The 56,878-nt window shown below is 53.7% G+C and carries 56 protein-coding genes (2 of these 56 cut by a window edge); 22 read left to right on the forward strand and 34 right to left on the reverse strand.

The features are described 5' to 3' along the window. On the forward strand, positions 1-379 hold the 3' end of the coding sequence (gene purB / locus WCK51_12845; protein MEI7577773.1) for an adenylosuccinate lyase. The gene continues 917 nt to the left of window position 1, outside the view; the window shows 379 of its 1,296 coding nt (coding positions 918-1,296); its start codon lies off the left edge, out of view; the stop codon is at positions 377-379. 8 nt (positions 380-387) lie between these two features. Here the strand turns inward: purB and WCK51_12850 are convergent, their stop codons facing one another. The 9 genes from WCK51_12850 to WCK51_12890 all read right to left on the reverse strand — a co-directional run bounded on the left by WCK51_12850 (position 388) and on the right by WCK51_12890 (position 9,803). Further along, positions 388-1,056, reverse strand: a complete 669-nt coding sequence (locus WCK51_12850; GenBank protein ID MEI7577774.1) for a hypothetical protein — start codon at positions 1,054-1,056, stop codon at positions 388-390. After that, positions 1,056-1,511, reverse strand: a complete 456-nt coding sequence (locus WCK51_12855; GenBank protein MEI7577775.1) for a hypothetical protein — start codon at positions 1,509-1,511, stop codon at positions 1,056-1,058. Before WCK51_12855 ends, WCK51_12850 begins: the two co-directional genes overlap by 1 nt. Positions 1,512-1,608: 97 nt before the next feature. Then, positions 1,609-2,592 carry an aldo/keto reductase gene (locus tag WCK51_12860; protein ID MEI7577776.1) on the reverse strand — a complete coding sequence of 328 codons (984 nt, stop codon included), beginning with the start codon at positions 2,590-2,592 and terminating at the stop codon, positions 1,609-1,611. A 33-nt stretch (positions 2,593-2,625) separates the two neighbouring features. After that, positions 2,626-4,146 (reverse strand): hypothetical protein, encoded by a 1,521-nt coding sequence (locus WCK51_12865; GenBank protein MEI7577777.1) that lies wholly within the window; start codon positions 4,144-4,146, stop codon positions 2,626-2,628. A gap of 19 nt (positions 4,147-4,165) precedes the next feature. Then, complete coding sequence (locus WCK51_12870) at positions 4,166-5,647, reverse strand: hypothetical protein (protein ID MEI7577778.1); 1,482 nt, start codon at positions 5,645-5,647, stop codon at positions 4,166-4,168. After that, complete coding sequence (locus WCK51_12875) at positions 5,644-6,990, reverse strand: MFS transporter (GenBank protein MEI7577779.1); 1,347 nt, start codon at positions 6,988-6,990, stop codon at positions 5,644-5,646. Before WCK51_12875 ends, WCK51_12870 begins: the two co-directional genes overlap by 4 nt. After that, positions 6,991-7,725 (reverse strand): hypothetical protein, encoded by a 735-nt coding sequence (locus tag WCK51_12880; GenBank protein MEI7577780.1) that lies wholly within the window; start codon positions 7,723-7,725, stop codon positions 6,991-6,993. Positions 7,726-7,799: 74 nt separating this feature from the next. Continuing rightward, the gene (locus WCK51_12885) at positions 7,800-8,690 is read right to left on the reverse strand and encodes a GAF domain-containing protein (protein MEI7577781.1); all 891 of its coding nucleotides are present in this window, start codon (positions 8,688-8,690) and stop codon (positions 7,800-7,802) included. Positions 8,691-8,753: 63 nt separating this feature from the next. Continuing rightward, on the reverse strand, positions 8,754-9,803 hold the full coding sequence (locus WCK51_12890; protein MEI7577782.1) for a 3-deoxy-7-phosphoheptulonate synthase: 1,050 nt from the start codon (positions 9,801-9,803) through the stop codon (positions 8,754-8,756). A 112-nt stretch (positions 9,804-9,915) separates the two neighbouring features. Between WCK51_12890 and WCK51_12895 the strand changes: the two genes are divergently transcribed. From WCK51_12895 to WCK51_12905, 3 genes are all read left to right on the forward strand, one after another. Further along, positions 9,916-10,320, forward strand: coding sequence for a cytochrome c (locus tag WCK51_12895; protein ID MEI7577783.1), 405 nt, complete (start codon positions 9,916-9,918; stop codon positions 10,318-10,320). Between the two features lie 139 nt (positions 10,321-10,459). Further along, the gene (locus WCK51_12900) at positions 10,460-11,683 is read left to right on the forward strand and encodes a hypothetical protein (protein MEI7577784.1); all 1,224 of its coding nucleotides are present in this window, start codon (positions 10,460-10,462) and stop codon (positions 11,681-11,683) included. 65 nt (positions 11,684-11,748) lie between these two features. Continuing rightward, positions 11,749-12,099, forward strand: a complete 351-nt coding sequence (locus tag WCK51_12905; GenBank protein MEI7577785.1) for a DUF423 domain-containing protein — start codon at positions 11,749-11,751, stop codon at positions 12,097-12,099. Here WCK51_12905 and WCK51_12910 read toward each other — a convergent pair. From WCK51_12910 to WCK51_12945, 8 genes are read right to left on the reverse strand one after another with little or no spacing between them, the layout of a single operon-like run. After that, complete coding sequence (locus tag WCK51_12910; protein MEI7577786.1) at positions 12,096-12,368, reverse strand: hypothetical protein; 273 nt, start codon at positions 12,366-12,368, stop codon at positions 12,096-12,098. The genes WCK51_12905 and WCK51_12910 overlap by 4 nt on opposite strands. 56 nt (positions 12,369-12,424) lie before the next feature. Further along, a complete protein-coding gene (gene uppS, locus WCK51_12915) occupies positions 12,425-13,171 on the reverse strand; it encodes a polyprenyl diphosphate synthase (GenBank protein MEI7577787.1) in 747 nt (248 codons plus the stop codon). A 20-nt stretch (positions 13,172-13,191) separates the two neighbouring features. Continuing rightward, positions 13,192-13,752 carry a ribosome recycling factor gene (gene frr, locus WCK51_12920; GenBank protein ID MEI7577788.1) on the reverse strand — a complete coding sequence of 187 codons (561 nt, stop codon included), beginning with the start codon at positions 13,750-13,752 and terminating at the stop codon, positions 13,192-13,194. Then, entirely contained in the window at positions 13,749-14,483 is a 735-nt protein-coding gene (pyrH, locus tag WCK51_12925; protein ID MEI7577789.1) for a UMP kinase, read from the reverse strand. Before pyrH ends, frr begins: the two co-directional genes overlap by 4 nt. Positions 14,484-14,521: 38 nt before the next feature. Continuing rightward, positions 14,522-15,247, reverse strand: a complete 726-nt coding sequence (locus WCK51_12930) for a ribosomal protein L7/L12 (protein ID MEI7577790.1) — start codon at positions 15,245-15,247, stop codon at positions 14,522-14,524. 48 nt (positions 15,248-15,295) lie between these two features. Beyond that, on the reverse strand, positions 15,296-16,012 hold the full coding sequence (locus tag WCK51_12935) for a hypothetical protein (GenBank protein ID MEI7577791.1): 717 nt from the start codon (positions 16,010-16,012) through the stop codon (positions 15,296-15,298). Beyond that, entirely contained in the window at positions 16,012-16,566 is a 555-nt protein-coding gene (locus WCK51_12940; GenBank protein MEI7577792.1) for an RNA polymerase sigma factor, read from the reverse strand. The genes WCK51_12935 and WCK51_12940 overlap by 1 nt, the downstream gene beginning before the upstream one ends. Before the next feature lie 33 nt (positions 16,567-16,599). Continuing rightward, a complete protein-coding gene (locus WCK51_12945) occupies positions 16,600-18,021 on the reverse strand; it encodes a phospholipid carrier-dependent glycosyltransferase (protein ID MEI7577793.1) in 1,422 nt (473 codons plus the stop codon). A 55-nt stretch (positions 18,022-18,076) separates the two neighbouring features. On the opposite strand from WCK51_12945, the gene WCK51_12950 reads away from it, so the two are divergent. The 3 genes from WCK51_12950 (at position 18,077) to WCK51_12960 (ending at position 21,328) form a co-directional block, all read left to right on the forward strand. After that, entirely contained in the window at positions 18,077-19,051 is a 975-nt protein-coding gene (locus WCK51_12950) for a thioredoxin domain-containing protein (GenBank protein ID MEI7577794.1), read from the forward strand. Between the two features lie 133 nt (positions 19,052-19,184). Beyond that, the gene (locus WCK51_12955; GenBank protein ID MEI7577795.1) at positions 19,185-20,312 is read left to right on the forward strand and encodes a thiamine pyrophosphate-dependent dehydrogenase E1 component subunit alpha; all 1,128 of its coding nucleotides are present in this window, start codon (positions 19,185-19,187) and stop codon (positions 20,310-20,312) included. Positions 20,313-20,314: 2 nt separating this feature from the next. After that, complete coding sequence (locus WCK51_12960) at positions 20,315-21,328, forward strand: alpha-ketoacid dehydrogenase subunit beta (GenBank protein MEI7577796.1); 1,014 nt, start codon at positions 20,315-20,317, stop codon at positions 21,326-21,328. A 57-nt stretch (positions 21,329-21,385) separates the two neighbouring features. On the opposite strand, the gene WCK51_12965 is transcribed toward WCK51_12960, so the two are convergent. From WCK51_12965 to WCK51_12980, 4 genes are read right to left on the reverse strand one after another with little or no spacing between them, the layout of a single operon-like run. Then, positions 21,386-22,150: an ABC transporter ATP-binding protein gene (locus WCK51_12965; protein ID MEI7577797.1), complete on the reverse strand. Its 765-nt coding sequence runs from the start codon at positions 22,148-22,150 to the stop codon at positions 21,386-21,388. Further along, positions 22,147-23,355 carry a branched-chain amino acid ABC transporter permease gene (locus WCK51_12970; protein ID MEI7577798.1) on the reverse strand — a complete coding sequence of 403 codons (1,209 nt, stop codon included), beginning with the start codon at positions 23,353-23,355 and terminating at the stop codon, positions 22,147-22,149. Before WCK51_12970 ends, WCK51_12965 begins: the two co-directional genes overlap by 4 nt. After that, the gene (locus tag WCK51_12975) at positions 23,352-24,524 is read right to left on the reverse strand and encodes a branched-chain amino acid ABC transporter permease (GenBank protein ID MEI7577799.1); all 1,173 of its coding nucleotides are present in this window, start codon (positions 24,522-24,524) and stop codon (positions 23,352-23,354) included. The genes WCK51_12970 and WCK51_12975 overlap by 4 nt, the downstream gene beginning before the upstream one ends. 15 nt (positions 24,525-24,539) lie before the next feature. Beyond that, the gene (locus WCK51_12980; GenBank protein MEI7577800.1) at positions 24,540-25,835 is read right to left on the reverse strand and encodes an ABC transporter substrate-binding protein; all 1,296 of its coding nucleotides are present in this window, start codon (positions 25,833-25,835) and stop codon (positions 24,540-24,542) included. A 104-nt stretch (positions 25,836-25,939) separates the two neighbouring features. On the opposite strand from WCK51_12980, the gene WCK51_12985 reads away from it, so the two are divergent. Both WCK51_12985 and WCK51_12990 read left to right on the forward strand, forming a co-directional pair. Then, positions 25,940-26,716, forward strand: coding sequence for a tetratricopeptide repeat protein (locus WCK51_12985; protein ID MEI7577801.1), 777 nt, complete (start codon positions 25,940-25,942; stop codon positions 26,714-26,716). Between the two features lie 39 nt (positions 26,717-26,755). After that, positions 26,756-27,961, forward strand: a complete 1,206-nt coding sequence (locus tag WCK51_12990) for a PDZ domain-containing protein (protein MEI7577802.1) — start codon at positions 26,756-26,758, stop codon at positions 27,959-27,961. On the opposite strand, the gene WCK51_12995 is transcribed toward WCK51_12990, so the two are convergent. The 3 genes from WCK51_12995 to WCK51_13005 are packed head-to-tail and all read right to left on the reverse strand — an operon-like array spanning position 27,948 to position 30,585. Continuing rightward, entirely contained in the window at positions 27,948-29,210 is a 1,263-nt protein-coding gene (locus tag WCK51_12995) for a dicarboxylate/amino acid:cation symporter (GenBank protein MEI7577803.1), read from the reverse strand. The two genes, WCK51_12990 and WCK51_12995, sit on opposite strands and share 14 nt — an antisense overlap. 32 nt (positions 29,211-29,242) lie before the next feature. Beyond that, positions 29,243-29,872, reverse strand: coding sequence for a hypothetical protein (locus WCK51_13000; GenBank protein MEI7577804.1), 630 nt, complete (start codon positions 29,870-29,872; stop codon positions 29,243-29,245). Between the two features lie 56 nt (positions 29,873-29,928). Further along, positions 29,929-30,585, reverse strand: coding sequence for a hypothetical protein (locus WCK51_13005; GenBank protein MEI7577805.1), 657 nt, complete (start codon positions 30,583-30,585; stop codon positions 29,929-29,931). 59 nt (positions 30,586-30,644) lie between these two features. On the opposite strand from WCK51_13005, the gene WCK51_13010 reads away from it, so the two are divergent. Further along, a complete protein-coding gene (locus WCK51_13010; GenBank protein MEI7577806.1) occupies positions 30,645-31,760 on the forward strand; it encodes a hypothetical protein in 1,116 nt (371 codons plus the stop codon). A gap of 44 nt (positions 31,761-31,804) precedes the next feature. Then, entirely contained in the window at positions 31,805-32,899 is a 1,095-nt protein-coding gene (locus tag WCK51_13015; protein MEI7577807.1) for a hypothetical protein, read from the forward strand. A 59-nt stretch (positions 32,900-32,958) separates the two neighbouring features. Here the strand turns inward: WCK51_13015 and WCK51_13020 are convergent, their stop codons facing one another. Beyond that, complete coding sequence (locus WCK51_13020; protein ID MEI7577808.1) at positions 32,959-33,576, reverse strand: hypothetical protein; 618 nt, start codon at positions 33,574-33,576, stop codon at positions 32,959-32,961. Between the two features lie 42 nt (positions 33,577-33,618). Between WCK51_13020 and WCK51_13025 the strand changes: the two genes are divergently transcribed. The 3 genes from WCK51_13025 to WCK51_13035 all read left to right on the forward strand — a co-directional run bounded on the left by WCK51_13025 (position 33,619) and on the right by WCK51_13035 (position 36,988). After that, complete coding sequence (locus WCK51_13025) at positions 33,619-34,704, forward strand: BMP family ABC transporter substrate-binding protein (protein MEI7577809.1); 1,086 nt, start codon at positions 33,619-33,621, stop codon at positions 34,702-34,704. A 129-nt stretch (positions 34,705-34,833) separates the two neighbouring features. Then, positions 34,834-36,255: a hypothetical protein gene (locus WCK51_13030; GenBank protein ID MEI7577810.1), complete on the forward strand. Its 1,422-nt coding sequence runs from the start codon at positions 34,834-34,836 to the stop codon at positions 36,253-36,255. Positions 36,256-36,298: 43 nt separating this feature from the next. Beyond that, a complete protein-coding gene (locus tag WCK51_13035) occupies positions 36,299-36,988 on the forward strand; it encodes a hypothetical protein (protein ID MEI7577811.1) in 690 nt (229 codons plus the stop codon). Here WCK51_13035 and WCK51_13040 read toward each other — a convergent pair. The 6 genes from WCK51_13040 to WCK51_13065 all read right to left on the reverse strand — a co-directional run bounded on the left by WCK51_13040 (position 36,978) and on the right by WCK51_13065 (position 43,741). Next, entirely contained in the window at positions 36,978-37,799 is an 822-nt protein-coding gene (locus WCK51_13040; protein ID MEI7577812.1) for a PPK2 family polyphosphate kinase, read from the reverse strand. The two genes, WCK51_13035 and WCK51_13040, sit on opposite strands and share 11 nt — an antisense overlap. A 16-nt stretch (positions 37,800-37,815) precedes the next feature. Beyond that, entirely contained in the window at positions 37,816-39,171 is a 1,356-nt protein-coding gene (locus WCK51_13045) for a sensor domain-containing diguanylate cyclase (protein ID MEI7577813.1), read from the reverse strand. Between the two features lie 111 nt (positions 39,172-39,282). Then, entirely contained in the window at positions 39,283-39,993 is a 711-nt protein-coding gene (locus tag WCK51_13050; protein ID MEI7577814.1) for a polysaccharide deacetylase family protein, read from the reverse strand. Then, the gene (locus WCK51_13055; protein MEI7577815.1) at positions 39,990-40,583 is read right to left on the reverse strand and encodes a histidine phosphatase family protein; all 594 of its coding nucleotides are present in this window, start codon (positions 40,581-40,583) and stop codon (positions 39,990-39,992) included. Before WCK51_13055 ends, WCK51_13050 begins: the two co-directional genes overlap by 4 nt. Further along, positions 40,580-42,373: a CocE/NonD family hydrolase gene (locus tag WCK51_13060; GenBank protein MEI7577816.1), complete on the reverse strand. Its 1,794-nt coding sequence runs from the start codon at positions 42,371-42,373 to the stop codon at positions 40,580-40,582. Before WCK51_13060 ends, WCK51_13055 begins: the two co-directional genes overlap by 4 nt. A 12-nt stretch (positions 42,374-42,385) precedes the next feature. After that, a complete protein-coding gene (locus WCK51_13065) occupies positions 42,386-43,741 on the reverse strand; it encodes a hypothetical protein (GenBank protein MEI7577817.1) in 1,356 nt (451 codons plus the stop codon). On the opposite strand from WCK51_13065, the gene WCK51_13070 reads away from it, so the two are divergent. The 5 genes from WCK51_13070 to WCK51_13090 are packed head-to-tail and all read left to right on the forward strand — an operon-like array spanning position 43,716 to position 49,072. Continuing rightward, positions 43,716-45,053: a BMP family protein gene (locus tag WCK51_13070; GenBank protein ID MEI7577818.1), complete on the forward strand. Its 1,338-nt coding sequence runs from the start codon at positions 43,716-43,718 to the stop codon at positions 45,051-45,053. The two genes, WCK51_13065 and WCK51_13070, sit on opposite strands and share 26 nt — an antisense overlap. A 35-nt stretch (positions 45,054-45,088) precedes the next feature. After that, on the forward strand, positions 45,089-46,390 hold the full coding sequence (locus WCK51_13075) for an ATP-binding cassette domain-containing protein (protein ID MEI7577819.1): 1,302 nt from the start codon (positions 45,089-45,091) through the stop codon (positions 46,388-46,390). After that, positions 46,387-47,397, forward strand: coding sequence for an ABC transporter permease (locus tag WCK51_13080; GenBank protein ID MEI7577820.1), 1,011 nt, complete (start codon positions 46,387-46,389; stop codon positions 47,395-47,397). Before WCK51_13075 ends, WCK51_13080 begins: the two co-directional genes overlap by 4 nt. After that, positions 47,394-48,260: an ABC transporter permease gene (locus tag WCK51_13085; protein ID MEI7577821.1), complete on the forward strand. Its 867-nt coding sequence runs from the start codon at positions 47,394-47,396 to the stop codon at positions 48,258-48,260. The genes WCK51_13080 and WCK51_13085 overlap by 4 nt, the downstream gene beginning before the upstream one ends. A gap of 8 nt (positions 48,261-48,268) precedes the next feature. Further along, positions 48,269-49,072: a 6-carboxytetrahydropterin synthase gene (locus WCK51_13090; protein MEI7577822.1), complete on the forward strand. Its 804-nt coding sequence runs from the start codon at positions 48,269-48,271 to the stop codon at positions 49,070-49,072. Here WCK51_13090 and WCK51_13095 read toward each other — a convergent pair. Both WCK51_13095 and WCK51_13100 read right to left on the reverse strand, forming a co-directional pair. Next, positions 49,069-50,961 carry an amylo-alpha-1,6-glucosidase gene (locus tag WCK51_13095; GenBank protein ID MEI7577823.1) on the reverse strand — a complete coding sequence of 631 codons (1,893 nt, stop codon included), beginning with the start codon at positions 50,959-50,961 and terminating at the stop codon, positions 49,069-49,071. The genes WCK51_13090 and WCK51_13095 overlap by 4 nt on opposite strands. A 21-nt stretch (positions 50,962-50,982) precedes the next feature. Next, positions 50,983-52,578 (reverse strand): hypothetical protein, encoded by a 1,596-nt coding sequence (locus WCK51_13100; GenBank protein ID MEI7577824.1) that lies wholly within the window; start codon positions 52,576-52,578, stop codon positions 50,983-50,985. Positions 52,579-52,649: 71 nt separating this feature from the next. Here WCK51_13100 and WCK51_13105 point away from each other — a divergent pair, with 71 nt between their 5' ends. Both WCK51_13105 and WCK51_13110 read left to right on the forward strand, forming a co-directional pair. Further along, positions 52,650-53,192, forward strand: coding sequence for a sigma-70 family RNA polymerase sigma factor (locus WCK51_13105; GenBank protein ID MEI7577825.1), 543 nt, complete (start codon positions 52,650-52,652; stop codon positions 53,190-53,192). Positions 53,193-53,507: 315 nt separating this feature from the next. Then, positions 53,508-54,992 (forward strand): carboxypeptidase M32, encoded by a 1,485-nt coding sequence (locus tag WCK51_13110; GenBank protein ID MEI7577826.1) that lies wholly within the window; start codon positions 53,508-53,510, stop codon positions 54,990-54,992. Positions 54,993-54,997: 5 nt separating this feature from the next. Here WCK51_13110 and WCK51_13115 read toward each other — a convergent pair whose 3' ends face one another. Next, positions 54,998-55,534: a glutathione peroxidase gene (locus tag WCK51_13115; GenBank protein ID MEI7577827.1), complete on the reverse strand. Its 537-nt coding sequence runs from the start codon at positions 55,532-55,534 to the stop codon at positions 54,998-55,000. Positions 55,535-55,540: 6 nt separating this feature from the next. On the opposite strand from WCK51_13115, the gene WCK51_13120 reads away from it, so the two are divergent. Next, positions 55,541-56,878: the 5' portion of a Mur ligase family protein gene (locus tag WCK51_13120; GenBank protein ID MEI7577828.1), read on the forward strand. The gene runs 117 nt beyond the window's last position; only the first 1,338 of its 1,455 coding nucleotides appear in the window; its start codon is at positions 55,541-55,543; its stop codon lies off the right edge, out of view.

Genomic DNA, 56,878 nt, shown 5'->3' on the forward strand with positions numbered 1-56,878 from the left:
TTCGTTGGAGCGGATCGTATTTCCGGATGCCTGCCACTTGGCAGACTTTATGTTGAACCGCATGGCGCGGATTCTGACTGGGCTCAACGTGTATCCGGAGACGATGGCGGCGAACCTTCGCAAGATGGGTGACCTGGTGTTCAGCGAGCACCTGATGGTGGCTCTCGTTGGCAAGGGCCTGCCTCGGGCGGCGGCTTACAAGGTTGCTCAGCGTAACGCTGCTCTTGCCTGGGAAGGCAAGGATTTCAAGACCTCGGTTGAGCAGGATGAGGATGTTGTTGCGAACTTAACCAAGCAAGAAGTCGAGCACATCTTCTCGCTGGAGCACCATTTGCGTCACGCGAAGCACACTTTGGAAGCGGTTCGAGCAGCGCAGTAAGACAGCAGCTAGTCGCACTCATGGGTTGCGGTCACGACTGAACATGTCACACAGAGGTGGTAGACCACTTGGACGTAGTCATTTCCTACAAACTCAGGTGGATCCGTTGAGGAGTTGGCGACTGTCATGAGAAATTGCATTTGCCGAGAACAAAGTGGGCAGGTAGGGACCGAGTTCTCAAATCGAAATGGGGTTCCGCCAAGTTGGTGCCTTGGTGTGGAGACGTGATCTCGTTCAGAGAACGTGAAGAACTTGTTTATGCGGTCAGGTTCATTTTCTGAAAGATCTTGGTATTGCTCGATTTGGTGCGCTAGTTGAGCGGGCATTGGCTGGAAATCGACTCTTGCTTCGGGGAACCAGCGAGGATAGTCTTCGTAGGGGAAGTCATCTTCTTTTGGCCCGGTGGCACATTTTAGGAGTTTGAATTCGCCGAATTGGTAGGAGAATTCACTTTGGGCGACTGGGCATTGCCAGCAGTACAGCAGCTCGAGACCGGAAAGGTTTGTTTGATGATCGCCAAGATTTGGGTCTGTCACGTCAAGGTAGAAGAATCTTGTGAACGGAAGCTCACAGTTGGGACAGACGGCTCCGGGCGTAGACGGTTTGCCGCCGATCACGTGTCTTCCAGTGTGACTTGGGAAAGTTGCGACCACGGGTTTAGGGAATACGGATGCCATCAGTCAACAATCTTTAGGAGCTTGTATTTCCCGGAGGAATAGACCCGAACCAAGAACCTAACAGACCGCATGTCGACGGGTTGGACTGGTTCTTGGGCCTGACGGTAGCAAGCCGAGTACCTAGGGTCGAAGAAAGTAGCTTTGCCGTAGTAGAGGCCAGGTTGCTTGTCAAAAAAGGAAAACTGGCTTGTCACTTGGGCGACGGCTCCGTTCTCAATCCTAATCGAATCACAGTAGAGGCCCGGTAGGCGACAAACAATTCGATCTGGTGGGGTCTTGCCTGGAGCGGCTTCGACTAGCTCAAAGCTCTCTCGCATCGGATCGCGTACGGGATCGAGGATCGCTGCCCGGATTCCAGAGGTGTTTCGAACATAGACCTTTAGACTAGTCTGATCATTGGAAATCTTGAAGGTGAACTCAAGTCCGTCTCCGCGGATCGGCATGACCGGCAACATTTGTGAATGTTACCAAACGTAGCAAGGAGTTGCCCTTCTAGAAGATCGGTGAGCCCCGGGATCGAGGATCCCGAGGCATCGAGGAGTCTGTATGCAATTACCAAGCGTAGTGTTCTGGTGAGGTCTTGAACGCTGGGAAGATGGCGTCGATCTTCTCGTTAAGCTCGGTGGTGATCTCGATTTCGAGGGCTCGAAGGGAACCGTCTAGTTGTTCGAGGGTTCGGGGACCGATGATTGGGGCGGTGACGAACGACTTCGAGAGGGTCCAGGCGAGGGCTACGTCGGCGGGTTGTTCGCCGATGGATTCGCAGAGATCTTCCCAGGCGGTGAGCTTATCTCCTTTTTCCTCAATGAGCTTCTTCACCCAGTCGCCGTGGCGCCGAGCGCCTTCTTGGCCCTTCATGACACCGGCAAGGACTCCGCTGGCAAGAGGTGACCAAGGAATGACTCCTACGCCGTAGGCTTCGGCAGCGGGTCCAACTTCCATTTCGATTTCGCGTTGGAGAAGGGAATACTTGGATTGCTCGGAGACGAGGCCCATGATGCCGCGTCTTTTGGCTTTCTCATTCGCCTGGGCGATGTGCCACCCGGCGAAGTTGGAGGAGCCGATGTACAAGACTTTGCCTTGCTGCTTGAGAATGGTGAACGCTTCCCAGACCTCTTCCCACGGGGTATCGCGGTAGATGTGGTGCATCTGATAAAGGTCGATGTAATCCGTCTTCAGGCGGGTCAAAGAGCCTTCGCATGCGCGGCGGATGTGGAGGGCGGTGACGCGGTTGGTGTTTGGCCATCCGTCCATGTTCCCGTTGCCCATGTCGCCGTAGAGCTTGGTGGCGATTACGGTCTTTTCTCGGCGGTTTCCGCCTTTAGCGAACCAGTCACCGATGATCTTCTCGGTGATACCCTCTCCCTTTTGCCAGCCGTAGACGTCGGCGGTATCGAAGAAGTTGATGCCATGCTCGTGGGCGCGGTCCATGATCGCGTAGCTCTCTTCGGGGGTTGCGTGGGGTCCGAAGTTCATGGTGCCGAGGCACAGACGCGAAACTTGCAGGCCCGAGCGGCCTAGCGACGTGTATTTCATCATCCGCAGTTTACGCGGCACTGTAACGGTAAATCACAGTTTTCCGTTAAGGATGGTATCTACAGCCCGAATCTTTGGCGTGTTGGTCTTCGTGAGATCGTCAGTAAGACCCCAGGTGCCGTACTGAGTGTCGTAGTTTGTAGCACCGGCGATGAAGTAGTTCATTAGTTCCCCGCCGCTGGACCGCCAAGTCTTCCAGTATTTCGCCATGAGTTGCTCCATGCGAGGATCCAGCTGAGATGCTTTCTTTGCCTGGATGTGTTCGGGACCGAAGGTATCGGGGCCAGCTTCGTAGCAGAGCCATTTAACGTTGTATTTCTTCATGATCTCTTGGTGCTCTTTGAACTTTGCCCACTTCGGCATCTCGTCGATCACTCTTTCGAGAGCATCCAGAACGTCGTCTTTAGTGGCATTTGGCTTCTTCTTGACTTCCTCAGCGTTGAAGTATGGGGCTCCGGCGATGGCGTAGATCACGTCGCTGGGGTTGGCATAGTTGTGAGCGATATAGTTCATGCCCTCGTAGAGCCAGTTCTCGGGCCAGACGACTTGGGTTGCCAATACAGGTCTCACTTTAGTTTTGAAGTCGGGACCGTAAACGGCTTTGAAGGTGTCGGAGATTTCGGCAATGCGCTTTCCGATCCGGCGGGCGGGCCAGGTCCAGTTAGAGCCCTGTCCATCCCAGCTCATCTTGGGGTCTTTCGCTGCTTCGGCGTTTGCTCGGTCTTTGTTGTAGGTGGCTTGTTCGAAGCCCCAGTTCCAGACCTCGTTGCTGTATTCGACATAGAGTTTGAGCGATGGGTCGAGGCGCTTCTTGCAAAGATCGGCGAGGCTCTTGACGAATTGATCGTTCGCATGTGCGGGAACGCAGATCCAGGCGTCCGCTTTGATCGTGTTTGAGAGATCGATCATTGTTTCGTAAGGCACACCTTTCGGATTAGCGAAGCTGGGCGAAGTTGGGATCAGACGATCTTCCCACTTTTCGATGCGGTTACCGTTGGTACTGCCCCAGTCCATGTAGCGAATCGTGGTAAAGCGGCGGACATGGTCGACGAAGGGCTTGTAGAAGGTGTCGGTTGGCTGCGTTCCTGGGCGCATGATCTTGAGATCACGGACTCCACCTTGCGTGTTTGTGAAGCTCAGCATCAGCTGTTCAAATTCGTTAGGAGGAGTGAGGTCGGCAGTCCAGGTTTCTCCGGTCTTCTTGAGATTGGTGATGGCTCCCGCGCTGGCAACCGCTTTGATCTCCGGTGTGCCGCTGCATTTGAACGAGACCTTGTATGTGCCTCCCATGCCTTTGACTCCGTTGAGTGCCGCAAAAAGAACGACGCCGAAATCCTCTTTTGGCCAACCTTGAGCATCAAGGTTTGAGATTGCCGTCCAGGGCTGATCGGGCTTGCCAAAGGCGCGAGAGGACTTCATGACATCGGCAAACGGCATCGAACGCATCCAGTCGGCGATGCCTTCTACATTCGCGCCCAGCGGTGCCTTTCTAGGCGGTAATGAAGCGGTTTGTTGCAAGGCGCAAGACGTGATGAGACATGCGGCGAAGATCATCACCACGTATCTTACGCCATCAAGGCAAGAACTCGAAGACCATTGTGTAGTTGTCCTCATAGCGAAGTTTGGCCTTCGGATCTTCCTTAAGCGCATCTAAGACGGCTCGATACGTGAACTTGTGGGCGATCAGCCATCGTGTGTTGAAGAGTTTTGGGAAGACTTCGGAGATTGGCTTTTCGTCTCTCTGTTCTTTAGGGTCGCTCGTGCCGGTTTCGCCGGGGATTCTGAGCGGGGCACCTAGGCTCATCGCCCAATACTTCTCTTTTGAGAATGTGTATTGGAAGATCGGGTCCATGCCACCGAAGAAGCAATTGTGCTGGTTCCAAAAGAAGATCGGTCCGAAGTCAGACCAGATACTTTGACCTACGATCTCGCCTTTTGTGGTGTTTGCAATCAGCCACTCGCTGGCACCCTTGAAGTCGGTTGCGTTGAGCTTGTGGGTCCGAAGGTGATGCTGCCACACGAAGCCTCCGATCGAGACGAGTGAGTTTCCGGCGAAAAGGAACCCGGCGATCAGATTCAGCCCTCCGGTTTGTCGGATCAGGAGCAGCGCGGATGTGATGAGGAACGGCACATATTGGTCAACCCCTCGGCGAGTGATGAGCATTGAGATTCCGATTGCCCCGAGAGAAATCAGGAGTCCAGATGCGAGGGCGTGCCCGTCTTTCTCTCGCTTCGATCGTAGGGCAAAGAAGAGCGCGGCGCAGAACATGATGGTGGGACCCAGCATCGCTCGCACGAAGTAGGACGGGTTCACGGGAGCTAGCTCGGAGCCGAAATTGTGGATTGCACCGGCCTTTTTGGCCATCATGAGGTCAATCAGTTGCACCTTGAGGAGTGCTAATCCATCAGGGATTCCGGGGCGCAGTACGGCGACGCTCAGCGCGACGAGTACACAGGAGAATTCGATCCAGGCGTTCCACTCCCGTTTTATCATCCTCCGGGTCAGGGCAGTTGCCAGGGCAACCAATACGACCATGTAAGAGAGGGTTGGGTGCACGAAACCTAGAACTGCGGAACCCAGAATGGCTACCCACGGGCCGTTTGTTACCAGACCTGAAAAGATGAGCAGCAAGAGAACGGATGACAAGGTTTGGGGGCGGACGGTGTCCATACGGGTGAGGAAGGAAAGACTCCCGAACAGGACGGCCAGCGCATACCACTGCGAAATTTTGAGCCGAACTAGTGCCCAGCGAGCGATAAGTACATGGAGTGTGAGCAGGAAAACCGGAGCTAGACCGAGCACCCATACGGGAGCTCTAAAAACCCAAAGCGGAGTTAGAAGGAGGTGGAATCCCCACCACATGTCACTATTATGCTGGCTGATGACGCTATAAGTTGCCCACGGAAACGGGCGGAAAGTGGGGCCCTTTTGCCAATACAGCTTGGCGTGACCGAGGTGATAGAAGTTATCGAGATCGTAGTTGAACTGGGAGTACCAGCAAAGGAAGCCGATGATGGCGATTGTTGTGAGGAAGAAGCCCGCAAAGCCCTTCATTTCACGCCTTTCACATTCCGGAGCAGATAGGCACCCAGCGCGAAACAGATCGAGCAGAGGATGAAGACCATTGCGTAGCCTGCGAGCTTATAGTGAGAGATTGCTTCGCCGCCGACTTCTAACGCCGGAGTCGTGGTTTTGCCGGGGAGGCTGATGAGGATTCCGGCGATGGGGGCGGTGATTGACTGGGGCAGAGTCATCGCGATGTGCCAGACCGCCATGTCTTTTCCGGCATCGGTATTGCTGGGCAGAACGTCGGTGCCAAGGGCGTAGTCGACCGAGATATAGGCTCCGTAGCCAAAACCGAACAGCGCGCCGACTAGCAAGGCAAAAGGCATTGAGTGTGCGAGGACGAACAGAGGGGCGACGATCGCGATGATCGTGTTCGCGATGTAGACGACTTTTTTTCGACCGATTTTGTCGCTGATTGCTCCGCCGTAGTAGCCTGACACCGAAGAAACGATCAAAACTACTCCAAGGAGCATCGGTGCTGTCGAGTCCACCTTGTCCTGGGCCACGCCGACCACGTCGACGAGGTAGTAGTTGATGAATGGCATGATGGCGTAGAAGCCCATCATGACGAGGAAGCGAGTAATCCAAACCCAGGCGAAGTCCGGGAACTGCTTGGGATCGATCCAAATGCTCCGCCAGTAGGTGTTCCAATCAATGGGTTCGGATTCTGTTTGATGGAACTCTTTGATCTTTCGTGTTGAGAACCCAACCAGAACTAGGACCAGCGCAACCGCGAAGTACCGCTCAAGGGTTCCTTTTAGGAGCATTCCTGCACCGACGGCACCGAATAAAGTGCCGAATTGGGTCATCAGCGCCATGTAGCCCGAAGCTTTTCCGCGCTCTTTATCCGGCACAACATCCGGGATGACGCCCATGAAGGCTCCCGAGGCGATGTTGTTCCCGATCTGGACGACGGTGTAGCCAAGAAGATAAAAAGCGAGCGGGACGGGAAGCTGTTTGTGCATCTGCACGGTAGCGGCCATCATGACTAGGCCGAGGATGTTGACCGCGATGCCTTTCGCCAGAAACGGCTTTCGTCGGCCAGATGGATGGGTACAGCGGTCGCTGAGCGCTCCAGCGATTAGGGGGACGATCAGGGCCGGGATCGCTCCGAGGCCCGTGACGAGTCCCAAAACGGTTGCTTTGTTATCTGGCGCGAGCACCCGGATATCTCCTGGAAGGAGTATGAGAAGGAGTGCCCCCCAGTGGAAGTTTGTTGCGAACCAGTACGCCGCAATCGTCAGATGCTCCGACAGGGTAAGTGGGCGGTCGCCATACGGCGACGGATGCCCTAAGTCGTCCTCAATCGGAACCTGGTAGTGGGTTTCCATTTACTTGTTCCGCAAAGCGTACTCGTAATCTGGGATATCGTCGACGTCGAAGGCAAGTTCCGCAGGGCCGTTTTTGACCGCGGCTATCTTGCAACCGATGACTCCTTCGATCTTTGAGACAACTTCTGGGACCGAGATGGAACGTGTCATCACTTTCCAAAGGAATCCGAGTCCGAGGATTCCGGCGAGCTTGGGAACGCTCTTTCGGTTAGCGACGACTTTCTCGATCTTGGGTAGGGCTTTGATGAAGACGTCCGGCTTGAAAAGGTAGGCGCATCCGATTGTCCATTCGCCGTCGATCAGCTTGGCGAAGGTTCCCGTTGCTGACGGAAAGCGGTCGAGATACTCATCTTTGCTGATGAGCGGGACGGCAAGATCGACATCAGGGCAGAGGTCGAGGAACTGATCTATCACCTTAGTTTCTAGGTAAGGGAGATCGGTAGTGACGATGAGAACTCGATTAGAGATGTTGCCCAGGGACTTCAATTCTTGAAGACCCATGGAGATGTTTTTGGTGAGATCCCCGGTGTCATTGAGCACGGAAGTGCATCGTCCGCCGAGCTTTTCTTTGACTTCTTGAGAAGCGACCAGGACCGTGCGACCCACCCGTTGGCTTCCTAGCACAGCATCGATGACTTTGTAGCCAATCATCGAATCTTGCACGTTGATAAGTGCCTTGTAAGGCGTCAGCGCGACTCTCGCGAAGTGGTCGTCAATCCGGCCCCCAGCCGGCATGATTACGTCAAATTTCTCCAAGTCTCTACCCTAGGGCTTGTTAATCCCTGCGATAAAGACGGCGCAAAATCGGCTTAAGCCGCAGCTTGCATCGAATAATGTGCGAGTGATTTGGCAAGTTGATAGCAATCGAGGAAGTTTTGCGCGGCACGACGAGAATGGTAGCCAATGCAAAGCTTCTCATTGTATCCCTGCAAAAGGGTGAGCACCGCATGTTGCTTGACCTCTCCAATATTGCACATAAGAATGGCAAACTCGTGGATCCCCATTTTGTAAATTCGGCTGTATGGTCCTAACTTGGACTGAAGGTTTGCCACAAATGCAGCCGCATCGGCGGTCGCGAATTCATGCTGAATCACAATGACACCTCCTGGGTGAGCGGAAACGGCAATTTCCAGATCAGCCGACCGAATATCGTACTCCCAAGCGCGAAGCGTGTGAGCCCCAGTTTGAGTGTCAGTCCAAGATTCGTTTGCTAGTGCCAAACTGCGTCTTTCAACGCGGCTCCTTTCCACCTCACCTTGGTAAACGTGCATGAGAAGTGAAGCGATCAGCTCAAGCTCTGGCAGGCTGTGTGTGAGTTCTTGGTCTTGCACACAAGGATCAATGGCACAGAGAGTTCCGAAGAACTCTTGGTGGTGATCATAAAGCGGAATGCCGACGTAGGCCGCAATTTCAACTTGCTGTCCAATAGGAGCGGAGCGGTAAACCTCGATTTGATTCGAGTCAGGTGCAATACGTGGTCCCTCACCCTTCACCATACGGCTGCAGAAACTGTCGGACCACTTGAAGACTTGGCCCCCTTTGACCCCATACAACCGATCGTTTGAGTCTAGTACGATCCACTCGTCCCCGTTGGCACGGGTGACCATCCAAAGCGACATCGGGTGTCGATGAGCGAGGTAACTGAGTACCTCTCGACTTGCCTTTTGAAACGCGGATTGATTTGAAGTGATCGCTGACATCTGAAGTGGCTTGCTCCAGGTATAGATATCGGTACACGAAAGGGTGAATCTTGATAGAAAGGCCTAAGAAGTCTTGTTAAGGTTTGCTGCGCCGAGTTTTTCGAGCAAGGCAACTGTTTCTTCAAACCCGATACAGGCATCCGTGACGCTTTGACCGTACACCATGCTCGGGCCCACCTTTTGCGCCCCTTCAACCAAAAAGCTCTCGATCATCACGCCCATAATCCCATGATCCGGTTGTTTAAGCTGGTCGAGGATCGAGTCGATGACGAGAGCCTGATTGCGATGGTCCTTGCTTGAGTTGCCGTGACTGCAGTCCACCATTAACCGAGCAGGAAGCTCGTTCTTCAGGAGAAGTTCCCGAGCAGCTTGGACTGAGTCTCGATCGAAGTTGGTTCCGGTCTGGGTTCCTCCGCGAAGGATAATGTGGCAGTCATCGTTCCCGCTTGTCTTAAAAAGTGATGAAACGCCTTGTTTGGTGATGGAGGGAAACCAGTGTGACTGTTTGGCGGCGATGACGGCTTCTACGGCGCGTTGGACGTTGCCTTCGGTCGTGTTTTTGAAGCCAACGGGCATCGAGAGACCGCTGCTCAGTTCGCGGTGGACCTGACTTTCGGTAGTTCGGGCTCCGATTGCGACCCAGCTTGTGACATCTGCGATGTGCTGAGGCAGTTGGAGATCGAGGTATTCACTGGCAGTGGGAAGCCCAAGTTCGTTGACATCGAGGAGGAGCTTGCGGGCAAGCCGGAGTCCCTTGTTGACGTGGTAGCTTTCGTCAAGGTCAGGATCGTTGATGAGACCTTTCCATCCAACGCTCGTACGCGGTTTCTCAAAGTAGGCCCGCATCAAGACAATCAGTTTGTCTTCAAGTCGACAGGCGTGCGGGAGCAGTTTTTCGGCGTATTCTAGAACAGCTTTCGGGTCGTGGACGCTGCATGGGCCGACGACGACGACTAACCGGTCGTCCCGTCCATGGATTGTGTCCGAGACTGCGTTTCGAGCGTCTGCAACTCGGCGCGCGATGTCATTGGTGAGTGGCATCTCCTCATGCAGGATCGCCGGAGGAATCATTGGCCGGGCGTCAGTTATTCGGAGGTCATCAGTAAGGCGCATGGTGGGTGCCGCCCAAACATCATCGTTCGCTCGGAGGCTCGATTATATCCGATTTGAACCTAGCGCAGAATTGTGTTGAACCCCGGGTGGTTTTCGACGTACAATCCTGGTGATGAAAGCCGTCGCCCTCATTCCCGCGCTAGCCGTGGTTGCGCTCGCAGGTATGGTCTTCGCCCAAGACCCTCCCAAAGAACCCGTCAAAACCACGAAGCTCGACTTCAAGAAGGACATTATTCCAATCGTTAAGGCGAACTGTATCAGTTGCCATAACAAGGATAAGGCGGAGCACAATGTGATGTTTCCGGACAACATGACCGAAGAAGACGCGTTGAAGAATGCCCGAATGTGGCGCAACTCGGCTCGCGAGGTGAAGAAGGGTGCAATGCCTCCCAAGAACAACGGAACAATGGGCGATAAGGATCGGGCAAAGTTTGTGGAGTGGGTTGAAGCAAAGATCCCTCGACCAGCACGCCGACCGGGCGGTGAGCCACCGAAGACGACTGGCGGCGGCCACTAAGGCTTCCAAGTTTGATAAAAAGCTGTCGTTGACGAGGTCAACGACAGCTTTTTTGTTTTTCTCTTGCTTATGGGAACTTCTGGAGAACGATGGTTCGTACACCGATCAACCAACGTTGCGTTGGAAACAGGAGAACACAATGCCGATCCTTTCCGGACTCTTATTTGCAGCAAGCATGACAATTGCCATGCAAGACGATTTGATTCACGACAAGCAGTATGTTGTGGTCAAGAACAATGAGCAGGGAACCAGCGCAGGAGCAGGAGCAGGAGCAGGAACGAGCTCAACTGCAGTGGCGGGGAGTGTTTTGCCGCTGACGGAAGTCCAGACACGCGACTTACCAAGCAGGCCGGCGGAGGTGATTGAAGTTCCCCGACTAGCTGAACTGCCGATTGTCGGTAACCTATTCGCTACAAACCCTTCTTCAGATCAACTTCGGCGGATTCCCGAACTCAAGAAAGACGTTTCCTGTGCTTTTGTTGACGCATCAGCGACCGACGTTTTGAAATGGCTGTCGAAACAGGGCGTGAACTTTGCCGGATCAAGCGATTCAATGCCAAAAGGTCGGCTCTCCTTGGCCCTCAAAAATGTCCCTCTTTACGAGGCTCTCGACGCTATTGGAGAAGTCTTTGGAGGTTATTGGAGCTTGCGAGGGAAGACTTTGGTTTTCCGAGCAGGGCGGTCTTATGCAATTGCGCCCGATATGGCAGTCGGTCGGTCGATCCCTGCACGTCCTCTGGATCCAAAGCGACCGTACTCGATCACCGTTCCTGGAATGGCTGTGATGCCCCCTATGGGAGCGATGCCTCCGATGAGTGCAGAAGGTTTTAGACTCCGACTTGATCAGAATGCATTTGGTGACCTGGCAAAGTTGCGTGAGATTCCTCCGATGAGTCAGGAAGAGCGGGCGAAGATGCAGAAGGATCTTGCGGTTGCTCGAGAAGAGATCAGCAAGTCGCTTAAAGAAGTGGAGCGAGTTCGCGAAGTCGATATTCGAGCATCTCGAGCTGAGCTCGATAAAGCCCGAAAGGACATGGAGAAGGTTCGAGAAATTGATGTTCGCGCAGCGAGAATCGATATGGAGCGAGCTCGTAAAGACATGGAGAAGGCCCGCGAAGAGATGACCAAGGCCGAGCGTGCGCACCGCGAGGCCTCGTCTCAGCTCAAAGACCTCGGGGAGCGCATGAAGAAGTTGATGGGCTCGATGACTCCTGCGCAGTGGGATCTTCATAAGAAGCAGGGGCACCTGATGTTCAACGACCTGACGAAGGAGCAGCAAAAGATGCTCGCACCTGACGGAAAGTTCAAAGGGAACACCGTCCAGACCACCATCGACGGAAAGTCGCTGACAATCAAAGGCTGACCTTGGCGGCTCCCTGCACTCACTTGAGGCAGGGGGCCTTTTCGTGGGTCAAGTATGCTTGATGTATGAATCGGTGGGTGAAAGTTGCTGCGCTTAGCGGGGCTCTTGCAGTCGCGCTCGGGGCGTTTGGCGCGCATGGTTTGAAGTCACACGTCACCGGAGAAGCTCTTGAAACGTGGAAAACCGCGGCGCACTACCATTTGATTCACTCAGCTGTTTTGCTTATGTTGGGATTGCTGAGCGAGAAATTAGTTTGGTCTAAGCGGCTGATGCTGGTGGGAATGTGCATCTTTGCCGGCTCGCTCTACATCTATGTGCTCAGCGGAGTGAAGTTTTTCGCAATCATCACTCCACTGGGAGGTTTATCGCTGATCCTGGGTTGGATCAGTTTGGCACTTGGTGAACGCCGGGCTTAGGGCCAGGCGAGGTTGTTTCGCGGGTCTTTAGGATAGGCGCCTTTGGGCTTGAACTTCTGACTCGCGACGGCAGTTCCGATCGCAGGTTGAGCCAGATTGGCGGTGATGTCCTTGGGATAGGAGCCAGTACGTGCAGTGACCGCGCTTTGGCGACCAGATTGGGCCACGACGGCGATGTGCTGCCGGGGACCCTTCGGGTACGCGAGTCCGGTTGTGGACTGGGCGTTCACTTTCGTGACGACAAGAGTGAGCAACATCGTTGTGATCATCTTGCCTAGTTCTACGTATCAGTGATGGACATCCGTTGACACATTCACTGCTTTGGCTAAACCACGGCGCCAAACTTTCGGGTGCGCCGCTGGAATTCTTTGACGGCATCGAGAAGATGCTGCTTGGAGAATTCAGGCCACGGATCTTGCGTAACCCAGAGCTCGCAATAGGCTCCTTGGAAAAGGAGGAAGTTGCTCCAGCGCATCTCGCCAGCCGTGCGGATCATGAGGTCTGGATCGGGCTGGTGGGGATTGTAAAGGTGAGCGGAGATCAGCTCTTCAGTGATGTCCTCCGGGTCAAACTCTGCGGCGATGAGATCTTTGACGGCGTCGACGATTTCCGCCCTTCCGCCGTAGTTTACGGCGAGGGTGAAGACGATGCCGGTGTTGTTGGCGGTCATCTCCATGCCGGTTTCGAGAGCGTCTCGCAGCCCGGCGGGGAGCTCTTCGATTCGGCCCGAGAAGTTGAGACGCACATTATTCGTGTGCATAATCCTCAGCTCCTCTCGGGTGGCTTTCTCGATTAGGGTCATCAACCCTTCGACCTCTTCTGAGGGCCTGCGCCAGTTCTCTGCAGAAAAGGCATAGACCGTAAGATACTTGATCCCAAGGTCGCTTGAGTTCAGCAAAGCACCGCGTAAGGCCTTGTAGCCTTCGCGGTGACCCAAAAGTCGCTGCCAGCCCTTCTTCTTCGCCCAGCGACCGTTGCCATCCATGATGATAGCAAGATGGTGGGGAAGAGCATCAAGGTCAATCCCTTGCTCTTGCGCCTGAACTTGAATCTTTTTAAGCTTGGTATCCATACCTTCGTAGGAACCCAGCTTTAGACTTGCATCAGTTCTTCTTCTTTCTTCTTGCCTAGATCATCGGCTTTTGCGATGTAGGTATCGGTGAGCTTCTGGACCTTCGCCTCGCCGCCTTTCACCTCGTCTTCGGTGATCTCCTTTTTCTTCTCAAGTCCTTTTATCGAGTCGTTTGCATCGCGGCGGACGTTTCGGATGGCGACGCGTCCCTGTTCCGTTCGGGCGTGCACTTGTTTGACCATGTCCTTTCGGCGATCTTCGGTCATGGCAGGGAAGATGAGGCGGATGCCGGTGCCGTCGTTGTTCGGGTTGATTCCGAGGTCGCTCTTCATAATCGCCTTTTCGATCGGGCCAACCATGCTCTTCTCATATGGCTGGATCATGAGTTGCCGTGCTTCCGGAACGGAGACGTTTGCGATTTGAGTGATCGGAGTTTCGACTCCGTAGTACTCGACGTGAACACGGTCGAGAATCGCCGGGGAGGCGCGGCCGGTGCGATAGCTCGCGAAGTCGTGGATCATGGCCTCAAGGGCCTGTTGCATCTTGTGTTCTGCTTCCTGCAGGGTTTCGTTTACGCTCATGATTGTTCGTCTCCTACGAGGGTCCCTGTCGGTCCGCCACTGAGGGCGTCGAGAAGGGCACCTGGTTTGTGAAAATCGAGGACGATGAGCGGGAGTTTGTGCTCCTCGGCCATCGTGAATGCGGTCTGGTCCATGACCTTGAGGCGATCCTGGATTGCAGTGTTGTAGCTCAGTTTGTCGTACCGCTTGGCGTTCGGATTCTTCTTCGGGTCGCTGTCGTAGACTCCGTCGACTTTGGTGGCTTTGACGATAACGTCGGCGTCAATTTCCAGTGCCCGCAGGACAGCAGCGGTGTCGGTAGAGAAGTACGGGTTACCTGTTCCAGCCGCAAAGATGACCATGCGACCCTTTTGCAGGTGGCGCATTGCGCGTCGTTTGATAAATGGTTCGGCGACTGCGGCGATGGTGATTGCGCTTTGAACGCGCACTTCAACGCCTTTCTTTTCAATAGCGGAAAGTAACCCGAGGGAGTTCATGAGGGTGCCGAGCATCCCCATTTGGTCGGCGACTGAACGGTCGATTCCTCCTTCAGCAGAAAAGGTTTCGCCACGGATGAAGTTTCCTCCACCGACAACGATTGCGGCTTCGATGCCGGCTCGGTGAACAGCAGCCACTTCGTTTGCGATGTAGTTCAGAACGTGGGGGTCAAGACCGAATTTGAGGTCTCCAGCGAGGGCTTCGCCGCTGAGTTTGATAAGTGCGCGTTTGAAGGGTCGTCTACCGCTCGCCAAGATGCGGAGAGTGTACCCGCCGCTCCTACCTGTAAAGACTACTGGCTCAGAACCCGCATTTCGGCTTTTGCCCCATGGCTACCGATTTGGGCGGCGAGCATTTCCGCCTTCATTCTAGGGATGCCCTGGAGCAGGGTTACGGGAGTCTCTTCGAGCATATCTTTCACCTGATTTCGGTTCAAAGCCAGCATGTGCTGGAGCACTTTGATGATCTCTTCATCCTTCTTGCCGCCGTCGATCAGAACGAGCTCGTAGCTTTGGTTGTCATCCACCACTGCGTAGCCTTTAGGGAGTTGCTTGGTTGGTTTGCCTTCTTCCTGGGTAATGGGGATCTCGTGGTTACAAGTTTCGCAGATGAGGAGCTCAGTTTTTTCTGAGTAGTAGTTGAGGGAATTGCAGAAGCCGCAGCGGACTTGCTCAACTGGCAGAACCTTGCTGTCTTTGATAGGAATGAGGTGATTGCACGCAACGCATGTGACGTCCTCGTTTTCGGGTTTTGCAACGAGTTCGTTTCTCTCCGTACAGATTGGGCAGTCCACCGAAAAGGAAGCGACTTTGCGGGTTCCAAGAGCGACTTTGATTCCGTAGCCAATGAGGCCGACGGCTGCCAGACCCAGAACCGAACCAAGCCCGACAAACATGCCGTCGCCTTTGTATTTCAGAAAGAGGAAGGCAAGTGCTCCGCAAGCGATTCCACCGCCGAAGAAGTAGAACGCGCGTTCGCTAATGAGTTCAATGACGTCGGAGGTGCGTTTGATTCGCATAGGTTTGTCCAGTGAATATAGCTGATTCCCGCGATTCCGGCAAGGGGTTTAGTTGAGTTCGTCGTTCTTATCGGACGGTTCGCTATCATCCTTAACCGGCAGGATGAGGATGTGCTTGTCGCCGTCGATCACGGGCGTAAAGGCGTAGTCCCTGCCGAGGGCGCTCAGCATCTCCATCGCGGTCATCTGGGTGAAGTTAACTTGGACATCCGGGTTCTCGAGCCCTGGTGCGATTGTGACGGTGACTTCGCCAGCGGCTGCGATGAGCTGGATCGCCGCGTGGAGTTTTGACACTTCGAGGATGAGATCTGCCTTTTTGAAGTTATCTACGGGTTTTGGCGGCGGGTTCTTTGCCGGATCGACGGGTGGGGTCGCCTGAGCAACCGGGGGAGTTGGGTTCGTCACCGGCATCTCGGGCATGAGTGACTTGCGCTCCGTATTGACTGGAGCCGGTTTGGTAACCGGAGTGGGTTGATTCCGGGTCGCGGCGAGTACGGCCGTTGAGATGACGGCAAGCGAGACGGCAGCGTAGCCGAGCCATTGGATCGGTTTGCGGTCGATGTTGACTGGCCTTGCCTGGAAGACGGGAATCTCGCGGCTGGGGACGCTCTTTCCTTGAGCCTTAAGGGCTTGGACGGTTTTGATGCGCCGCAACAGTTCCTGTTTGTACTTGGGGAAGCGGTGTTCGAAATCGTGGACGGCGTCTACGGTGTCATTCTCCGCGATGGCCCACATGAGCTCGTCGATATCTGGTGGAATTTGCATCAGAGTTCGGGCTCCTGTTCAAAGTATTGGCGGAATCTTTCTCTGGCTCTATAAAGGCGGGTTTTCGCCGCGTTGAGGTTGATGTCCATCGAGTCGGCAATCTCTTGGAGGCTGAGTTCTTGCCAGTAGAAAAGGGTGATGATTGCGCGATCTTGAGGGGCAAGCTTCTCCATGGCAAGCTGGACGCGTGGATCTGGCTCCTCGCCACCTTGAGGCGGAGCCGGGTGTTCGGCGGCTTGGTCAAGTTCTAGTGGCTTGTTTCGGAACCTTCGCTTTCTAGACTCCTGGATCGCTCGGTTGACGGAGATTCGGAAGAGCCAGGTGCTGAATTTGCTTTGGCGATTGAACTTTGGCAGGTTGCGGTAGACAAGCGCGAAGATTTCCTGCGTCGCGTCGGCGGCTTCTTCAGGGTCGATCAGGACGCCTCGGGCCAGGTTGAAAACGCGAGTGTAGTAGCGCGAATAGAGGGTCTCGAAGGCACTTTGATCACCGGCGACGAAGCGCTCGACGAGGATTGTATCCTCGTCGAAACTTCCCGCACCTTCATAGATCATCGACACCACGATCACCTTGTTCTGACGCGCAAACTACGGCGAAGGTGACTCCGTTTGGATCCGTTTGGCAAATTCGCCAGGAAGCTGGGTTCCGGCGTAGACAGTGAAGCCGCCGAAGATGATGACTACCAGGGCCAGAGCGATCTGCCATTTGCGGAAGACGTGCACCCAACCGATCGCCATCAGGGTTGCGAATGCGCTGAGGGCAGGGAAGAGGTAGCGGGCTTGGGCCTGGAAGTAGGTGTTGTTGAACATCACGAACAGGGCAAGGGTGAGGCCGATGAGGCCAAGGGTGATCGCACCGAGTCGTTTGTTTTCGTTCCAGTTCTTACGTAGCCACAGAACTCCGCCGCCGAGGCCGAGGAAGTTGAAAAGGATGATTGCTTTGTACAGTAAGTCAGGCGATTTTCCGTAGGGATTTCCAGATTCGTTGAACCAGATGTCCATATAGCCAAAGACGCCGATGAAAGAACGGGCGGTCCAGTAGCCAATCCAGTTGATCCAATACTGGACTTCGGACGAACCCGCGCCAGGTCCAGCTTCAATGATGCTAATCATAAGCGACTTTTGTGCGGAGCCGGGGAACGCCTCCCGAAAGACCTTTTGGGCCAGCGGGTCGCCGTAAAGATTTTGGTTTCTAAGCCAAAAACGTACAACGAGCAAGATTGGAAGAATTGCTAAAAAGGCAACGTGGACCTTTCGTAGTGTCATCTGTCTAGGTGTATCAGTCGGCAAACCGACTGAGTTCAGGAGAAACCAGAGCGCAACAAGGATATGAGGAATCAAGACAATCAAGGCCGATGTCTTAGTACAGAGGGCAAAACCGACCAGGAACGCGCACTTTTGAAGTGCCGAAGTAGCCTGATCCGGATCGTCAGTTGTAGTCCAAGCCTTGAGCAGGAACGCTACTGACCAACTCATAAAGGTGAAAAGTAGCGGGTCGTTCGAAATTGCACCGCTCAGAGCCACGTTCATTGGCAACAGGGATGCAACGGAAGCTGCCAGGGTCCCAATCTCTTCTCGTTTTGAGCCCCACAATCCAGCAAAGAAAACTCCCGCGACGCCGATCGTGCCGATGAAGCAGTTAAGCAAGCGAATTGTTCTTCCAAACTCCGATGTCTCAACGTCGGTCTTTCCAGTGGCCTCGGCAACTATCTTGGCGACTGAATAGTACAGTGGAGGTTGATGACTCTGGTATTCCTCGCCCAAATCCGGGGAACCAGGCTTAAGAATCGGCAAGGAGTTCTTCGTCAACAGATGTCGGATGTAGTTTGCGTGCTGTCTCTCATCCGGTGCTCCAACATCGCTGACGTGCTGGCGACCGCCTTTACCGTCACCCTGGGTCTGAAGAATTCCGCCCGTTCGGTACGGCGTGATCATCGCGAACCATGCCGCCAGGCAGAAGTGGGTGACCATCAAAATGACTAAGGAAATTCGCGCAAATTTCGCTGACATGAGCAATCTCTGTGTATGATAGCTTTAACTCACTGCACAAGCGAGGGAAAAGGTCATGACAACACTCATCGCGCTCTCCGCAATCGCGGGATTTCTGGACACTCCGAGTAAGGGCTTTACTGATTGGCAGACGGCTCTGGCCGGTAAGAAGTCGGTCTCGGCGACGGTCACCATCAACGAAGTTGGCGGTGTCACCAGCAGCTATAAGATCGACATGAAGAAGCCTGCGTCGCTTCGATTGGAGACAACCGAGGAAACAATCGTCGCCGACGGGACCAACATCACGGTTTTCTCTAAAAAGGACAACGTCTTCTACAAGAAGCCCCAGACCGCAGAAGAGCTGAAGGTGACTTTGAATGAGGACCAGTATGCGATGTTCAGTGGTTTCTTTGGAAGTGCTCCCAAAGTTGTGAAAACTGTCGACGCCGGTTCAAGAACTCTTGGCGGCGAGCCAGTCAACGAAGTCAAGGCGTTTTTCGACAAGTCCGGAAAGAAAACCACTTCCTTCTTTGTTTCGCCAGACGGAGTGGCACGAAGGGCTAACTTGACGGCCGAGGCGAAAGGGCAGTCAAAGCCTAAGCAACTCGTTTTCTCGGCCAAGAACGTTGTGATCGACGGCGCAGCGGTAGACACTCTGTTCGCCTTCAAGGCTCCTACAGGCTCGACGGAAATGTCCTACGAGGACTTCTTCGGATCGCGCTGGGTATACGACTTTGATGAGGCAATGATGATTGCTAAGAAGACCAACAAGGGAATCTTTGTGGACTTCATGGCGAGCTGGTGTGGGCCGTGCAAGATGATGGCCGCAACTGCCTTCGACACTCCGGAATTCAAAGCGTTTGGCAAAAAAGTCGTCTTCTGTCAAATCGATATCGACCTGAATCCAGCGCTCGCAGAGAAATACGGCGTTGAGGCGATTCCGAACGTGTTTGTTCTTAAGTCCGACGGAACTAAGGTCGGATCAATCTTGGGTTGGAGTGGGCTAAGCACCTTCATGTCTAAGATGGACGGACTCGTCAACTCCCTGTAAGCAACCATGGGCCGAAGCAACCCCAGGCAAGTTTGCATGGGGTTGTTTCACTTTTAAGACCTTTTTGAACCTGGAACGCTACCGATCCTTGGGTATTCTCCGAAGTAATAGTTGTATTGCGACTGGAGAAAGTGTGAGCGCGAAATCTGGAAGTGCGACCGCCGAGCGAGCGGAGCAAAGGCAAGGTAGCCGTCGACCCAGCGAGTCATTGACTCGCGAAGAGTGTTTGGAGCTGTTCAAGCAGCTCTATCTCGCCCGATATTTTGATATCCGCCTCATCAAAGAGAAGAAGCGGGGACGACTCCGAGGGACCCTCTACTCGTCGCACAACCAAGAGGCGATTTTGGTTGGTTCGCTTTTTGGCCTTCAGCCAACGGACTGGATCAGCCCGATTCACCGCGACATGCCTGCGTTCTTTTTGAAGGACATTCGTGCGGGGTGGGACAATGACAACCGCATCGGAATGACCATCGAAGAGGTTTGCTGCCAGGTGTGGGGCAAGGTTGGATCCCCTGGACGAGCGCGCGACAACTGGTCGCACATCGGCTCGAAGGCAAAGAAGATCATCCACTCGACCTCGATGCTTGCAGGAACAATTCCAGCTGCGGCGGGTGTCACCTATGCAGACCGACTTCAGGGTGGTAACTGCGTGGCTCTCACTTATAACGGCGAAGGATCGACCGCGCAAGGAATCTTTCATGAGGCAATCAACTACGCGGCAGTTCATAAGCTTCCGGTGATTACGATCATTGAGAACAACCAGTGGGCGTACGGAACTCCTACGGACTTAGAATCTCCGTTAGAGGATTTTGCTGACCGAGCCAAGGGATACGGAATTCCGGGTTTGATCGCCGACGGACAGGACGTTTTTGATGTTTATGACAAGGTCATGGAGGCAGTGAACCACGCCCGAGAAGGCAAGGGACCAGCGATTGTGGAGTGTAAGACATTCCGCGCTTACGGGCACGGCGATCACGATGACGATCGGGCGCAGAAGTATCGCCCAGCCGAAGAAGTTGAAAAGGGCAGACAGCGCGACCCGATTGCGGTTTGCCGCAAGCGGCTGATCGAGCTTGGGCACCTGACAGGCGATGCCGCAACGAGCTTCATGGCTGAAGGAAAAGGCGCTTCGGAAGCGACCAATGACGACTTCCCACCGGAGGTTGTGGCTTACCTGAACAAAGGTATCGAAGCGGCGATCGCATCCCCGCTTCCTGCGGCAGAGGAAGGCGCGATGTGGGTCTTCAAGGAGAACAACTAATCATGGCGGCAACAACGGAAGCTCCGGTGGCTTTGAAGAAGAACTATTTGACCGCGCTCAAAGAAGCTCTCGACGAAGAGATGCAGCGTAACAAGCTGATGCTTTGTCAGGGCGAAGATATTGGCCGACTCGGTGGCGCATTTGGCGTCACCGACGGTTTGCAAGCAAAGTACGGTGTGGATCGAGTTGTCGATATGCCGATCTCGGAAGCGGCGATCATCGGCTCGGCGGTCGGAATGGCGCTGAATGGCATGACGGTTATGGCCGAGATGCAGTTCATCGACTTCATCTCATGTGGCTTCGACCAGATCGTCAACATGATGGCGACCTACCACTATCGAACCGCAGGTGAAGTGAACATTCCAGTCGTCGTTCGCGGTCCAGCCGGAGCTTACGGCGGTGGTGCTCTGTATCATAGTCAGATGAACGAGGCGTGGTTCTGTAACTCGCCAGGTCTGAAGGTGGTTTGCCCTTCAACCCCTTACGATGCTAAGGGAATGCTGAAAGCGGCCCTGCGCGACGGTAATCCAGTCATTTTCTACGAGATCAAGGAGCTTTACCGAAAGCGCGAGATTGAGGAAGAACTGCCTACTGATGACTACATTGTTCCACTCGGAAAGGCGGCAGTTCGACGCGAAGGAACGGATGTTACGCTGGTTTCTTATGGTCAGAACGTCTATCACTGTCTTGAGGCGGCGGCTGAACTTGAGAAGCAAGGTATATCGGCCGAGGTGATCGATCTTCGATCACTCGTTCCTCTCGATGAAGAGACAATTTTCGCATCAATTGCTAAGACTTCGCGAGTGATCGTTGTGAACGAGGCTCCGATGACCTGCGGTTTTGCGGGCGAAGTGGTCGCTCGGATTACGACTAAGGCGTTCCACTTGCTGGATGCTCCTCCGAGCCGAGTGACGCGAATGGATACACCAGTGCCGTGGGTGAAGCCGCTGGAGCTTCACGTTCTGCCTTCGGTTGAAAAGATTGTGAACGAAGCCGTGCGGCTTGTTCGGTTCTGATGTCCTAGCTCGAAAGAATGAAAAAGAGGCTCCTTTTTGGAGCCTCTCTTCTTTGTCTTAGACTGCTTCGCCGAGATAGGCGGCGATAACTTTTGGGTTACTCCGAATCTCTGCAGGGGGCCCCTGAGCGATTTCTTCACCGTGATCCAGAACCAAAATTCGCTCGCAAAGGTTCATGACGAACTTCATGTCGTGCTCGATAAGAAGAACCGTGACGCCGAGGACGTCGCGGATCTTTTTGACCATCTGGAGCAGTTCCATCTTCTCCTGTGGGTTCATTCCCGCGGCAGGCTCGTCAAGAAGTAGAAGCTTTGGTTGGGTCGCCAAAGCGCGGGCGATTTCTAGTCGGCGCTGCTTGCCGTAAGGTAGGTCTCGCGAGCGGGTGTTCGCAACGTCGGCAAGATCAACGAGTTCGAGAAGCTCCATCGCTTTTGCCTTGAGTTCATCGGTCTCTTTGATTGCTGAAGGGAGGTAACAGAGTGCCGAGCCGAGCATCGTTTTGTGGCGCAAGAAGCCACCTACCACGACGTTCTCAAGTGACGAGAGCGAGTGGAAGAGGCGGATGTTTTGGAACGTCCGGCAGATGCCTTGTTGGGCGATTTTATTGGATGGGGTGCCAGTGATGTCGCGGCCATCAAAGTTGATCTTTCCGCTTGTCGGCGCGTAGACGCCCGTAATGATGTTAAAGCAGGTCGTTTTTCCCGCTCCATTCGGACCGATGAGTCCGAATAGGTCACCTTTTTCCAGCTCGAAGGAGACTGAGTTGACCGCAACCAGTCCACCAAATTTGATCGTGGCTTGATCGAGTTTGAGGAGGCTCAAGCTGCCACCTCCGTTTCAGGAGCCTTCTTGCCGAGGAGCTTTTGAACCCAGCTCCATGAGAATTCGTGGTGCCCGAAGATTCCTTGAGGACGAAGGAGCATAAGAACGACGAGAGTAACGGCGAGGACAGGCATTCGGAAGAGCGCACCGTTGATCTGGCCCTGAAAGGCAGGGATCATGATGAGAATTTTCGCCATGACCAACGCAACGACTGCTCCGATTGCGACTGCGCCAAGATTTCGGGCGAGGCGTTGTGAACCAGCGCCGTGGAAGTTCTCTTGGATCTTGCGGAGGAGCACGACGGCTACGATGATTCCAATGGCAACTCCGAGAGGGGTGCCCATCTGGACGTAAGGCAGATCGCGCATCTTCTCAGGAATGAGAAAGAGAACGATCGCGGCAATGGTTGTTCCCGTGATTGACCCCGTGCCACCGAGGACGACCATGGTAAGGATCAAGAACGATACGTCCATCGAGAAGTCTGGCGGGCTTACAAATGCTTTGGTGTGGGCGTACAGCGCCCCAGCGGCTCCCGCGAAGGCAGAACCGATGACGAAAGCAGTGACCTTTATTCGAGTCAGATTAACTCCCATTGCGGCTGAGGCGACCTCGTCCTCGCGGACGGCAAGGAAGGCAAGACCGTGGGCGCTTTTCAGAAGGTTTCGGCAAACGGCGATGCAGGTGATCGCAAGAAGTGAAATAAGGAAGACAGATTCGATCTTTGCAGTTGAGAGACCGTATGCTTCTCCGAGTGACTTTTGGTTCTTGGCAATGATCGTCACGATCTCGCCGATGCCCAGCGTCACGACGGCAAGGTAGTCGCCTTTGAGTCGGAGCGAGGGAATTCCGACAATCAACCCAGCCAATCCGGCTGCGATGGCGCCGAAGAACGCGGAAAGCAAGAGCCAGAGCAGCGGCTTTGAAGCGGCCAGGGCAGAGAACTTGTTAGCCGCCAACACTGCGCCAGTGTAGGCGCCGATTTGGTAGAAGGCGGCGTGACCGATGGAAAACTGGCCTGTGATTCCGTTGATGAGGTTAAGGCTCACCGCCAGGGTCACGTAGATGCCGGCGAGAGACATCAAGAAGCGTCCGTAGGACTTGTCAGCACCCTGCATGAACTTGTCGAGCAGGAAGCAGAAGACAAGCGCCACCAGAATCGAGATCGCCCGAGTGCCGAACCACTTTCCAAAGTTGAACTGCGTCATACCTTCTCCACCTTGTTTGAGCCCAGAAGCCCACCGGGCTTGAAGAGCAAGACGGCGATGAGGATCACGAAGGCGATTGCGTCGCGGTAGGAGGAGTATCCAGCCCATGTGACGAGGTTCTCGGCGACACCCATGAGGAGGGCTCCGACGACTGCGCCGGGGATGTTTCCAATTCCGCCGAGGACTGCGGCAACGAAGGCTTTAACGCCCGGGGCAGTTCCGCTAAACGGATCAATCGGGGCACTTTGAAACGTGGAGTACATCATCGCACCGGCTCCGGCGAGAACTGAGCCGAGGATGAACGTGAAGGAGATCACAGTATTGAGGTTGATTCCCATCAGAGACGACGCATTAAAGTCGACGGAGACAGCGCGCATCGCACGGCCCATGCGGGTTTTCATGACCAAATACCATAGGCCGATCATGAGCATGATCGTCGTGGTGAGCATGATCAGCTTGCCTTTGGGGAGCCGAATCGTGACGGCACTTGTGTCGGCGCGATTCTTTAAGTCGTCGCGCTTGGCGATGGCGGCGGCAAGAACCTTGTTGAGCCGATCACCTTCGGGGGAAAGATCATAAATGCTCGTTTCGAGTTTCTTTTGCTCGTCAAAAGCTCGCTGAGCCGCGTCAACTTCGGGCTGAACCTTTGCGGCTTCGGCAATCAACGAGGCATCAGCCTTCTTGGGAGTGAAAACGAAATCGTCTGCGAAGGGATTAACCTTCGATGTGATCGCTTGCTTTTTGCCTTCGAGAAGAAAAGCCTGTCCTCCGTATTGGAGCAATAGCGAAAGACCGATTGCGGTAATCAGCGAGGCAATTCGGGGGTGGTTTCGGATGGGCCGGTAGGCAAACCGTTCAATTACGAAGCCAGATGCGCCGCTGACAAGCATCGCCATCAATAGCATCAGCAGCAGAGTCACCCAGGAGCCTGCTACTGCGGAGCCGCCGGGTCCAAAGCCGAGCATCCACGACGCGAACATGGCACCGTAGGAGCCTAGCATGAATACTTCGCCGTGTGCGAAGTTGATGAGCTTGAGAACGCCGTACACCATGGTGTAACCCAGGGCGACAAGCGCATAGATGGCTCCCAAAAGGAAGCCATTGACAAGCTGCTGAGGCAGGGTTGTGAAATCCAACCCTGCCAGATTAAGCGATACGAGGTCTAACACTCTTTGTTATTTGCCTTACTTGATTTGGTCTGGCGTGTAGCTGGTTGCGTACTTCTGCCAGTTGTTTCCAGTCTTAGGAACGACTTCAACGACGATGAGCTTCTTCGGCGGGTTGCCATTCATACCTTTGAGGGTGATGCTACCGGAGACGCCTTTGTAGTCGCTGGTGTCCTCTAGAGCAGCCATGAGGCCTTTGGAATCCATGGTTTTGCTTCGCTTGAGCGCATCAAGAGTGACCGCCATGGCATCGTAGCCGAGGGCGCCCATTGTGGTCGATGGCTCATTTCCGCCGTGTACTGCCTTCCATCGTCCGAGGAAGCCTTGAACTTCTGGGCTCGGATCGAGGTTGTTATAGTGGTTGGCGAAGAATCCTCCAATGATGGCATCGCCAGCTCCGGCAAGGATCGTGTCGCTGTCCCAGCCGTCTCCGCCTAAGAAGACAGCTTTGATCCCAGCGGCTCGGGCTTGCTTTGCGATTGGCCCGACTTCGGTGAAGTAACCGCTGAGGAATAGTGCCTCAGGATTCGCCTTGGCAATATTGGTGAGAACACCTTGGTAATCGGTGCCTTGCTTGGAGCCCGATTCGTACTTTTCGTCGGCAACGATGGAATCATCGCCGGCGAGCTTCTTGAACTCAGCACGGAAACTGTCGCTCAGACCTTGCGAGTAAGGAAGAGCGTTGTCCGTAAGAATTGCAACCTTCTTCTTGTTCAACTTCTCGAACGCGAAGTGAGCCATCGCAGGACCTTGGAATGCGTCGGTGTAGCAGACTCGGAAAACGTGGGAGCCTTCGTCGGTGAGGTCGGTCTTAGTTGCGCCAACTGCGACAACTGGGACGCCCTTATCGAACGCTGACTTCGCGATTTGAATCGTGTTACCACTGGAGACTTCGCCAACGATTCCGATGACTCCCTGACCGAGAACCTTTTCGGCCGCCAGCTTGGCTTGGTCTGGTTTGGAGGCGGTGTCGCCTTCAACGATTTCAACCTTCTTTCCATTGATTCCGCCAGCCTTGTTGACTTCGTCCACGGCGAGTTTGCAGCCGTCAAGTTGATCCGTTCCCCAGGGCTTATTGTCACCGGAAATGCTGGTCACGACGGCGATTTTGATGGTATCGCCTTCAACTTTGAACCCTTCGGCAGTTGGAACCTTTCGAGCGCCCGTGGTGGGAGCCTCGTTGCCACCGGCAGGTGCTGAGGTGCCACCCGCTGCGTTAGAGCCTGAGGCTGCATTGTCACCGCATCCGACGAGAGCGCCGCCAATGATTGCAGCCAGCGCGAGTATGTTAAGATTGCTTCCCCCGATTTTCACTTGGTTTCACCTTGGTTGCCGAGCTTTCTCGGCGTGTTTGGAGTTCGGCAAGTATACAGAAAATTGCACCGAAACATCTTCGGCGTTCGTACAAACTTTAAGAAATGAGTTCCCAACTGGATGTTTTGGTCAGCGAATCCACTGATCTTGTCAACTCGGGGCAGTTCGCTGAGGCACTAACCAAAGCGGACGCTGCGCTTGCGATTGATCCGAGCTCACCCGGTGCCTCACTTGCTCGCGCCGTGTGTCTGTCACAGCTTGGGAACTCAAGCGAGGCTTCCCAGGCATTCGACAAGGCAATCGGTTTGGCACCTGGAGATCCGAAGGCGAGGTTTAATGCTGCGGTACACGAGTACAACTTGGGGAACCTGGAGTTGGCGCGTTCGCTTGCCAAGCAGGCAGTCGACCTGGACGCAAACCATGAAGGTGCCAAGGGACTCCTACAGCGGATTCCGGTAACGAGCCAGCAAGCAAGTTATCCTCGCGACTTCGAGATGGCAGACGAAGTACAGCCTGCGGGTCTTCCATTCATTACCAAGATGGGTAGCGGATGGGTTCTGCTTGGCTGGATCATCTCGATCGCCGCGCTCGCATTTTTTATCATGGATCTCGGCCCTCTGCTTGAAGGTATTCAGGCGGGAATGGCCGCAAAAGGTGACCCCGAAAAGATCAAGCAAATGCAGGCGGAGATGGCCGGTAAGCAGAACATGGTTCTCGCAACCCTCGGACTCGGGGTTCGGGTTCTGACAGTTCTTTGGGGCTTGCTTGACCTAATCCATCGAAAAGGGAACATGGTCTGGCTGATCCCGCATCTTCCTTGCTCCTGCTGTGGGTTTGGGTGGTTGACGCTGCCGATCTACATTCTGTTTGGTCGCAAATAGTTGTTACTTAGGGCGGCATTTGTACGTTAGAATAGTGCAATGCTTTCTTTCCTCGGTGCAATTGTATTGAGTCAGGGCGGTGCAAAACCGCCCGTACTTCCAGTTCAGGAGATCACTACTCCGGTTGAGGTGCCATTCCGCACATCAGATACCGCGATCATAGTTGATGCTGAAGTCAACGGCAAGAAGGTGTCTCTGATGTTCGATACGGGATTTGGTGGCTTCGTACTTTGCGACGCGGGAATAAACCTTGGCAAACCCGACGGTAAAATGGGCCTTCGCGACTTTGTCGGATCGTTCGACGTAGACACAGTGACGATCAAGTCCCTGAAACTGGGAAGTATGTCGATTCCGGTCGCTGATAGAAAAGCGGCGGCAGTCTTACGAGAAGGAGCGGACAACAGCCTTACTTATGGGCAGCATTGCGACGGTATCATGGGCTTCTCCGTCATCTCGGAGAACATCACCGAGATCAACTTTGAGAAGAAGAAGTTCATCTTTTATCCAAAGACATACGATATTTCGACCCGGAAGCCAGACGGGGTGAAGACGTTTCTCTCTAAGTTGATTCCGGCGGGACACTCTTCGCTAGAGATGCTGGTGAAGACTGAGGCCGGGAAGTCACTCGTGCTTGCCCTCGACACCGGAAACAGTTTTTACATCACGACTCACAAGGACGTGCTGGATCGAGTTGGCGTGATGCCGCTGTCCAAGCGCCCAACGTATGTCTCGCAATCCTATGTCGCATCGGGTCCGGTGGACTCCTACAGCGTCCAGATGCCGAAGATGTTCGTCTTCGGAGTTCCGGTCGAGTCAAGTGTCTGGGACATTATTGATCTCCCGTCTTCATCTGCGGAAGGCGACGGAACCGTTGGCTTCGGATTCTTGAAAAACTTTAACGTCACTATCGACTACCAACGTCGGCGCGTCTGGATGGAGAACTTTACGGGCAAGACCACTGATGAAAAGCTTGGAGAGGCGGGGATGTTTACAGCTTGGGACGACAAGTCCAAAAATTGGATCGTTTCGTTTATCGTTAAGGGTGGCCCTGCCGAAGCAGCCGGGATCAAGCGCGGCGACGTCTTTCTAGGATTCGGCACTGAAGAGGTCGGCAATATCGGTTATCTACGAATGCGAAAGCGTTTCCAAGGCCCTGCAGGTTCGGAAATCAAACTAACCCTCTCTCGAAAAGGTGAACTCTACCGAAAGTCCCTCACTCTAACCCCGCTGGTCAACCTGCCGTAACTGGCTCCCGCCCTTCAAGAATCGCAGTCGACGCCATGTCGCCCATCACGTTGATGGTCGTACGGCAACGGTCAAGGAACCAGTCGACGGTGAGAAGGAGAGGGATGTACTCAACGGGGAGGTTGACGGCTTTGAAGACGGCTAGCATCGTGACAAGGCCGGCCTCGGGGATTCCGGCGGCGCCGACGCTCGCAATGACTGACATGATGACAACGATCACCTGCTGGCCGACAGGCAGGTGCATACCGATTCCCTGGGCGATGAAGAGGGCGGCCATCGCCTCGTACAGAGCAGTTCCGTCATGGTTGAAGGTTCCGCCAACCATAATTCCCATGCTTGCGTTCTCGTCCTTGATCTTGAGATTCTCGGTGGCGCATCGGTAAGTGACGGGCAGAGTCGCCGCGGAAGACGCGGTAGAGAACGCCATGAAGAATGCGTCTTTGCCACCCTTTAGGAAGACCATAGGTGAGATGCGGCTGGACAGCGACATTCGGAGCAAGTAGAACCCTCCCATCACCAGCAACGCAAAAACCACGCTGAGAACCCAAACGCCCATCCCGGCGAGGCTCTCAAGTCCCTTAGTTGCGACCACACGGGTGACCACCGCAAAGACGGCAAGCGGCACCAATTCAAAAACCCAATGCAGGATCTTAGAAGTGAGCTGGAAGAAGGCGTTGAGCGTCTTTTGGAAGTGCTCGATGGTTGACTTGAGCGCTGGCTGCTCGGAGTGTAGAAGTAGCCTCATTGCGATACCGAACGCGATTGCGATGAGGATAATGCCAATGATGTCGTTCTTTTGGAATGGTGAGACAAAGTCGGTGGGAATGGAGTCCAGCAAGTGGTTCCAGATGTTGTAGGGTTCCTTTTCCGGGGCAGCACCTTTCTCGGTGAAAACGTTTCGAAGGTGGTCACCCGGTCGGGCAATGTTGGCGACGAGCAGCCCGACTAGAATCGCGACAACGGTGTTGCTCATCAAGAGCCACATCAGCTTTCCGGCTTTGCGACCTGTGATGTTTGCTCCGACAATTGACCCAATGACGGCTGTAAAGATCAGAGGAGTTGCAAGTAGACGCAAAACACGCAGAACAATATCGGCAATCCACTTGAACGATTCGCCTGTAATTCCCGTTGCTTCGGTCAAACTGACCAGCGGACCGAAGCCCGAGTGCCACGCATGACCCAGCACCGCGCCGATCAGGAGCGAGATGATGATCTTTACAAAAAGGGGAATGCGCTTGTACGCCGCCATACCGCGCATTCTACTTTAGAGAATGCCCTAAATTAGAGAATGCCGAGGGACTCTTCAAAGCCGCACATCACATTCATCATGTGAACGTATTGTGCGGCTCCAAGCTTGCCGTTGATGTCTGCCATCACGTGGATGCTCAGCAAGCTCTCGATTTCTCCGGGGGAGAGTTCCAAGTAGTAGGATGCGAACGGAGTATCCGCAACCAACTCCTTGTTCCACTCGTTGTCCCTCCGCTCCCTCACAAAGAAAGATCTGGCGTATCGTTCGCGGTAGATCTCGTCGAGGTCGTCGAAGTTGTCTGGATTGCGGATTTTGGCGACGACGTAGACTCCCCGAACCGAACCAAGATCGTGGTTCTCGGATTGCAGCATGATTCCGCCCGTCCAATTTGCCGAAGCTAGTTCTGTCTCGATGACCGACTGCTGGGCATCCGGGAACGAAGTCAGGACAGCCGGTGCTTCAATAAGAAGTCCCGCCTCGCTGATCGGTCCGAGCGCCAAAAGGGCAAGTGTTCCAGCGGGAGATGGAACCCAGCAGTGGTCTGCACAGACAAGCGGATTGTTATCAATCAGCTCGATGAGTCCTCCGACTTCACCCGTTCCGGCGTTCACCGAGCGCGAGCCAAACTCGATTCCCGGATGATTCGATGGCACAAGTTCCACTCTCGGATGTTGCCCAAGCAGTTCTGTGATGATCGGATTCGATGAGCCAGCATGAATCATTTTGCTAGGCTCACGGACATGTTGATTTTCGCTTTACTAATTTTCTTAGTCTTCTGGTCCGGGATGTCCATGTTCATCACCATGTTCATGGAGTAAAGCTGCCCATCCGAAACTCTGACCACTTGGGTTCCTGAACCGGTAGAGTTGAACAGAGCCTTCATGTCCATATTGAAGTTGATGGTTGCAACTCGCGTTCCTTTGACGGTTGAAATTCCGACAAAGGTGTAGTTCCCCTTAATCGGGACTCCACCAGCGACTCCACCAGCCATTTGAACGTCGCCAGTCCACTTTTGACCAACCTTAATCGCATCCAATGGTAATCCTAGGGAGCCGGTAAACGATCCGAAGTTATTGTCCGTCGGCTTGCCGTACTTGTCCAGAGTCATCGTCACAGACTGTGGCTTCTCGCCGGGATAGACAGTGCTAGTCTGAATTACTTTGTTGCCGTTTGGTTTGACGTCCAGCACTTTGACGATAACGCTCATCGACTGATTTGATGCCTGTGGGCCGGCAAACCGAACGTTCATGTTGTATTTGAAGTTCTGTCCCTTGACGTATTTTGTCGAGAACTTGTACTTGCCTCCGGAGACTGGAGTGACCTGAGAAACCGTAAGGGATGCAAGAGCAAGGAAGGGAAGGCAAGCGTATTTCATGCTAGTTTTCAACCTGGAGACCTGGCAAGATTGTACCGCCGTCGTATACTTCCTACGTTTTGCCGTTGACTTCAATTGCTGCTTTACTGGTGCTCGGTCAGACTCGCTTCCGAGAGGAGAACGGATTGCGGACGGTGCTGGCAAATGACTCCGTGATCTACGTGCAGCAGATGCAGGCACCGCTAGTCACCTTTCAGCTCTTGGTGGCAAATGCGAACAACCCTGATTCCGCACCTATCTACGGCTACCGGCACTTGATCGAGCACATCATCGCCCGGTCAGTTCCTGGCCATGATGTGCTGATTCAGTCATCTGGAGGGGCACTCGATGCGGCGACATCGCGCGACATTGTTCGATTTGAATGGCGAGTCCCGCCAGGCCTCGTACCCGTCGTGGTTTCCACTATGAGAAAGTTTCTTGACTGGAAGACGGTCACTCAGGCCGAGATCGCTCGGGAATCAGCGATCATCGGGCACGAACTTGCGCTACAGGATTCAGTTGCTAACTCAACGGCCGAAGCCTGGAATGCGGTCTTTGAGGAGCAGGGTCTTTCGATGATGGGCGACAAGGAGTCGTGCTCTAAAGCAACTCCGGAGCAGCTGACGAGTCTTTGGAAAAAGATCACAGTCGGCAGTCAAATCGTCGTCTCAGTTGCCGGTCCGGTGGATAAAGTGGCCCTGACCAAGCTAGTACGCAATGAGCTAGAGGGGTTTCCAAGGGGTCCCGTCAAGTCATGGCCGAGCCGAACGATTTCTGGTTCGTACGGTACAAAGCAGCTCGCGGCAATCGTCGTCCCGCCCATTGGTTCTCCAGGTGCAATCTCGGCACTTGCCGCCGCCCTTGGAGCAAGCGCCCGTTTATCGCGCCCGTTCTTTAGCTACACGCCATCGGCCCGCCCGGGAGTTGCCCTCTTGGGTTCTCTCGACGAAGCAGAAGAGATTGCTAAAGTGTTGAAGGAGGAAGATCCGGCCGTGGCTTACCGCACGGGAAAGGCGTACTTATATGCTTGGATCAAGGGTGAAGTCGGAAATCCGACGAAATCCGCGACGTTCAATGGAACGCTTTTGAGTGCCGGATTGAGCCAGCGTCCTTCCAAACTTTGGGAGCAAGTGGAATATGCCGACTACGCTCAATTCCTGAACTACTGGCGCCAAATCCAGGCGGTGGCAAAGTGATTCTATGGGCGTTAGCTGTAGCGCAACCGCTAGTGACGCCTCAGATGATCGAATTCCCGACGACCGAAGGGGAAGTTGTCGCTATTGAGGCTCTGATCCGTCTACCCAAACTGGAACCGGGCCACCGGTTTCGCCTGGAACAAGCGGCTTACAACGCGGTCAAGATGACTCCTCAATATGGAAAGAGAGACATCTCCCGTATTCTGGCTCCTGGCTACCGCTTCAGGATCGATCAGTTGGCCGACACGCTGAGAATAGGGCTGACCGTAGAGCCAAAGGACCTCGGTTCAGGTCTAAGTGTCTTGTCGAGCGTGCTGACGGAACCGACCTTTCTCCCGGACGCGATCAAAGTCGAGTCGATGCCCGCCATCAGTCCTTGGCTAAAGGCAATTCGTTCTTTCGACCTGGTTCCGATGGAGGTAGATCAGGGCCTGTTGCAAGACATTTGGAAGTATGTCATTCGTCCGGAAGCCATCACAGTTGGCGTCCGTGGTCCGATTCCCGCTGGTCGCGCAACCCAGCTTTGGCATGAACGAGAGCGATTCTGGCAGGAGTATCTGCCCAACAAGACTGTTTCAGGACGATCCCCGAAGCTGAGGCTTGACATTGGGAACCCGCCGATTCTTCTGTTTAGTTCCCAAGTTTCAGTCCTCGAGCCACTCGACATCATGGCCGCGACCTTGCTGAGCGGAGGCAAAGACACCATTCTTTGGAAGGTATGCCGGGAGAGCTTAACGATGAGCTATCAACAAGACGCTTTTCTGATTCCGACGAGCAGCGGGTGGGAGTTCAAGATTGCGATCGCAACCGACAAGCGAATCTTGGAGGAAGACGCGGTTAACCAGCTCAAGTCAAAGTTGCTAACATCGGTTGACCAACTTTCCGAAGCCGACCTTTCCCACGCCAAAGGGTTGTTGACCGGTTTCTTCGAACTTGGCCAGCCCGGAATTCCTATCAGGATCGGGAATACTCAACTTACTGGAGGCGATGCGAACGAGATGCTCTTTCGTGATCTGTACCTCGCAGCAAAAAGCTCGCCACCGTTTTCTTCGAGCTCCTGGCTCGCCGGTAGCAGCCTCGCCGACGCTAAAAAGCGACTGCGATCAATCATCGAGAATTCCTCCGTCAGCTTCCGGTAACAAGAGCGCCCCGCGAGCCTGCCGAGCGCTGTTGTTCCAGAATGTATCGGCTCACGCCGTTATTCTGCTAGAGCTTCTTCTTCAACAGCAACCGCTACCGGAGCTGCTTCTTCAACTTTCTTGCTTGCTCGTTTTTTGGTCGTGGTTCCTTGCTCAGAGCCTACGGCTCCTTCGGTGAAGTGAGCTTTGATCCTAATTCGTCGGCTGAGGTCGCCGTCGCTGATCGTGTTCCAGTTTGCACGGTCGAGGGCCCATTGCCAGCCAATATCAGCGGACGAGTAGCTAAACTCAACTCCGGCCTGCAGGATGTCGGAAAGCATGGTCTTCAAATCTTCTCGAGTGTTGAGAAGCTCTTCGCCGGCAGCGATGTTTGGAGCCAGTCCGATGTTAACAACGACTGGTTCGTCGTCCAAGACGGTGTTCTTAGTAATCTTTTTTGGCAAAGACTCAACGATGGCTGCGTTGATCGAGTGAAGATGGCCCGACATCGAGACCATGAGTTTCTCGTTATCGTTTGGCCAGATGAAGTACTCGCCTTCGTAGACGGCTTTGGCGTGGCGACCCGTGAGACTGAGCGCGGACGCGACGAGTGCGGCATCGGCGGCAAGAAGCTTGGGGTGAGTCTTTCTGATCTGATCGACGGCGGATTCAAGCTTCGTGAGGTTACAAATGATCAAACTGGGTTGCTCCTTATCGACGCAACATAAAATTGCGCCATAATGTGCCAGTTTACCTCGCCGACGCAAGTCGTTGTCGTACCTGAGATGAGTATGAAAAGGATTCTGTTTGCCCTCCTGGGAGCTTCGCTGGTCTTCGCTTTGGCCGGATGCACCGGAGGTTCCACTGACTCGACAAGTTCGAGTCCTTCGTCGTCTTCCGCTCCAGCCACCGACGCAGGAGGAAAGAAGCTCCGCATCGGAATGGTTTTCGATAGCGGCGGACGAGGCGACAAGTCCTTCAACGACTCGGCCTACGCCGGACTAGAGAAGGCCCAAAAGGAACTTGGCGTCGAGGTTCAGACCGTTGACAGCAAGGCCGAAAAGGATTATTCGATCAACCTGACAACCCTAGCCGAGCAAAAGTTTGACGTCATTTTCGCGATCGGAATCACCCAAGGCGAAGCCCTGACGGCAGTTGCGCCAAAGTTTCCTGATGTGAAGTTTGCGATCGTGGATGCCACTGTTGAAGCACCAAACGTCCGTTCTCTTCTTTTCAGCGAGGAGCAGGGAAGTTACCTGGCCGGGTACGCCGCTGGACTAGCGACCAAGGCTAACAAGATTGGTTTTGTCGGAGGCAAGAAGATCCCTCTCATTGAGAAGTTTGAGGCTGGCTACAAGGCAGGCGCAATGGCCGCCAATCCGAAAGTCGAAATGCTACCGAGCAAGTACACCGAAAGCTGGGACGACACGCAGCTTGGTAAAGAGTCTGCGAAATCGCTCTTTAATGCGGGCGCGGACATCGTTTACCACGCAGCAGGACGCTGCGGCGTAGGCGTCATTGCGGCGGCTAAAGAAGCCGGAAAGCTTGCAATCGGAGTGGACAGCAACCAGGATGATCAAGCTCCTGGTTTCGTCCTCACCTCAATGATTAAGCGAGTCGATGAGTCGGTTTTCCAGACGATCAAAGACATCAAGGACGGCTCGTTCACCGCCGGATCGAAGGTTTACGACCTCGCTTCAAACGGTGTCGGCCTGAGCGATTTCAAGAACACCAAGGACAAGATTGGCGAAGACAATCTTAAGAAGATTGAGGCTGTGAAGGCAGACATCGTTGCTAAGAAAATCACGGTTCCGACCAAACTCTGAACCGAATCCATTCCGTGCCCCGTAGTGAATTACGGGGACAACAAAACGACCCCGGCCGGTACGAAGTGCTAAACTTAGCTGGTCGGGGTCGTTTTGTTAGTCGTTCAGTCGGCTCCCCTGGCAGCAGTTATGTCTGAAACGCACACGTCAGCGAACCGCCGATTCGAGCTTGGTATCATCGGCTTTTTCATCTTCATGCCCCCCATCGGTGGACTTGTTGCGCTCTATCAGGCGCTGCAGAATCCGACGAAGTTCGGCCAATCTGTTGGGCTTCTTGCGTGGCTCTGCCTGCTGATTGGTGCTCACATCAAGTTCGTTCGACCATACTTCCGCCGTTATCCTATTGTCCGGGGTTACAAGGAGATTGCTGAAAAGATCAAGAGTTACAATGGCCGCCACGCCAAACTAACAGCTTCGGCTTGGCGATCTCGGATTCTACGTTCCGCTTATCGGATCGGCTTTTTTGCCCTGACGCTACCATTCTTCATCGGCCAATACTCGATCTATGGAGCCAATTTTGTTTGGTTCACGATGGGCTGGGTCGTCGCGGGTTTTGGAATCACGGTTGGATACCACCGTATCGGCACTCACCCTTCATTCAAAGCCCCCGAGTGGGTGAGAGCGATTTTGCTCATCATGGGTTCCATGGCTGTACAGGGTCCGGTGAGCGAGTGGACCAAGAAGCACTCGAAACATCATGCTTTTGGCGAAACCTCAGCAGATGTTCACTCTCCGTATGTGTTTGAAGACTCCAAGCGGGGAATCTTCATCGAACAGTTCTATGCCTTCATGCACAGCTTCATGATGTGGGCGTTTCGAGAGCCTTCGTTGCGGCGACCGAAGGGGATGTCGATTGAGGACTGGAAGGCTGATCTGCTCGCGAATTCGCCCGATTCTTCGACTTTCAAGTTCCGCGAAGAAGATCGTGGACATTGGGAAGTAAAGGACAAGGACGGCAAGATCGTTGCCTCGACCGAAAAGCTGATCAAGGCTCGCTGGGGCAGATTTGTGGATGTGATTGTTGGGATCGAGCAAGATAAAACGATTTCAATGCTCGGTCAGCCACTCATCTACTTGAGCATCCTAGCGGTTAGCGTCGGAGCACCGATGATTCTAGGGGGAATCTCGATCTGGGAAGTCCTAGCTAGAATTTGCTACGTAAACTGGGCCACATTCTGCGTGAACTCTGTGAGCCATATCTGGGGCGAGCAGCCCTTCCAAGTTCCTGATAACTCGCGGAATAACGCATTCGTCGAAATCTTGGCACTCGGAGAAGGCGGACACAACACCCATCACAAATCCGAGCTCTGGGCGCAGCATGGCGTCTTTGCTTGGCAGTTTGATCCTTCCGCCGTTTTCATCAAGACCCTTGCTTTCTTCGGGCTTGCTAGGGAACTCAACCTTCCTTCAAGATCGCAAATCAAAGCTGCTTGGCGCGGCTGGAGAAGACGAGAGCCAACAATGCAGGGCTATCCGGCTCCAACCTGGGAGCAAGCCATCTCTCCAGCACTTGTTGAACAATTAAGTGCCGCAGAAGAAGTTGTTGCTTAACAATACTTCCGTTTAGCTCCGCCATCTTGATAGAATGGCGGAGATGCACATTCGAACGATCATCCCTTTCGCGCTGGTTGCAGCAGGATGCGGTGGACCAGCCATCCAAACCAAGGCCACGGCGTTTGCGTTGCCTCCTGGGCACACCAAAGGTGCGAGTGATGATGGAGTGGTGGAGATAGGAATTCCTAGCGGCTGGCGTCAGGGTGTTGACCGGATGATGGAGTCGCCTCTGCTTGGACAAGGAAACGAGTTCGGATCATCAGCACCGAGCGATCCAGAGGCCTCAAAGGCGGTCGAACAGATGTCCAGCGCCCTGACACAAATGTCGAACGAGGACGAACAAGAGGCCCTTGAGCGACTTAAGAAGAAAGGAAACATACTCAATGTGATCTCTACTGGCAACAAGCCGATTATTGGCGAGGCGAGAACCCGCTTCTACGTGCAGAAAGCAACTCAAGGCGGCAACTGGAGTTGGGACGGAGCCCATCAGTATGAAGGCGGCCAATACTTCCATAAGCCTGCTGCCAAGGAAGTCGACCTTCCGGTCGGCAAAGCCCATCGAATGGAGGAAACCAAGACTCTTATTGACGGTGGCGTCAAGACGACCATCAGCTACGTCATTCCAAACGGCAAAGACCTATACTGCCTACGCTTCGTGACGCAGGAAAACGCAGACGTTATCAAGTCCATTGAAAAACAAGTCGCTGAATCGATTCGGATTAAGCCTTAGAATTCCTAAACTCAGCCACTTCCGCCTTCATCTGTTCGCTCAACTTGGCCAACTTGGCTCGCCACAGGGTTTCAAACGGCTCTAGTGCCTCGCAGATTGCCTTGGTGATAACGTAGTTTCTATACCATTTGTGGTTTGCAGGGACGACCGTCCAAGGTGCATTCTCGGTTGAACACTTTGCCAACGCATCTTCATACGCCTCGGAGTAGGAGTCCCAGAACTCACGTTCCTTCCAGTCACCAACCGAGAGTTTCCACGACTTGATCGGGTCATTCCCCCGCTCGATCAGCCGTTCTTCTTGCTCATCTTTGCTGATGTGCAGAAAGAACTTGAGAACGATCGTTCCGGAGTCAGCAAGGAGCTGCTCAAAGTTGTTAATGTGCTCGTACCGCTTGCTCCAGACCTCTTTCGGGGCGATATCGTGAACGCGTACGACTAAGACATCCTCGTAGTGCGATCGGTTGAAGATTACGGTTTCACCTTTCATCGGAGTTTGCTGGTGGATGCGCCACAAGAAATCATGTCCAATCTCTACCGGCGTTGGGACCTTGAACGGGGCGATCCTGGTTGCTTGAGCATTCATGAACTTGAGGAGGTGGCGAATGGTGCCGTCCTTACCGCTCGTATCCCGGCCCTGCAACACGATGAGTAAGGAAGTCTGCCCTGCGGCAAACATGAGTTCTTGCAGTGCGGAGACCCTTTCGGTCAGTTTTGCCAGCTTGGCAATCACTTCCTCTTCCGAAAACTTGCCGCGATCGGCGGCGTCAAACTTGTTGAGGTCTACTTTGTCGCCGGGTTGAACTTTGGGCATCTGCCCAGTTTAACACTTACGCAGCTTTGAGCTGGTCTTCAGTGAGATCCCTATAATGGGTTACACGATTTCGACCCGTTCGCTTTGAATGGTAGAGAGCTTCGTCGGACTGTTCGATCATCCCGCGAGCGCTTTCTACCCCTGTGAACGTCGAACATCCGACCGAGGCCGTGATCGCCCGGTGTGGCCAAGTTTCGGCCAAGATTGCTGCGCGGAATCGCTCAGCCGCAAGCTGTGCGGCAGCCGCGTCACAGTTATCCAAAATGATTGCAAATTCCTCTCCACCGTACCGAGCAGGTCGCTCGTAGCGTCTTGCCGTCGTATTGAGAATCTTTGCAAATAGGATGAGAATCTCGTCTCCCGCTTGGTGTCCGAAATTGTCATTCAGAGCCTTGAAGTGATCGATATCGAACAACAACAGGGAGAACTTGTGGTCCTGCCGAATTGCGCGATCAAGAGTCTCTTCAAGTAGCTCGTTAAACCGGCGTCGGTTCATCAGGCCAGTAAGGCCATCGGTAACTGCCAGCCGTCGCAGCTGTCGGTTGGCATCTTGGAGCTTGAGCCGTTGACGCTCCATGACCTTCATGTAATTCTTGATCTCTCGCATTTGCTCGTCGATTTTGCGCTGAGACAGAACGCGTTCTGTGATGTCCAAGTTTCCAGCGACTGCGGCGATGACTTCGCCTCTTCGGTTTGTAAGGCAAACGACTTTGCAGGCCAAGTGGACCTCGGTCTCATCTGGACGGCGGAACTGCCAATCGAACTCGATACTCTTGTTGCTGGCAAAGAGTTTGTCGACCTTTTCCTGACTCCACGCTCCTGTTTCGTCGGGATCTAGAACGGTCCAAACGGTGTTAAAAAAGGCTTCGTAGGCCTCGATGCCGAACGTTTCGGTGGCGAGTCCGTTCCACTCGTGAACCAGTCCTTGAGCATCGAAGGTGAAGCACGCAACCGGCAGACCGTTGAATAGCGCCTCGAAACGTCGAGATGCAAACTCTAGACTTTCAACTGTCGCATGCAAATCCTCGTGGGCTCGCGTGAATTTCTCCTCCGTCTCTTGCCACTGATGTCGTTCGTCCAACAATTTGGCGATGAAGTGAACCTTGGCAAGCCAACGATCATCGGGCACCCCGACCACCACTTGATCGGCGCCTGCGTTGTACCAAGCGAGTTCCTGTTCTTCGCTAGTCCATACCAGGACGAAATGCCCTAACCGATTGGCCGAAGACAAATTCAATTGACCGTTTTCGGCGGGCGATCCTTGGTCGTGAACCAGATAGAAGTAGAACCCTTCTTGAGAGAAGTCTTTGAATTCTTCAAAACTTCTTGTTTTGACAGTGAATCCTTCTCGTTCGAGGAATGCGGTTGCCATCGGACTCTCCGACCCAACCCAAAAACATGTTCCTCGCGATACCATCAGAAGCCTATATTGGGAGAACAATCGAGTTCTCAAAAGACTTATCAGTAGTTCTGTTCCGGATTTTTAGGATTTACCAAAACATTCTTTCCAAGCACGCTGATATTTTGTATGAACATATCTCGGCACTCTCCACATGTCAAGTCTCTTTTGAGCTGGAGCAAGATTCTCCGTGAACCCAATGAGATAGTTGGCTTTTCTAGCAGCATTGGCTACCTTTGAATCAAACTTTCCATTTGGATATGCAATTGTTGTGACCGTGTGACCCAACTTCAGCTCCAGCTTCTTCTTTGAATCTTCAAGTTCGTGCTTGAGTTGAGAATCGCTGAGTTTGGTGAGATCAGCCGGATGCGAGCAAGTTTGGGAACCGATGGTTACGAGACCACTCTGGTCAAGCTCAGTCAACTCTTTCCAGGACATCTTCGGCCTTCCAACCGGGCTGCCGACGAAGTCAGTGTGAACAAACTGGGCGACTGGGATTCTTTCCCTCTTGAGAATCGGCCAAGCGTGCTTGTAAAAGCCCAGATAGTTATCTGCAAACGTGATGCAGATCGCGTTCTTGGGAAGCGGGCGGCCCGTGCTCAGTGAGATCCGAAGCTGGTCGACAGATACGAAACTGGCATTTCGCTTGCGGAGGAAGGCGAGTTGTTCGCGGAACTCGTCAACAGTGCAGTCAAACCAAAGACTCTTTGAATCTCGCTTACGAATGATGTCGTGATAGGTCAATACCGGGGTCAACTGCGCCGTACCAAGAGCGAACTGGGAAGGGAGAATCATCGCAAGTGATCCGTGTTGTTGAACTTCTCCAGAACCCAGACATCCTGAGCCCAGCGAAGTTCAGTGATTGAAGCATTATCAAAACGGAACGAGCGACTGACCTCCACGGGCGCTCCAAGAAGCCGGCAAAGAATCACCTCCTTGGTCATCCCATGGGTGAAGATCGCTGTCGAGCGGGTGTCCAGATGAAGATCAGCGGTGATCGATTCGATTCGCTCCATCACTTCGTAAGCGCTCTCTGCGCCGTGCGGCTTGACTCTAAAGCGGCTCTGACCTTCCGAACATGCGGCATCCCACGCTTTGACCAAGGTAGTCAACGGGGCGCCTTCAAGTTCACCCAACGAGCGTTCTCGGAGCAGTATGCTCGTTTCAAGTGGGATTCCAAGAGCAACGCTGGCCAACCGAGCAGTTTCCGAGGCCCGCTGGCTATCAGAAGAGATCATTCTTTGAACCGGATGACGAACAAAGAATTCAGCGACCTTGATCGCTTGGCTGGTTCCAACCTCATCCAAGGGCACATCGATATGCCCTTGAGCAAGGTGGTTCACATTGTAGTCTGTCCTGCCATGGCGAACGAGGTAGAGCCTCATTTGGGTAACTGTCGGAAGATAATCCTTGAGCCGTACTTTCCACCCCAGAGCAGTGAAATCGTTGCCTTCTGGAAATCCGTGTCACTTGCCTCATGGATGTTCATGAACTTGTTCGGGTTGCGATCGGCAATCGGGAACCAGCTACTTTGAACTTGAACAACGATCTGGTGACCCTTTCGGAAGGTGTGCATCGTTTCGTTGAGATCAAACTTTACTTTCGTTGGCTCGCCCGGCTTGATGGGTATCGGCTTTTCGAACGACTTTCGGAACTTAGCGCGGAAGATGTCTGATCGAACCATCATTTGGAATCCCGCCATCGATTTCTCGTCCGCACCAGCGGTTGTCTCAGTGGTACTAGTAGGGAATTGGTCGATGATCTTGACAACCAAATCGCAATCCGTTCCTGTGGTTTTGATCCATAGGTCAGCAGTTGGCTTTCCGATGATCTGAACATCTTGAACGAGCGGAGCAGACTTGTATGTCAGTACATCTCCCCGCTTTTCGGCCCAAGCCTGGTTATGAATGAGCCAATCACCAGGTGCTCGCTTGCTGTTTTGCCAGTCCTCCAAGTACGGTGTCGGGTTTGCAGGATCGCTCACGTATGAGTCAGAGCCTGGTTGATTCTCTGGTAGCCACTCAAGCGACTTTCGACCATCGAAGTAGACCGATTTCTCTTTCAGACCTTTCGGTGGCCACTCGGCAAACGTGTGCCATTTATTCGCTCCGGTCTCAAAGATGTTTGCTTCTGCGGTGGCAGAAGTCTTTCCGTTGAGATACTTTTCAAAAAAGGGAAGCTCGATCTTCTCACCGAAGAACTCCGCCGTGTTCTGATAGAACTTCACTTGTCCAAGCGATGCTCCAGTTCCGCGAGAGAATCCTCCATGCAACCATGGTCCCATGACAAGGTAGTTGTCCGTGCGGTTTTGCTTTTCGCCCGCCTGATAGAGGTTAAGCGCCCCCCAGAGGTCCTCTTTATCAAAGAACCCGCCGACGGTCATTACCGCACATTTGACATTCTTGAAGTTGCGAGTAAGTGAACGATCCTTCCAGTAGGCGTCGTAGGTGTCGTGCGCCATCAATTCCTTTGTCCAGTAGGGAATCAGACCCTTGTAGTGCAGCCTGTCAAAATTTGGCAAAGCTCCGGTATCCAGATAGAACTGGTAGGCCGATTTTGTGCCTCGATCTATCGTCGGTCGCTGACCGCCGCGGGGCACGTCGAAGCCGCCGACGAAGTCGAAGGTTTCCTGGAGGAACAAAGCTCCGTTGTGGTGGCAGTCGTCACCGAGGAACCAGTCGCTCACTGGTGCTCCTGGTTCGACCGCCTTCAATGCTGGATGGTTGTTCACGGCTCCGATGCCCGCGTAGAAGCCCGGATAAGAGATGCCCCAGAGCCCAACGTTGCCATTGTTTTTCGGAACGTTCTTAACTAAGAAGTCGACAGTGTCATAGGTATCCGTCGTCTCGTCAAAGACCACTCCCGCTTTTCGCATCGGTCGGGTGTTCAGAAAGTCGCCTTCGCTCTTGCCCTTTCCGCGAACGTCCTGATAGACGTAAATGTACTTCTTCTCAGTAAGATAGACCGACCGACGGCGCGGACCGGAACTGGGGGAGCCTGCGCCGTATGGAGTTCGCTCCATGAGGAGTGGCGATTTGCCGGTGAGATCCTTTGGCACCCAGGCGACGGTGTAGAGTTTCACGCCGTCTCGCATGGGGATTGAGTATTCGTAAGCGTCGTACTGGGAAGCGAAGCCTCCCTGAATCATCATCGCAAGAGCTAATGTCGAAGTCATCTTAGGCGAATGTTACCGCCAGAAGGGTTGTCTGCCTGTTGCAATCGCACGAATGTTCGTGCCCGTTGAGGTCATGATGACGATCTCAGGAGCTTCAAATGAACCACGCTCGGCGGCGATTTGAGTTCCATCCTGCGAGATCGTCGGGTTTGAGTAACCTCCCTCGGTGGTCAGCAAAGCACTAGATACGAGAGAGACGGAAACGGTTCCGAAGCCATCGTTCATGATCGAGCAGTCGTACCGACGAAGATTTCCGCTCGCATCGACTCCGACCAAGAAGAACGTCGTCCCCGTTGTGCTACTGACCGAGATTTGGCTCAAACCGACTGCTTCTTGGTCAATGTTCTCGTTGTCAATCGTCGAAATCCAGCCATTGGCTGTAGATGTTGAGCTCGCAAGCAAAGCGCGCGGCGCGGCATTCCAAGACCCTAAAGCAAGCTGGTCGGCAATGAAAGACTGGAGAATCGTTCCCGATGCTGTGTCAACAGCGTAGGCGCTAAGCCCCGAACTCGGGGCAATCGCAATGAACCAGAGCAGATCGGTGCCAGTGAAGAAGTCTCCAGAAATCTTTGGAGCAAGCGACCACCTGGGCTGGAATGGCCCATCTGGCTTCGGCGATGAGCCTAGGAATAGGTCGATTAGATTCGAACCATCGAGCCCACATGTGAAAATCGAAGCATCGAACCCTGACTTGGTTCCCGCGAATGCGAGCTTCGTGCGATTGAAGTTTGGAGCCGGAGAGGAGATCGCGCTAAATACTCCAATTCCGTCCAAGACATTGACAAGATCACTTCCATCACCGGACATCGACTTCAATATCGGTCCATCACTCACAAAGAAAATGCGTCCAGTTCCGGTAGCTCCACCTCCCGTGACGTTGAGTGGTGTAGAGGAACTAGATATACCGTTCACGCGTGCGATTACGGAGCCAACACCCCCAGCGAGGCCGACGACAGAGGGACCATTGACACCCAAAAAGGAACTTCCACTCGCAACCGAGATTGAGAGCGAGCCCGGCGAGACGGCCACGATATTCAGGTCTGCGTCCCTACATTCGACCTGCAAGTCCTTCGTTTGACCCACTTGTACGCTCTGATTAGGAGGAATCGTCACAGTTTGGATGATGGACTGGATAACGATATTGCCAATATCACCACCATTCAGACTGAAATCGACGTCAGCCGCACCGGCCGCAACAACGGCACCCGCGCCGTTTTGATCGGCATAAAATGCAACATCAACCAGCAGAGCACCTTTGCGAACCGCTCCCGGCGACGTGTAGTTCTGACTGTAGGCAGCTGGATCGGTACTGCGGTTGATCGTGAACTTGTAATCTGTCGAAGTGTCGATTCCCCCAAAGACTGTCACGACCGCCGATAGAGCGGATGATGGGGCATCTACGGATCGACTACGGGCCGCCCAGTTGATTCCTAGCTTGACAGGCGTCGTGGTACTGCCTGTCGAAGCGGTTGTCGAAGTCGTGGAAGTCGTGCTTGTGGTGGAAGTTGTAGATGTTGTTGACGTCGTCGATGTTGTTCCGGTAGTGCCTCCACCTCCGCCCCCACATGCGATGAGTAGCGCACAGAGGATCACGAAAAGGATCGGAACCAAACGGGACATCACAACTATGATGCTCGATTTACTCGCAATTCAGCAGGGTGATCAGCGTAGAATCAGGGACATGAGATCCTTCTTGGCTCTGCTAATGGCATGTGCACTGTTGATTTCTGGTTGTGGTAGCGGCGAAACCGCGAGCAACCAACCTTCTGAGTCTTCTCCTAAATCTGACTTCAAAGTAGCATTACTGACGCCGGGGCCAGTGAACGACTCCGGTTGGTCTGCGATGGCATATGAGGGACTCGAGGCGATCAAGACCGACCTCGGCGCCGAAACGAGCAACCAAGTTGCTCAAGGCAACGATATCAAAGAAGCCATGAGGAGCTATGCCCAAAAGGGTTACTCCCTAGTGTTCGGTCACGGCTTTGAGTACAACGAACCAGGAGTTCAAGTCGCTAAGGACTTCCCGGACACCGTTTTCGTCTCTTCTTCTGGAAGTGCAACTGCCAAGAACGCTGGAGCAATTCGTTTCTACCTCGAACAGTCGTTTTATATTGCCGGAGTCCTCGCCGCCCAAACAAGCAAGAGCGGTACGGTGGGAATGGTGGGCGGGCCCGATGTGCCAAGTATTCGATCTACCTTCAAAGCGTTTCGGGCCGGAGCTGAGGCATCAAAACCCGGCATCAAAGTTCTCGAAGTTTTCACCGGAAAGAATGACGATGTTGCTGCAGCTCGCCAAGTGGCGGAAGCTATGATCAAGAACGGCGCGGACGTTTTGATTCACCAAGCAAATGCGGCTGCCCAAGGAGTGTTCACGGCATGCAAGGATGGGAAAGCTTGGGCGCTTGGCGCCAATCTGAACCAAAACGATAACGATAGTGGAATCGTTATTGCCAGCGCAACAATTTCTGCCAGAGCCGCTTTCCTAGAGGTCGCAAAGCTCGTAAAGGATAAAAAATTTGACGGCAACGTGGTTCAGCTTGGAATGGAGAAGGGTGCGATCGACTTCGTCTTCAATGACAAGCTTAAAAGCAAACTGCCCGAAGCCGCGATCAAAGCGGTTGAAGAGACCAAAGCAAATATTCTCAACGGAAAGCTAATCGTTCCAAAAGACAAATTCTGATGCCTGGCGGTCTCTTAGAGGCGAAAAACATCTCGATGAAGTTTGGGGTACTGAGTGCTCTCAACGACATTTCTGTAGCGTTCAGGCCCGGTGAAGTACATGCCGTTGTTGGTGAAAACGGGGCAGGGAAGTCCACTTTGATGAACGTCCTCGCCGGGTTTCTAACGCCGAGTACTGGAGTTGTCGAGCTGGATGGTGTGCGTCTCGAAGGATCGGCTTCGCGACGGGCCAATGGCATCCAGATGGTTCACCAACATTTCCGATTAGTACCGGCATTTTCGGTTGCCGAAAATTTGCGTCTCGGACTCCTCGCCTCCAAGGGTGATGTTGAAGACGCCGAACGGACCGCGGAAGAACTCGGCTGGGAGCTACAATTGCCCGCGCGGTGCGAAAATCTGGGGGTTGGAGAGCGGCAGAGAATCGAAATTCTCAAGGCATTATCGTCGTCGCCAAGAGTCGTGATCTTTGATGAACCTACGGCGGTGTTGACAGAGAATGAAGTTGAGGGGCTTCTGAATACCCTTCGTGCGCTTGCCGAAAGAGGGCTGACGGTGATCTTGATTGCTCACAAGCTTGTGGAGGTGTTTTCGGTGGCAGATCAGATCACTGTTTTGCGAAACGGCTTGTTTCGAGGCACATTCAAGGCATCTGAATCGTCTCCGAAACAAATTGCGGTAGAGATGGTCGGCGCAAGTCTCGCTACTTCTAACCCTTCGCGAGCTGATCACAAAGGGATCTTTGAGTGCCACTCCCTGATGGTTGACGGACAATGTCCGATTGTGGATTTGAACCTTGCTGTCGGCTTCGGTGAAGTACTCGGAATTGGTGGTGTGGATGGAAACGGCCAAGTTGAACTTGCGGAAGCTCTCGCGGGAGTACGGAGTTTTCGTGGCTCAATGACCGAGGTGGACTCGGTGGGTTACGTGCCTCAGGATAGACAAAACGATGGTCTGGCCCTTTCGATGTCGATCGAAGAGAATCTTGAAATTGCCGCTACTCTATTGACCGCTGACTCAGCCATACGGGACTACGAGATCAAGGCTTTAAGCGGAAAGTCAACGGTGAATGCCCTGTCAGGTGGGAACCAGCAAAAAGTGGTTCTTGCTCGAGAATTATCCCGCAATCCTCAGCTTCTTGTTGTCGTGAATCCGACCAGGGGCTTGGATGTGAAAGCGTCCACGTTTGTGCTCAATCAAATCGGTGAGGCCGCTGTTCGTGGTGCAGCAGTGGTATTGATCTCGACAGATCGGGACGAGATCGCAGCAATTTCACACCGAACGCTTTACCTTTCCAAAGGAAGACTACTTCAAACATCAGCTGAGGCCCTGTCCGCATGAAATCTGTCTGTATTGGGCTGGCAGGTTTGACGGCCATCATTTCGATCGGCCTGCTGCTGGCCGGTGTGCCGATTCTTGAAGGGTTGCGACTCTTGGTACAGGGTGCGTTCGGGGATCGCTTTGCAATCTCTCAATCATTCGTTCGTTCCACTCCACTTCTGCTTGCTGGGCTAGGAGTTGCGATCGCCTGGAAAGCTGGTGTCTTCAACATCGGTGGCGAAGGTCAGCTTGTGATCGGCGCTTTGGCGGGAGCCTCTGTCGCAAAAATGCTTGCCGCCATTGGATTGCCCGTAGTTGCTACATTGCTGATTTTGGTAGCTAGCGTCTTCGGAGGGGCCGCCTGGTCGGCGATTGCAGGCTGGCTCTGGATAAAAAGAGGTGTTAACCTTGTCATCTCCACGATTCTCCTCAACTTTATCGGCGTCCAGTTGCTCGTATTCAGCGTCGATGGGCCACTTCGAAGAGCAGGGCAATCTGCTCCAATGACAGACCAACTCCCGGACGCCTGGATGCTTTGGAAACCATCTCGTCAGACCGACTTTCACCTGGGAGTGCTTCTGGCATTAGTGGTCGCATTTTGTGTGGGCTGGTACGTGTTTAGAACCAGGAGCGGATACCTACTGCGCGCCACGGGTGCGAATCCGAGATTTGTGCGGGCTAACCGATACAGGCCGGAGTGGATTCAGTTTAAGGCAATGTTGCTCAGCGGGGGACTCTGCGGCCTTGCGGGCGGTGTCCAGTATCTTGGAATCAACGGGCAACTCACGTCTTCATTCTCTCAGCAATACGGGTTTCTAGCCATTCCTGTTGCGCTTGTCGGAGGTTTGCATCCAATCGGGGTTGTCGCGTCCAGCCTGTTCTTCGGATCGCTGTTTGCAGGAACGTCTAACCTCTCCCGCTTCAGCGGAGGGGGAAGCTACTTCGTTTATGTGGTGCAAGCTCTCGCAGTTTTGGCACTCCTGGGTTATCGGCTACTTGCAGAACAGCGTCAGGAGGCCGTCGCATGATTGACCCAATTTCGATTCTGCGGTATGCGGCTCCAATCGGATTTTCTGCGGTTGGAGAGACGGCGGGTCAGAGAGCTGGAATCATCAACATCGGTCTAGAAGGCACGATGCTGGCCAGTGCTTTCGTGGCGATGCGAGTGAGCCTGAGCACAGGTAACCCTTGGCTCGGAATACTTGCCGGAATGTTTGCGGGACTGTTTGTGACCTTAATTTCGGCAGTGTTAACCATCAGCATGCGTCAAGACCAAGTTGTGATTGGGACCGTCTTCAATCTTCTCTTTTTTGGAATTTGTGGGATGCTGTTTGAAAAGTCCAACGGAGCAACTGGCCAACTGCTATCACTTCCAGCTTTGCCTAAGCTCATTTGGGGCATCGACGCAGTTCTTATCATCTTAATACTTGCTGCGGGGGCCACTGGTTACGCTCTCTTCAAAACGGATTGGGGACTCAAAGCTCGGGCAGCAGGTGAGTATCCGTCTTCACTTGAGGCGGCCGGGTTCTCCGTAGCAAGAACTCGATATGAGGCGTGTGCTATCGCGGGAGTGATGGCTGGCTTGGGTGGAGCATATTACGCAATCGGGGTAGCAGGTTCGTTCGCTCCAGATATGATTTCGGGGAGGGGATTTATGGCAATCGCAATGGTCACGTTCGCGCGGTGGAAACCGGTTTGGGGCCTACTTGCGGCTTGCCTGTTGGGCTACTTCGAGACCTTGCAAATTCAACTTCAAATGAACCAGCAGGGGATTCCAAAGTCGCTCTTAATTGCCATTCCGTATGCCGCAACACTGCTTGTGCTGGTGTTTTCAGGCAAAGGGGCAAAGGCTCCTGAAGCTCTTGGCGAGCCTTATCGGGGGATGAGATGACCCTACGAATGACCCGAACCGTATCATTTTCTTCCGGGCATCGTTATTGGTTCGCCCATCTTGCGGCGGAAGAGAACAAACGTTTGTTTGGCGAATGGGCTTCGCCGTTTAGCCATGGCCACAACTACACACTACACGTCACCGTTGATGGTCAGATTGATCCTTTAAACGGCATGATCGTCAATATCAAGGACATTGACGGAGTTCTGAAGACGCACCTGTTGCCCCAGTTTACCAATCGTAGCTTGAACGACGAGATTCCACATTTTGAACGACATGCTCCGACGGTAGAAAACGTGCTCGCCTACGTTTGGGCCGAGATTCAGCGCATCGGACTCCCTCACGAAGTGACGCTAACCCACATCAAACTCGAAGAAATCCCCACACTTTACGGAGAATTTGACGGCATGAAAACCACGATCACACGCATTTATGAATTCGCTGCGAGCCACCGGCTTCATGCACCTAATCTGCCGCCTGAAGAGAACCTCAGACTGTTTGGCAAGTGCAACAACCCAGCGGGCCACGGACACAACTACGTTCTTGAGGTAACGATCAGTGGTGAGGTCGATACCAAAACAGGAATGATCTGTTCGATCGATGATCTCGACCGGATCATTTCGGAGCGCGTCGTCGACCGTTACGACCATCGGAACCTTAACGAAGATATCGCCGAGTTTGCAGGTCGAGCAACGACCAGTGAAAACGTTTCCATCGAGATCTTCTCACGCTTGGATGGCGCTCTGCCAGCACAGCTGGAAAGGGTTAGGCTCTATGAGACCGCGCGAAACCTCTTCGAAGTCTGTCGTTAATCTCCGCCACAGTCTTCAACCCAAGCCCGTAGATACTCCGCCACGCTCCAAGCTTGCCAAGGGCAACCATTCGGGCGGTGGGGCGGGTCTCCGTCGTAGCATTCGCTGATTCCGGCAAAACCGCAATCTGCGAGCATTTCTATCGAGTGTTTCAAAGTCTTTCGGAGCGAGCTTATCTCGCCTCCGAAACGGGCCCTGGCCGAGATGTAGGGCCCCATAAGCCACGGCCAAACGGTGCCTTGGTGATAGGCGGCGTCAAGTTCTCGGACAGGGCCTTCGAATCGACCAATGTAGCTGGGCTCGTTAGGTCCGAGCGTCCTTAGCCCGACCGGAGTCAGCAGGTCCCGCTCAATCACGGCTAATGCTCTTTCTGCTCTTTCTTCACGGCAGGGGGAGAAGGGAAGCGACATGGCGATGACTTGATTTGGTCGCAGTGAAGCATCACCTGGTTCGACAGTGTCGAAGTAGTGGCCTCTTGCCTCGTGCCAGAACTTCTCCTCAAAGTGTTTCGTTGCAAGATTTGCCAGTGTTTCTTCCGCTGACCAATCGGCTCCAAGCTTTGCCTTTAGCCAGACTGTAACGCGCAAGAGATTGATCCAGAGTCCGTTGATCTCAACTGGCTTGCCGTGCCTCGGAGTAACCACCCAGTCGCCAATCTTGGCATCCATCCAAGTGAGTTGGAGGCCCGGTTCGCCTTGTTTCAGAAGTCCATCCGCAGGATCGACCATGATTCCAAAGTCGGTTCCGTGGCGGTGGTGCCAGATCACTTGCTCAAGAACTTTGACCATTTGATCGGCAAATTTCTCGTCCCATTCTGCCAAAAGGGTTTTGTAAACCGCGTTGCCATACCAGAGGGTGGCGTCGACCGTGTTATAGTCCGGAATCTCACCCCGTTCGACGAAGCGATTCGGAATGAGGCCGTGCTTGAGCTGGGAGGCGTAATCACGCAGAATCTGCCGAGCTTCGGCGACGTGACCGGTTTCCAAACAGATACCGGGAAGGGAGATCATCGTATCTCGGCCCCAATCGCTAAACCACGGGTATCCGGCCAAGATTGTGGTTCTCGACTCAGTGGTTACTAGGAACTTCAACGCAGCCTCCTTCAGCCTGGAAGTGAGCGATAGGTCCGCATTTGAAGTTTCTGCTGGAAGCGCGGTCAAAAGTGCTTCGCCTACGCTCGCGGAAATCGAGGCTGATTCACCAGCCTGCAATGTATAGGAAAGCTCGCACGGGCAAAAAAGGTCGTCTCGCGGATCAAGGCCACGCTCTAGTTCGCGCTGATGCTCAAATCGGTAGTACCAACCGGCAACCGGAGAACGCATTGCTCCTGGATGGGAGATCAGTAATTCGACTCCGTCCTCTTCGATGATGGTCTGATCTGATCCGATTTGAATCGACTGGGGGTAGCTCTCACGTTCGGCAAAGTTCGCGTGAAAGTCTCGATGACAAACCAACGGACTCAAAGACAGCTCGATTGCTTTATTACCAGTGTTCTTGTACTCGATCCAAACTGCATTCTCGCCCGGAACAATGTAGATGGTTTTCTGGACTTTCACTTGTCCTCTCCGGTAGTTCCATACAGCCCGATCCGATACTGAGAATGATTCGAGGAACTCATAGCCATCCGGGTAGACCGCGCCCGGGTATTGGTTGGAGCTTAATCCGAGCTTTGTCCCCCCGCAGGACGCGTAGCCATCGATTCCGGCAAGCAAGAGCCTTCTGTCGGTTGGCGGATTGACCGCGGCGATCAACAACCCGTGATATCGCCGAGTGTTTATTCCGCTTGCAGTACCCATCGCAAATCCTCCGATCCCGTTGGGTAGGAGCCACTCGCGTCTCGTGGAGACGGCGAGGTTTTTGCACTGCTGGCTATCGAGCGAGTAGATCATCCGTGGTTATAAGTTTGGCGACTACGGACGAATTTTTGTAGGCTTGCCGTTTCTTCCGCCCGAACGATTGAGCAATAGCCCCAAAACTTCATCCATCCGGAATCGCAATCCGAACTGGTATTCGTTGGGATTTTGGCGATAGATGATGACGGGTTCGAGCGGTCCCATCGTTTGAGATATCCGAAACTGGCGGTCGAACCAACCCTGAGCAGGATCGTAACGCCATAGCATGCTGACTTTGGTCGCTTTTCCGTAGATGTCCCCTCGGAGGCTTAGCCCTTGTTCAGAGTTGAAGATGTCCGCATCATACAGGGGCCTGCCGAAGGTCTTGTAGCCGTAGACACCTACGCTGAGCCGGGTGTTCTCGCGAGGCTCATACGAGATTCCGGCTTCGCCTCCAAACCAACTATAGCGACCTGCATCAATGTGGGCTCCACCGTCGAGTCTAAAACTGGAGATCATGCGTCCGGTTTGCTTGAGAGGCGGTGAAATTGCTCCTGTGAGCAACCCTCGTCCAACGGCCCTATCGCCGTCTTCCTGAAACAGCCCGGCACGAAGTTGAGTGGCGTAAGTATTTCCACGGCTTACGCCGGTCTTCTCCTGGATGACTTCAACCGGTTTGCTGTACTGCTTGAGGAAGTCGCTTTGACGTCCAAAGGTTCTTACATTGAACGTCGAAGCGATCTGAAATGTATCGCGTGAGGCGGACTGAAACGAGTTCTGAGCTTCGATATCTGAAAGATAGATATTGCTAAAGAAGGAGAAAGGGTTTCGCTCTCCGAGGTCCGATTGAACCTGGAACTGGTTTTGGATAGACCTCTCGTAAGGAATTCTTGACGTCGAGAATGTCGTTACGAATGTCGGCGGCAACTTTGGGAACGAGCTAATGCTTGTGGCCAGAAGACTCTGGTCACCACTGAGAAAGTTACCGTCCCAAGCGACACCGAACCCGTCTCGCTGGCGATAACTGAGCTGTGGAATCCGAGTCGCCCTAGCTCGGCGATCCAATGAGAACGCCATCGAAGGGATCTTTGGCAACTTGGTGCCCAGAAACGAGATAACGACTCCCTTCCCAGTGCCTTGTCGACCCGGATCCACTAAGAGTTGATCCATCGACAGCGAATACAGGGGCCTCGAACCCTTGTCGGTGGTAGCCCTTACTTGGCCCAGACGCCATCGGGTTCCTTCACGCTTCGCCTCGGCGGCAGTCATCAAGAACTTGCCGATTTCCACATTGAAGTCCTTTGCAATTGCCGTAGTGCCTCCCGGAGGTAACTCCTTGGCCCAGGTCACCCAAAGATCGCTGGCTTGAATTGTTCCGTCGGGATCAATGATCTTCACAGCGCCAATGGCACGAGCCTCGTGGTTGTTTAGCCGATAAGTTGCTCCGCCGTCCTCAATATCGATCGGAACTGCTCCTTCGGGTGCGTCTCTGACGATCAGAGTGTCGGTGACTATTCTCGTCGGGCCAAGGATTGCCTCAACTCCTCCGCGATAAATGATGTATCCGTCTGAGAGTCGGCGTTCGATGTCGTACGCCTTGATCTCAATGTCTTCGACCTGGCTTTGCTGAACGCAAGTCCATACCGGAGCCATGTCAAAAAACGGAAAAGGCATAAAAAGTCAGTTTACCGACGAACGAAACGCCCACCTCGTCTCGTCCTGTTGTACGATTGAAAGGAAAGGACATGGCGTTTTCGAGAACACTTGAACTCAGAGTACAGGATTGTCACCTGGTGCTGCGCGCTCGCGAAGGCGACCAAGATGCCGTTGCAAGGCTCATCGAAAGACACCGGGTCGGCCTGATCAAAGTGTCCGCCAATATTCTGCGCGATCCATCCGAGGCGGAGGATGTTGCCCAAGAGGCGTTTCTCAAGGTGTTTAACCAACTTTCGGCACTGCGAGACGACCAAGGATTCAAGCGCTATCTCTATCAAATTGCCGTCAGGTTGTGCATCGACCGAATGAGGAGAATTCGACCTGAGCCTCAATCCGATATCCGAGAGGGAGCGACCAAGCGTGAGGACATCGAATCCCGAGTCCACATTGAGCGAGTGCTGGCGAAACTTCCAACCGACCTGCGGACAACTTTGGTGCTTAGGGAAATCGAAGAACTGGACTATTCCGAAATTGCCGACATCTTAGAGATTCCCGTTGGGACCGTTCGCTCTCGACTTCACAGTGCGCGCGAGCGGTTCCGAGCCCTTTGGATGGACGAGGTGTTCAGCTAATGCTTCGGCTTCGCTGTTACTTGTTCGGGAAGATGATACGAGAAAAGCGGGATCGAATGCTCTCTGCGGAAGAGAAGGACTTTCTTGATCGACACCGGATGGAGTGCATCGACTGCCGGATAAGGGAGGCCACAACCGGATGTTCGTTGGATATCCTAAAAAACTCTTGTTTAGAAGCGTCGGAGAGTCTCAGTACGAAAAAGATTGCGGAATCGATCGAGTCGCAACGCAACTTGAGAACAACTTGAATTTCCCAAATCTTCGCCAATTGCACAACCATTTTCAGGTAATTCAGTCAAAATAGGCGAAGGCTCAATGAGTGCATTCGAACAGCTTCTAAACCGCTATCGCGATCTTTGCGCCTTGGAAGCCTCCGTGGGTCTCATGAATTGGGATCGCCAAGTGATTATGCCAGTCGGTGGGGGCCCTGCACGAACGGAGCACGTCCGACGCCTTTCAAAAATGAGGCACGAGTTGCTGACCTCGAACGAAATGGCAAAGTACATGGACGGTGCTTCTCGGTGGGCCTCCGAAGAAGAGCAAGCGCAGATCACGGTACTTAAACGCGAGATAGATCATGCTCAGCGGATGCCACTAGAACTCATCGAGCGCAAGTCCAGAGTCAGTAGCGACGCCTATGATGTTTGGCGCAAGTGCCGTCAGGAGGCCGATTATCCACCCCTCGCTCCGTACTATTCCGAACTCTTTCTGATCGCCCGAGAGACGGCCGAAGCTCTCGGTTATCAAGATCATCCTTACGACGCCCTCATCGATCAGTACGAAGAGGGTTCAACTCACGCCGAGGCCATCGAAACGCTTGGAGCACTCAAAGAACCCGCAATCAACCTGGTTCGCGAGATCCAGGAAGAAGGTCGGCATATTGACTCATCTTTCTTAGAGCGTAAGTGGGATCAAGAAAGACTCAAGTCTGTCATGGAACGAGTCATCGGCCAAATCGGGTTCAACTTGGACGCTGGTCGTCTTGATATCTCAACTAACGCATTTTGCACTAATCAAGGCGTTGGCGACGTCCGTATGACGACTCGACCGAGCAATCATATCCGAGGCATCGTTTCATCGACCTTGCACGAGATGGGACATGCGTTGTACGAGCAAAACCAAAGGTCGGACTGGGAAGGCACGCCGCTCATCGGAGGAGTGAGCCTTGCCGTTCATGAATCGCAGAGCCGAACTTGGGAAAACGTCGTAGGTCGAAGCCTTCCGTTCTGGTCATTCTTCTTTCCCTGGTTCCAAGAGGAGTTTTCATTCCTTGGCGACCACTCCACGGAAGAGTTTTACGCAGCGTACAGTAAAGTCGAACCAGGGTTCATCCGGGTGGGGTCGGACGAGGTGACTTATAACCTTCACATCCTCATTCGCTTTGAGCTTGAAGTTGCCTTGATGATGGGCGAGCTCGACGCAAAGGACCTGCCGGAAGCGTGGGACAACAAGTACGACGAATATCTGGGAGTGTTCCCTCTGGATGACTCCGTTGGTTGCTTACAGGACGTCCACTGGGCGCGAGGCTCGGTAGGATACTTCCCGACCTACAGTTACGGAAACCTGATCGGAGTTCAGATTTGGAACAAGTTGAAATCTGAAGTTGATGGCGTGGACGAAATGATTTCAAGAGGCAACTTTCGTCCAATCATGGATTGGCTCGTTGAAAAAGTCTATGGGTATGGCCGACTCATGCCGCCGAAGTTTTTGGTCGAGCATGTTACCGGAAGCAAGATGCAAGCACAGCCTTGGTTGGATTACGCGGATTCGAAGTTCCGCGCAATCCACGGACTAGATTAGGACTCTTACTTCTCAGCGAGAAGAGTTTCGATCGCCTTCTTCAGATTCGGACTTTCGACGGTATCTCGTGGCGAGAACCTTAAGACTTTGCTTCCATCGCGTCCGATGAGGAACTTGCCGAAGTTCCATTCGATGTCGTTATGATTGTCGGTTTGCTCTAAGAGCCACTTGTAGAGCGGGTGGATATCCTCACCCTTCACTGAGATCTTGCTGAACATTGGGAAGGTGACGTTGTATTTCGACGAGCAGAAGGTCTTGATTTCAGCTTCCGTTCCAGGCTCTTGTCCACCGAAGTTGTTGGCAGGGAAGCCGAGGACGACGAGGCCCTTGTCTTTGTTAGCTTCGTATACTTTTTGCAGTGCGTCGTACTGTGGTGTGAGTCCACACTTGCTGGCGACGTTGACGACGAGAACGACTTTGCCTTTGAACTTCTTGAGGCTCGTTGGCTTGCCGTCAATGTTTGGCATGGTGAAGTCGTACAGTGAGTTTGCCGCCACGGGGGCGACTGCGAGCATTGCGTAGATTGCGGCGGCAGAGATCATGGTTAGATGGATTCTACGCCATCTTCGGCGACATACTCACTACTGACCTTGGAAACGCTCTACTTTATTCGGATCGGTGGGACAGCGATGGGTGGCGTCGCTGGTGCTTGCGCGGCCCTTGGTGATCAGGTTTTCGGCTCCGAACAGGATCTCTATGAGCCGATGAAGTCTTACCTTGAAGACGCGGGGGTTTCGGTTTTCCGTTCGTTTGATCCAGCCAACATGCTGGAGTGTAAGCCGACTCAGGTGGTGGTTGGGAACGCTGTCTCCCGTGGGAACGAGGAGCTTGAGGTTGCGTTGGAGCAGAAGCTCAACTGTGTTTCTTTGCCTGCGTTGATTGGCGAGCGTTTAATTGGCAAAAAGACTTCGGTCGTGATCGCCGGAACGCACGGGAAGACAACGACGACGGCGATGACTGCGGCGGTTTTGGAAGCCGGCGGCTTGGAACCCGGTTTCTTGATCGGCGGAGTGCCGGGGAACTTTAATGTTTCTTGCCGGCCCGGCGGGGGTTCGGTTTTTGTTATCGAGGGAGACGAGTATGACTCGGCTTACTTTGATAAACGATCCAAGTTCTTGCACTACCGGCCGGACATTGCGGTGGTCAACAACATCGAGTTCGATCATGCGGATATCTTCGATGATCTTGCAGCGGTCAAAAAAACTTTTCGGCTGTTCATTCGCTTGGTTCCCCGAAACGGAGTAGTTTTGGCTAATGGCGACGATGCCAATGTTCTGGATGTGCTTCGAGTCGCCTGTTCTCCGGTGGAAACTTTCGGTTTCTCCGAAGGTTGCTTCTGGCAGGTGCGCGGCCTGGTCGAGGGTCCTCAAGGTTCCCGTTTTTCCGTTCTCAGAGATGGCTCTGAATTTGGTGAGTTTGGTTCTCCCGCTAATGGTCGGTTCAACGCGCTTAACATGCTCGTCGCGATTGCGACGGGCCATCGGCTCGGGATGACATTGGCTCAGTTGCAAGCTGGCGTGGCCTCATACCTTTCGCCAAAGCGAAGGATGCAGGAGGTTGGCACCTGGCACGGGGCCTTGGTGATTGACGACTTTGGACATCATCCGACGGCGATCCGGGAGACTTTGGCGGCGCTGTTTTCCAAATATCCGGGACGGCGGGTGGTGGCCTGCTTCGAGCCTCGGTCCAATACGACGACTCGTGCTTTCTACTCCAAGGAGATCGAGGAGTGCTTTGAGGGATGCGCGGCGGTTGCTTTTGGAGCTTTGGATCGGCCCGAGCGTTATTCGGAGTCGGAGCGTCTGGACACGCGCGGCATTGCGGCTCGGCTGTCGGCTTTGGGGGTTCCTTCGATGGCGATCTCATTGGAGCAGGGAAGTGAGAAG

The sequence above is a fragment of the Armatimonadota bacterium genome (assembly GCA_037138755.1).
In the GTDB taxonomy this organism is placed as follows: domain Bacteria; phylum Armatimonadota; class Fimbriimonadia; order Fimbriimonadales; family Fimbriimonadaceae; genus Fimbriimonas.

Bases quoted from the DNA above. Each gene is read 5' to 3' on its own strand.
- WCK51_13040 (MEI7577812.1), bottom strand. From the start codon at position 37,799: ATGCCCAAAGTTCAACCCGGCGACAAAGTAGACCTCAACAAGTTTGAC.
- WCK51_12930 (MEI7577790.1), bottom strand. From the start codon at position 15,247: ATGCGAATCAAACGCACCTCCGACGTCATTGAACTCATTAGCGAACGC.
- WCK51_13060 (MEI7577816.1), bottom strand. From the start codon at position 42,373: ATGACTTCGACATTAGCTCTTGCGATGATGATTCAGGGAGGCTTCGCT.
- WCK51_13095 (MEI7577823.1), bottom strand. From the start codon at position 50,961: ATGATCTACTCGCTCGATAGCCAGCAGTGCAAAAACCTCGCCGTCTCC.
- WCK51_13050 (MEI7577814.1), bottom strand. From the start codon at position 39,993: ATGATTCTCCCTTCCCAGTTCGCTCTTGGTACGGCGCAGTTGACCCCG.
- WCK51_13045 (MEI7577813.1), bottom strand. From the start codon at position 39,171: ATGGCAACCGCATTCCTCGAACGAGAAGGATTCACTGTCAAAACAAGA.
- WCK51_13015 (MEI7577807.1), top strand. From the start codon at position 31,805: ATGATCGAATTCCCGACGACCGAAGGGGAAGTTGTCGCTATTGAGGCT.
- WCK51_12860 (MEI7577776.1), bottom strand. From the start codon at position 2,592: ATGAAATACACGTCGCTAGGCCGCTCGGGCCTGCAAGTTTCGCGTCTG.
- WCK51_12865 (MEI7577777.1), bottom strand. From the start codon at position 4,146: ATGATCTTCGCCGCATGTCTCATCACGTCTTGCGCCTTGCAACAAACC.
- WCK51_13030 (MEI7577810.1), top strand. From the start codon at position 34,834: ATGTCTGAAACGCACACGTCAGCGAACCGCCGATTCGAGCTTGGTATC.
- WCK51_12905 (MEI7577785.1), top strand. From the start codon at position 11,749: ATGAATCGGTGGGTGAAAGTTGCTGCGCTTAGCGGGGCTCTTGCAGTC.
- WCK51_13055 (MEI7577815.1), bottom strand. From the start codon at position 40,583: ATGAGGCTCTACCTCGTTCGCCATGGCAGGACAGACTACAATGTGAAC.
- frr (MEI7577788.1), bottom strand. From the start codon at position 13,752: ATGAGCGTAAACGAAACCCTGCAGGAAGCAGAACACAAGATGCAACAG.
- WCK51_13035 (MEI7577811.1), top strand. From the start codon at position 36,299: ATGCACATTCGAACGATCATCCCTTTCGCGCTGGTTGCAGCAGGATGC.
- WCK51_13005 (MEI7577805.1), bottom strand. From the start codon at position 30,585: ATGAAATACGCTTGCCTTCCCTTCCTTGCTCTTGCATCCCTTACGGTT.
- uppS (MEI7577787.1), bottom strand. From the start codon at position 13,171: ATGGATACCAAGCTTAAAAAGATTCAAGTTCAGGCGCAAGAGCAAGGG.
- WCK51_12985 (MEI7577801.1), top strand. From the start codon at position 25,940: ATGAGTTCCCAACTGGATGTTTTGGTCAGCGAATCCACTGATCTTGTC.
- WCK51_12875 (MEI7577779.1), bottom strand. From the start codon at position 6,990: ATGGAAACCCACTACCAGGTTCCGATTGAGGACGACTTAGGGCATCCG.
- WCK51_13115 (MEI7577827.1), bottom strand. From the start codon at position 55,534: ATGATCTCTGCCGCCGCAATCTACGCAATGCTCGCAGTCGCCCCCGTG.
- WCK51_13085 (MEI7577821.1), top strand. From the start codon at position 47,394: ATGATTGACCCAATTTCGATTCTGCGGTATGCGGCTCCAATCGGATTT.
- WCK51_12940 (MEI7577792.1), bottom strand. From the start codon at position 16,566: ATGATCTATGAAGGTGCGGGAAGTTTCGACGAGGATACAATCCTCGTC.
- WCK51_12850 (MEI7577774.1), bottom strand. From the start codon at position 1,056: ATGGCATCCGTATTCCCTAAACCCGTGGTCGCAACTTTCCCAAGTCAC.
- WCK51_12900 (MEI7577784.1), top strand. From the start codon at position 10,460: ATGCCGATCCTTTCCGGACTCTTATTTGCAGCAAGCATGACAATTGCC.
- WCK51_13090 (MEI7577822.1), top strand. From the start codon at position 48,269: ATGACCCGAACCGTATCATTTTCTTCCGGGCATCGTTATTGGTTCGCC.
- WCK51_13100 (MEI7577824.1), bottom strand. From the start codon at position 52,578: ATGCCTTTTCCGTTTTTTGACATGGCTCCGGTATGGACTTGCGTTCAG.
- WCK51_13105 (MEI7577825.1), top strand. From the start codon at position 52,650: ATGGCGTTTTCGAGAACACTTGAACTCAGAGTACAGGATTGTCACCTG.
- WCK51_13075 (MEI7577819.1), top strand. From the start codon at position 45,089: ATGAAGTTTGGGGTACTGAGTGCTCTCAACGACATTTCTGTAGCGTTC.
- WCK51_12890 (MEI7577782.1), bottom strand. From the start codon at position 9,803: ATGCGCCTTACTGATGACCTCCGAATAACTGACGCCCGGCCAATGATT.
- WCK51_12935 (MEI7577791.1), bottom strand. From the start codon at position 16,012: ATGCAAATTCCACCAGATATCGACGAGCTCATGTGGGCCATCGCGGAG.
- WCK51_12960 (MEI7577796.1), top strand. From the start codon at position 20,315: ATGGCGGCAACAACGGAAGCTCCGGTGGCTTTGAAGAAGAACTATTTG.
- WCK51_12885 (MEI7577781.1), bottom strand. From the start codon at position 8,690: ATGTCAGCGATCACTTCAAATCAATCCGCGTTTCAAAAGGCAAGTCGA.
- WCK51_13025 (MEI7577809.1), top strand. From the start codon at position 33,619: ATGTGCCAGTTTACCTCGCCGACGCAAGTCGTTGTCGTACCTGAGATG.
- WCK51_13110 (MEI7577826.1), top strand. From the start codon at position 53,508: ATGAGTGCATTCGAACAGCTTCTAAACCGCTATCGCGATCTTTGCGCC.
- WCK51_12995 (MEI7577803.1), bottom strand. From the start codon at position 29,210: ATGGCGGCGTACAAGCGCATTCCCCTTTTTGTAAAGATCATCATCTCG.
- WCK51_12970 (MEI7577798.1), bottom strand. From the start codon at position 23,355: ATGACGCAGTTCAACTTTGGAAAGTGGTTCGGCACTCGGGCGATCTCG.
- WCK51_12870 (MEI7577778.1), bottom strand. From the start codon at position 5,647: ATGAAGGGCTTTGCGGGCTTCTTCCTCACAACAATCGCCATCATCGGC.
- WCK51_12895 (MEI7577783.1), top strand. From the start codon at position 9,916: ATGAAAGCCGTCGCCCTCATTCCCGCGCTAGCCGTGGTTGCGCTCGCA.
- WCK51_12880 (MEI7577780.1), bottom strand. From the start codon at position 7,725: ATGCCGGCTGGGGGCCGGATTGACGACCACTTCGCGAGAGTCGCGCTG.
- WCK51_13080 (MEI7577820.1), top strand. From the start codon at position 46,387: ATGAAATCTGTCTGTATTGGGCTGGCAGGTTTGACGGCCATCATTTCG.
- WCK51_12990 (MEI7577802.1), top strand. From the start codon at position 26,756: ATGCTTTCTTTCCTCGGTGCAATTGTATTGAGTCAGGGCGGTGCAAAA.
- WCK51_12945 (MEI7577793.1), bottom strand. From the start codon at position 18,021: ATGTCAGCGAAATTTGCGCGAATTTCCTTAGTCATTTTGATGGTCACC.
- WCK51_12855 (MEI7577775.1), bottom strand. From the start codon at position 1,511: ATGTTGCCGGTCATGCCGATCCGCGGAGACGGACTTGAGTTCACCTTC.
- WCK51_12910 (MEI7577786.1), bottom strand. From the start codon at position 12,368: ATGATCACAACGATGTTGCTCACTCTTGTCGTCACGAAAGTGAACGCC.
- WCK51_12950 (MEI7577794.1), top strand. From the start codon at position 18,077: ATGACAACACTCATCGCGCTCTCCGCAATCGCGGGATTTCTGGACACT.